This window comes from Microbacterium sp. 5K110 (assembly GCF_005774735.1).
Taxonomy (GTDB): domain Bacteria; phylum Actinomycetota; class Actinomycetes; order Actinomycetales; family Microbacteriaceae; genus Microbacterium.
Genome location: NZ_VBUM01000006.1, coordinates 1 through 56,460 on the forward strand (window position 1 = coordinate 1; position 56,460 = coordinate 56,460).

Here is a 56,460-nt window from a genome sequence, read left to right on the forward strand (position 1 = left end):
GGTCAGGGCGAGGGCCGCGAGCGCGAGCAGGAGAGTGGAGCGCGTGAGGATCTTCACTCGTCGATCGTCTCGCATGCGCCGCGCGTCCGTGGCGAAGCGGTCCGGGGTTGACGCCCTCGCGAGGCGGGATGCCGGATCAGCCGTTGCCGGCCGAGCAGGTGGCCTGGGTGGCCTTCGAGCCGTTGACGTTGCTCGGCAGCTCGACGACGTCCGGCCCGGCCGTCGCGTCCGTGGCATCCGGGGCCGGGGTGGTCTCGACGGGCGCCGACTCGGTCGGGGCGGGTGCCGACGGGTCGGCGATCACGCCGCCGTTGGATCCGGCCTCACCGGTGAGCGCGAGCGGCGCGTTGCGCGCGAGCGCATCCCACAGCACGGCGGCGGAGGCCTCGTCGGGCACGACGCGGTTGGGGTCGTCGGGGTCGTCGAGGACGGGGAACTGCACGAACGTGATGTCGTCGAACGGGACGTCCTTCAGCGTGTAGGCCAGCTGAGCGATGCGGATCGGGTCGGCCAGGCTCTCGCTGGGCGTGATGTTGTTCACCGCGGTGTTGGCCAAGCCGATGAGCGTGCCGGGGTTGGAGAGCACCTCGTCGCTGCGGAGCTTGTTCACCAAGCGCGACAGGTACTGCTGCTGGTTGCCGATGCGGGCGAGGTCGCTTCCGTCGCCGATGCCCTTGCGCGTGCGCAGGAACGCGAGAGCGTCGTAGCCGGTCACCACGCGCGGACCCGGCTCCCAGTCGATGCCCGCGTCGGGGTCGTCGATGCCCTCACCGCCGATGCACACTTCGACGCCACCGATCGCGTCGGTGATGTTCACGACGTTGCCGAAGCTGACCTTCGCGGCGAAGGGGATGCTCTGCCCGCTGAGCTCGGACACGGTATCGGCCACGCACGTCAGGCCGCCGTACTCGTACGCTCTGTTGATCGGGGCCTTGAACGTGCCGCCGAACACCGATCCGTCCGGGGCGGTGCACTCGGGGATCGTCAGCTGAAGATCGCGGGGGAAGGACACGACCGTGACCCGGCGGGGGTTGGTCGAGACGTGGACGAGCATGTTGACGTCGTTGCGCGTGCCCTCGTTCTCGGGGTCGGAGCAGCGCGCCCCGAAGGCCTCTCGCACTTGGTCGTCGCACTCGTCGGTGCCGACGACCAGCACCGCGAAGGAATCCGCGTAGGCGCTCAGCGCCGGTGGCTGCGCCGGGGCGTCCTTGAGGGGCACGGCCGCCTCCTGCAGCCGCTGCGTCAGCGACCAGGCGTAGAAGCCGCCGACGGCGACGGCGGCCACGACGACGACCGTCACGACGATGGCGAGCGCCTTGGCTCCGCGTCGCCAGCCCGAGGTCGGCTGACGGCGCGCGTGCTGGGCCGGGGGCTGCGTCATCCGGGTAGTCAACCACGCCCTCCCGGGAACGGACGGCGACACGGGGCGGTCCAGATGAGCTTGTGGACCTCGTTCATCTGCCACAGCTGGCGCACGGGGGACGCGCGCACGCCCGGGGCGCGCACGCCCGGGCGGTCGCGCGCGAACACCCAGCCCTTGATGACGGCCTTGAGGAACCGTGTGGCTGCGTCGGCGTACGCGGGGTCGTCCGCGAGGCGCTTCGTGTCGGCCCAGATCGCGTCCTGCAGCATGGCACCGGCGGTGTCCTCGTACGAGATCACGTCGATGTCGTCCATCGTGATGCGCTTGCCCTCGAAGTCGTCGACGCCCGTGATGCCGCACGTGAACGGCGTCAACCCCGGACCCGCGGTCGCCCGGCCCTCCTAGGCTGGGGGACATGACTGTTCCCTCTGTCCAGCTCAATGACGGAAACTCCATCCCCCAGCTCGGTTACGGCGTGTTCCTCGTGCCCGCCGACGACGCCGAGCGCGCCGTGTCCGAGGCCCTCGAGGTCGGCTACCGCCACATCGACACCGCCGCGATCTACAAGAACGAAGAGGGCGTGGGCCGCGCCATCGCCTCCAGCGGCATCGCCCGTGACGAGCTCTTCGTCACGACGAAGCTCTGGAACGACCGCCACGACGGCGACGAGCCGCACGCCGCGATCGACGAGAGCCTCCAGAAGCTCGGCCTCGACAGCGTCGACCTGTACCTCATCCACTGGCCGACGCCGAAGAACGACAACTACGTCCACGCGTGGCAGAAGATGATCGAGATCCGCGAGGCGGGCAAGACGCGCTCGATCGGCGTCTCGAACTTCCTCGTGCCGCACCTCGACCGCATCGTCGCCGAGACGGGCGTGACCCCTGTGGTCAACCAGATCGAGCTGCACCCCGCGCTCAGCCAGCGCGAGATCCGCGCGTGGGGTGCCGAGCACGACATGCACATCGAGTCGTGGGGCCCGCTCGGCCAGGGCAAGTACGACCTGTTCGAGATCCCCGCGGTGAAGGATGCCGCCGAGGCGCACGGCAAGTCGCCCGCTCAGGCGGTGCTGCGCTGGCACATCCAGCACGGTCTCATCGTGTTCCCCAAGTCGGTGCGTCGTGAGCGGCTGGAAGAGAACTTCGATCTGTTCGACTTCGAGCTGACCGCCGACGAGATGGCCGCGATCGACGCCATCGATCCGGGCGACGGGTCGGGCCGCGTCGGCACCCACCCCGACGACCTGAACTGACGACGGACACGACGCTGAATCGCCTCGCGAACGCCTCGAGCCCCTACCTGCGGGCCCACGCCGACAATCCCGTCGCGTGGTTCCCATGGGGGCCCGAGGCGTTCGCCGTCGCGGCCGAGCGTGACGTGCCCGTGCTCGTCTCGATCGGCTACAGCACCTGTCACTGGTGTCACGTGATGGCGCGCGAGTCGTTCCAGGATGCCGAGACCGCCGCGCTCGTCAACGACGGGTTCGTGGCGATCAAGGTCGACCGCGAGGAACACCCCGACGTCGACGCGGCGTATCTCGACGCGGCATCCGCGTTCACCCCGCATCTCGGGTGGCCGCTCACCGTGTTCGTCACGCCCGAGGGGCGGGCGTTCTACGCCGGCACGTACTTCCCGCCCGAGCCGCGCGGCCAGCTCCCCTCGTTCCGGCAGGTGCTCGCCGCGGTCCGCGAGGCGTGGACCGAGCGCCGCGGAGAAGTGGATGCCACGGCCGCGGCCCTCCGCGACGCGCTCGCCGCCGCGGCTTCCGACGCCGCCGACACCGTTCCGGGGCCGGAGGCCCTGGCCGACGCGGTGCGGTCGGTCGTCGCACGGGAGGACCGCGAGTACGGCGGATTCGCCGCCGGCGCCGCGCTGGAGAGCCCCAAGTTCCCCAACACCCCGGTGCTCCGGCTGCTGCAGCACCCCGCGCTCGCCGCACTCGTTCCGGACGCGGCGGGGGTGGCATCCCGTGCCCTCGACACCATGGCCGGTTCCGAACTGCGCGACCCGGTCGAAGGCGGCTTCTTCCGCTACGCGACCCGGCGCGACTGGACCGTGCCGCACTACGAGCGCATGCTGACCGACAATGCCGGCCTCATCGAGGTCGCGCTCGCCGCCGGTGACGACGCCACCGCGGCCGAGACCGCGCGTTTCCTCGTCGACGTTCTCCAACTGCCGACCGGCGGGATCGCCGCCGCGCAGGATTCCGAGTCGATCATCGACGGCGAGCGGTCGGAGGGCGGGTATTACCGCGCCACCGATCGTTCCGGGCTCGCGCCGCCGGCCCTGGATGCCAAGGTCGTCACCGGCTGGAACGGCCACGCGATCGGGGCGCTCGCCGCCGCCGGCGCGCGTACCGATCCCCGGTTCATCGAGGCCGCCCGCTGGGCCGCCGACGCCGTGCTCGAGAGCAACATCAGCGACGACGGCACGCTCCGCCGAGCCTCTCTCGACGAGATCCGCTCGACCGCTCCCGCGACCCTCGAGGACTACGGCGGGTTGACACGGGGCCTGCTCGCGCTCGCGCGCGTGACCGGCGAGGTCGTGTACGCCGAACGCGCCCGCGCCCTGGTCGACGCGTGCCTCATGGCCGACGGCATCCGTCCGCCCGGGGGCGGCGACCCCGTGCTCGCGGTGCAGGGGATGCAGCCGCAGGGCGTCCCCAGCGACGGCGCCGCGCCCTCCGGACCCTCGGCATTCGCCGCCGCGGCGCTCGACCTCTGGCGTCTCGGGGCGGGGGAGCGGTATCGCGAGGCCGCCGAAACGCTCGTCCGTGCTGCTGCCCCCGCGGCGCTCGCAGCTCCCCTGGCGTACGGCGCGATCCTCGACGTCGCTCTCGGCCTCGCGACGCCCCCGCGTCAGGTCGTCGTGGTCGGCCAGACGGATGCCGCCCTCGCCGACGCCGCGCGCCGGGTCGCGGCCGACGTCGTCGCGGTGCTCACGGCCGAGCAGGCCGAGGACTTCGTCCGCGCCGGCTTCGAGCTGTTCGAGGGCAAGGTCTCCCGCGGAGGCGAGGCCACGGCGTACGACTGCCGCGCGTTCACGTGCGCCCTGCCGACGACGGATCCCGCGGCGCTGGTCTGAGGACCCGTCTGCTCTGGCCGACCCGCCCGTCCTCGGCCAGGATGTGGGATACCCGACGCTCGAGGAGGAGCCCATGTCCGCGCACGCCATTCCCGACACTCCAGAGATCCGCGCCCGGATGGATGCCGCCCAGGGCGAGGGGATGGCCGCCCTCGGCCTCCACGGCGCCGTGGTCGAACCGTGGGAGGACGGCTATCGCGCCGCGGCGGCCGCCGACTCGACGTTCGAGTGGTGGTACTTCGACTGTCAGTTCGACGACGGCTCGACCCTGGTCGTGACGTTCTCGAACAAGCCCCACACCGATCCCGGCGGCCCGCTCGCGCCGACGGTGCTCGTGATCCGCCAGCACGCCGACGGAACGCGGACGCACGTGGAGCCCGTCTTCCCGGCTGAGACGTTCTCGGCGGCCACGGAGGGCTGCGACGTCCGCATCGGCTCGAACACCGTCGTGGGCGACCTCGACACCTATCGCCTGCACCTCGATGTCGAGGGACTGTCCGCCGAGGTCACGATCCGGCGTGCCGCACCCTCCTGGCGGCCGGGCGCGGGGATCACGTTCTTCGACGCCGCGAAGTCGCACTACCTCGCGTGGGTCGTCCCGGTGCCGTACGGCACCGTGGAGGCGACGATCACGGAGGGCGTCGAGACCGTGACCCTCGCGGGCACGGCTTACCACGATCACAACTGGGGCAACCACCTCATGGGGTCGTTCCTCGACCACTGGTTCTGGGGTCGGGCACACATCGGCGACTACACGCTGGTGTACGTCCAGATGACCACGAAGGGTCTGTTCGGGCTGGGGCAGATCCAGATCCCGACGTTCTACCTCGCGCGCGGCGAAGAGACCCTCACCGACGATCTGCTTCCCCTGCGTCTGTCCACGAGCGGCGAGGTCGACGGTCCGGGACAGCAGACGTACCCTACGCGCCTCGAATGGACGTGGGAGCGCGGCGACGACCGGATCTCCTTCACGGTGACCGAGCCTCGGCTCATCGAGGCGCTCGACATGCGCCCGCATCGCACGCCGCTCTCCGCGGTGCTGCACGCCGGCGAGCACCCGGAGTACTACGACTTCACCGCCGACGCCGAACTCGACATCCGCCTCGGCGGCCTCGCCGATCACGTCCGCGGTCGCACCCTCTACGAGAAGATGATGTTCCGCTGAGCCGGGGCCCGGGGGCGCGTCCCTTCGACGCGCGCTCCGTCAGTCCAGGAGGTGCCGCAGGTATCGGCCGGGCGAGTCGAGGAACCCCCGGTGCAGTCGCACGATCTCCAGGTCTTCCCACGCGCTCTCGCGGATGCCCCACTCGCCGAGCTCGAGGATGGTCGCGCCGGGGAGGGCCGCGAGCACGGGGGAGTGCGTCGCGCAGATCACCTGGGTACCCCGGGAGCGCATGCGGTCGAGGGAGGCCAACCACCGCAGGGTCGACGAGAACGACAGGGCCGCCTCGGGCTCGTCGAGGCACGCCAGACCGGCGACGTAGTGCGGGTGGTCGAGCGCCTCGTCGAGCAGGGCGTTGAAGGACTCCCCGTGGCTCATCGGATGCAGGCTCGGCGGGGCATCAGGCAGATCGTCGCGCCACGAGTAGTAGCCGTGCATGGTCTCGGCGCGCAGGAAGAACCCGAAGCGGGGAGCGCGGGGGCTCCGCTCCAGCCGCAGCCACTCGCCGAGCGGGCTCTCGGTGCGGCGGGTCTGCCCGCCCCCGTTCGTCGACCCGCCCTCGGCGGGCAGACCGTAGGCCTCCGCGATGCCCTCGATGAGCGTCGACTTGCCCGAGCCGTTCTCACCGACGAGGAACGTCACGCCCGGGCCGAACTCCCAGCCGTCGCGGTCCGCGACCTCGAGGAACTGCGCGACGGCGGGGATCGCGGCGGGCCACGCCCGGGGATCGACCGCGGCGTCGTCGAACAGGCGCACCCGCTGGACCGGCCGCGGGTCATGCAGCCACTCGTCGCCGCGGCTCACGATGTCAGATCCAGCTCGGCAGCCAGTTGTGCAGGCGCCAGAACTCGTAGGGCACCGGGAGCGCCGTCCAGACCGGGTACCAGAAGGCCGAGAGCAGCACGCACAGCGCGAGGAACACCACGACCCACGCCTGACCGCTGGCGCGTGTCATCGACCCCGGCCCGCGGGCGATGTCGCGCAGCGCGAATGCCAGGGCCAGCACGAGGAAGGGCACCATCGCCACCGTGTAGAACTGGAAGATCGTGCGCTCGGGGTACAGCAGCCACGGCACATAGGTCGCCGCGAGCCCCGTCAGCACGAGCGCGTAGCGTCCGTCACGGAAGAGCACGAAGCGCACGAGCAGGTACACCGACGCGGCGATGCCGGCCCACCACAGCAGCGGGTTGTCGATGCTCGAGATCGCCTCGGTGCAGCCGCCGGGGAGCTGGCATCCGTTCTGCCCGACCGTGTCCTGGTGCCAGTACATCGAGGTGGGCCGAACGAGAAGCGGCCACTGCCACGCGGGGCTCGCGTAACTGTGCGGCGTCGCGAGCCCGACGTGGAAGGTGTACATCGCCTCGTGGTAGGCCCAGAGGTTCTGCAGCGGCAGCGGCACCCACGCCCAGAATCCCTCGGCCGGCATCGTGTCGAGGGCATGCCGCGAGTAGCCGCCGTCGGTGAACAGCCACCCCGACCAGCTCGTCAGATAGACCACCGCGGAGATCGGGACGAGCAGCACGAACGACACGAGCCCCTGGCGGACGGCATCCATGGGCCACTGCGTGACGCCCGCGCGGCGGCGGGCCAGGGCATCCGAGACGACGACGTACACGCCGATCGCGGCGATGACGTAGAGCCCCGACCACTTCACGGCGGTCGCCGCGCCCGCCGCGGCCCCGGCCGCCACGAGCCACGGCCGGTTCCAGAACACCGGGCCCCACGTCGCGCCCACCGCCTGGCGGGAGGCCCAGCGGTCGAGCGCGCGACGCCGATCGAGCGCCACGAACCACAGGGCGAGCACGATGAAGAACGTCAGGAAGACATCGAGCAGCGCCACGCGGCTCAGCACGATCCCGAGTCCGTCGATGGCCATGAGCCCGGATGCCACGGAGGCGAAGACGATCGATCCGGTCAGCGTCCGCGCGAAGAGGTACACCGCGAGGACCGTGGCCGTGCCGAACACGACCGCGGCGATCCGCCAGCCGGTCGCCGTGTCCGCGCCGAAGACGGCCATGCCCGCCCCGATGAACACGCGGCCGAGCGGGGGATGCACCACGTAGCTGCCGACGCCGGTGAAGAAACCGGTGTCGCCGGCGGCGAAGCGTTCGTCCGCGCCCTCGGGCCACGTCGACGGGAAGCCGAGCACCCACTGGCTCCACGAGTCCTTGACGTAGTACGTCTCGTCGAAGATCAGCTGGTGCGGGTCGCCGAGGTTGACCACGCGCACGACGAAGGCGAACACCGTGATCAGCGCGGGAGCCAGCCAGCGCCACACCCGCAGGCCGCCGGGACTCTCCAGCAGTGCTTCGCGCCAGCGGTCGAGGCGCGTCGCCGGCTCCGCGGTCGTAGCGGGCGGCAGGACGGCACTCACGCCCCCAGCATAAGGTGGGGCGGTGATCATCCTCGCGGCGACCCCCATCGGCAACCTGGGTGATGCGTCTCGTCGCCTGGTCGAGGCCCTCGAGAACGCGAGCGTCATCGCCGCCGAGGACACCCGCACGACGCAGCGCCTGCTCGCGGGTCTCGGCGTGAGCAATCGGCCCCGTCTGCTGGCCCTGCACGACCACAACGAGAAGGAACGCGCCGCCGAGCTGGTGGAGCTGGCCCGCGAGGACGACCTGCTCGTCCTGAGCGACGCCGGCATGCCCACCGTGAGCGACCCCGGCTACGGTCTGGTCGCCGCGGCCGCCGCCGCGGGCGTCACCGTCACGGTCCTTCCGGGACCGAGCGCCGTGGTCGCGGCCCTCGCGGTCTCGGGGCTGCCGACCGACCGTTTCGCTTTCGAGGGGTTCCCTCGCCGCAAGCCCGGCGACCGCCGCAAGGCCTTCGCACAGCTGGCGTCGGAGGAGCGGACCCTCGTCTTCTTCGAGTCGCCCTCGCGGCTGGCATCCACCCTCGACGACATGGCGACCGCCTTCGGCGCCGATCGCCCTGCCGCCATCTGCCGCGAGCTGACCAAGCTGTACGAAGAGGTGAAGCGCGGCACTCTGGCCGAGCTCGCCGCCTGGGCGGCCGAGGGCGTGCGGGGCGAGATCGCGATCGTCGTCGGCGGGGCAACCGCACGCGAGGTGGCGTTCCCGGATGCCGTGACCCAGGTGCTCGAACTGGTTCGCACCGGGACGCGGCTCAAGGAGGCCGCGGCCGAGGTCGCATCGCTCACGGGGCATTCCTCGCGCGAGCTGTACCAGGCGGCGCTCGCGGTCAAGGGCTGACGCGTCACACCGGCCGGAGGGCGGAGCCGTCCCCCGTAGAATCCTGGGGTGACTTCCGGCCGATCTTTCTACATCACCACGCCGATCTACTACCCGAGCGACGTGCCCCACATCGGCCACGGCTACACGACCGTGGCGGTCGACGCTCTCGCGCGCTGGCACCGTCAGGCCGGTGACGACACCTGGATGCTGACGGGCACCGACGAGCACGGCCAGAAGATGATGCGCGCCGCCGCCGCCAACGGCCACACGCCGCAGGAATGGGTCGACAAGCTCGTGGGCGAGTCGTGGTTCCCGCTGCTGAAGACGCTCGACGTCGCCAACGACGACTTCATCCGCACGAGCCAGCCGCGTCACGAGGAGCGCGTGGCCAAGTTCGTGCAGGCGCTGTACGACCGGGGCTACATCTACGCGGGCGAGTTCGAGGCGCTGTACTGCGTCGGGTGCGAGGAGTTCAAGACCGAGGCCGAGATCGTCGATGGCGAGGGCCCGTTCGAGGGGCTGAAGGTCTGCGCGATCCACTCCAAGCCGCTCGAGCTGCTGCAGGAGAAGAACTACTTCTTCAAGCTCAGCGAGTTCCAGGAGCCGCTGTTGGAGCTCTACCGCTCGGTGCCCGACTTCGTGCGCCCCGATTCGGCGCGCAACGAGGTCGTGTCGTTCGTCAAGAACGGCCTGAAGGACCTCTCGATCTCGCGATCGACCTTCGACTGGGGCATCCAGGTGCCGTGGGACGAGTCGCACGTCATCTACGTGTGGGTCGACGCGCTGCTCAACTACGCCACGGCCATCGGTTACGGCACCGATCCCGAGGAGTTCGCCCGCCGCTGGCCCGCGTACCACGTGGTCGGCAAGGACATCCTCCGCTTCCACGCGGTGATCTGGCCCGCGATGCTCATGGCCGCCGGCCTCGAGGTGCCCCGCGGAGTCTTCGCCCACGGCTGGCTGCTCGTCGGCGGCGAGAAGATGTCGAAGTCCAAGCTCACCGGCATCGCGCCGACCGAGATCACCGACGTCTTCGGCTCCGACGCCTACCGGTTCTACTTCCTCTCGGCGATCGCGTTCGGCCAGGACGGCTCCTTCTCGTGGGAGGACCTCTCGGCCCGCTACCAGGCCGAACTCGCCAACGGGTTCGGCAACCTGGCATCCCGCACGGTCGCGATGATCGAGCGCTACTTCGAGGGGATCGTCCCCCCGGCAGGCGCCTACACCGAGGCCGACCTGGCGATCCAGAAGACGGTGGCGGATGCCGCGACCCACGCCGACGCGGCGATGGAGCGGTTCCGCATCGACGAGGCGATCGACGCGATCTGGACGATCGTGACGGCGCTGAACGCCTACATCACCGAGAACGAGCCGTGGGCGCTCGCCAAGGACGAGACGCAGCGCGAGCGCCTCGGCACGGTGCTCTATACCGCGGCCGAGGGCCTGCGCGCCCTGGCCGTGCTGCTGTCGCCGGTCATGCCGATCGCGACCGAGAAGTTGTGGGTCGCGCTGGGTGCCGCCGAGAGCATCGGCCGTCTGCACGACCAGCCCCTCCGCGAGGCGGGGGCGTGGGGCGTGCTGCGTCCGGGCGCATCGGTCAACGGCCTGTCGCCGCTGTTCCCGCGCGTCGAGCAGGCATGAGCACGCCCGTCGAGCGCCCCCGCGGCACCATCGAGGGCGGCGACCCGAGTCAGTACGTGCGCGAGCGGTCGGCGGACGGCCGCCGCGACGTGAGCTACCCGCCCGCGCCCGAGCCGCTGGGCGTCGCCGTCTACGACAACCACTGCCACCTCGAGATCGAGGACGGCGAGACCGGACTCTCTCTCGACGAACAGCTCGAGCGCGCGGTCGCGGTCGGGGTCCACGGGGTCGTTCAGGCCGGCGGCGACATCGACTCGTCGCGCTGGTCGGCGTGGGCGGCCGAGCAGCACCCGCGCGTCCTCGCCGCCGTCGCGATCCACCCGAACGAAGCGCCGGCGTACGACGAGGCCGGGGAGCTGGATGCCGCGATCGCGGTCATCGACGAGCTCGCGGCCCAGCCGCGGGTGCGGGCGATCGGCGAGACGGGCCTGGACTTCTTCCGCACCGAGGCCGACGGCATCCCGGCCCAGATGCGCTCCTTCGAGGCGCACATCGCCCTCGCCAAGAAGCACGGGATCGGGATGCAGATCCACGATCGCGACGCGCACGACGCGGTCCTCGAGACGCTCGAGCGCGTCGGCGCCCCCGAGCGGACGGTGTTCCACTGCTTCTCGGGCGATGTCGAGATGGCGCGGGTCGCCGCCGACCGCGGCTACTACCTCTCGTTCGCGGGCAACGTCACGTTCAAGAACGCGCAGAACCTGCGCGACGCCCTCGCCGTCACCCCGCGCGAGCGCATCCTCGTCGAGACCGACGCGCCGTTCCTCACGCCCACGCCCTTCCGCGGTCGCCCGAATGCGCCGTACCTGATCCCGGTGACGCTGCGCTTCCTCGCCGCCGAGCTCGGGACGGATGCCGATGAGCTCGCGGCGCAGGTCGCGGCGAACACGCTCGAGGTCTACGGGGAGTTCTGATCCGCGCCTCACGATCGACGGCCGGCCTCCCGCGGGAGGCCGGCCGTCGATCGTGAGGCGGAGCGGGTGTCAGGCCCGGGTCTTGGGCTTCTTCACGAAGAGCGTCTCGGTCTGCTCGAGCTCCATGCCCTTGGTCTCGGGGATCTTCCACAACACGAAGACGAACGACAGTGCCGCGAAGAACGCATACGCACCGTACGTGATCGTCAGCGACCAGTCCGCCAGCGCCGGGAAGGTCCACGACACGAGGAAGTTCGCCAACCACTGCGCACCGGCGGCGACACCGAGCGCCTTGCCACGGATGCGGCTCGGGAAGATCTCTCCGAGGAGCACCCACACGAGCGGGCCCCACGAGGCGCCGAAGCCGACGACGAACAGGTTGGCGGCCACGAGCGCGACGGGGCCCCAGGCGCCCGGGAGCGAGACGTCCTGACCCTCACCGACCGCGAACGAGAAGGCCAGCGCCATCGTTCCCAGTGAGATCGCCATGAGCGCGGAGCCCACGAGCAGGAGGGGCTTACGTCCTACTCGGTCGACGAGCCAGATCGCGATGAGCGTCACGAGCACGTTGGTGACGGAGGTGATGACGCCGATGAGGAGCGAGTTGCTCTCGTCGAAACCGACCGCGCGCCACAGGCTCGTCGAGTAGTAGAAGATGACGTTGATCCCGACGAACTGCTGGAACACCGACAGGATGATGCCGATCCACACGATCGGCTGCAGCCCCAGGGCGGGACCGGCGAGCGAGGCGCCCTTGTTCTTCCGGTCGCTCTCGATGGCGCTGGTGAGGTCCTTGACGGTCTTCTCGAGGTCGGCCGGGGGGACGAGGCGGGCGAAGATCTCGCGTGCTTCCTCCGTGCGCCCGCGGGCCAGAAGGTACCGGGGCGACTCGGGCATCGTGAAAGCGAGGAAACCGTACACGGCGGCGGGGATCACCCCGATGAGGAACATCCAGCGCCACGCGTCCAAGCCCCACCACAGCATGTTGTCGGCGCTGCCGCCGGCGGCCGCCACGAGCAGGGCGTTGCTGAGGAGGGCGGCGAAGATGCCGAGTGTGATGGCGAGCTGCTGGAGGGAGGCGAGGCTTCCGCGGATCTGCCGAGGGGCGACCTCGGCGATGTACGCCGGGGCGACGACGGAGGCGATGCCGATGCCGAGTCCGCCGAGCACGCGCCAGACGATGAGATCGGGAACGCTGAAGGTCAGCGCGGATCCGATCGACGAGATGAGGAAGAGACCGCTGCCGACCATCATGACCTTCAGCCGGCCGTAGCGATCGGACAGCGCTCCCGCGGCGATCGCGCCGACGGCGCAGCCGATCAGGGCGATCGCGACGACGAAGCCGGTGAGGATCGGCTCCTTCGTGTAGTCCGACTCGATCGAGCGGACGGCGCCGTTGATCACCGAAGAGTCGAATCCGAACAGGAAGCCGCCCACCGCCGCCGCGATCGAGAGGACGATCGCTCGTCGCCCGTAGGGGCTGCGGATGGTGAAGGCGTTGGCGGGTATCGACTGCGTCTGGCTCACCCGTTCACGGTACTCCCAGGAAAGGGACGGTGGTCCGAGGCTGGCTACAGTGGAACAATGCCCGTTTCGCTCCTCGGTGCCGCCGAGATCCGCCGGCTCGCCGCCGACCTCGACGTCACCCCGACGAAGAAGCTGGGGCAGAACTTCGTCGTCGACGCGAACACGGTGCGCAAGATCGTGCACGCCGCCCGGGTCGAGGCATCCGACCGTGTCGTCGAGATCGGTCCCGGTCTCGGTTCGTTGACCCTCGCGATCCTCGAGACCGGCGCCTCCGTCGTCGCGGTCGAGATCGACCACCGCCTGGCCGCGCGTCTTCCCGAGACGGCTGCGGTGCACGGCGTCGCGGACGACCGCCTCACCGTCATCGACGCCGACGCCCTGCAGGTGCGCTCGCTCCCGGGAGAGCCGGAAGTCCTGGTGGCGAACCTTCCGTACAACGTGTCCGTGCCGGTGCTGCTGCACTTCCTCGAGACGTTCCCGTTCCTGCAGCGCGGTGTCGTGATGGTCCAGGCCGAGGTGGGGGAGCGTCTGGCGGCCCCGTCCGGGTCGAAGGTCTACGGCGCGCCGAGCGTCAAGGCCGCGTGGTACGGCGCGTGGCGCCTGGCCGGAACCGTCTCGCGCCAGGTGTTCTGGCCGGTGCCCAACGTCGACAGCGTACTCGTGGGCTTCGAACGGGATGCCGAGCCGCGTGGCAGCGAAGAACTCCGGCGCCGCACGTTCGAGATCGTGGATGCCGCCTTCCAGCAGCGTCGCAAGATGCTGCGGCAGGCCCTGTCCGCTGTCCTGGGTGGATCGGCGGCCGTCGCATCGGAGACGCTCGAGCGTGCCGGAGTGGACCCGACCCTGCGGGGCGAGCAGCTCTCGATCGACGATTTCGTGCGGATCGCCGCTCTCTGAGGGTCGGCCCCGGGGCCGACGTCGGGGTGATTTCCCGACGTGTTCACCACGCGTTCCGGAAACATGTCTGTAACATTTCAGCCCAACCGGGAGCATCACGCCGGGGAGAGGTCGCACCCGACGACCCGAAGGGAACGAGATGCGCTACTCCGAATACCCGCGCGCCGAACGCGTGCTGCTGCACTTGAGCGACACCCATCTTCGGGCGGGGGGAGCACCGCTCTACGACCGCGTGGACTCGGAGGCGCACCTCGCTCAGGCGATCGCCGCGATCGAGGCCTCCGGCGTCCGCCCCGACGGTCTCATCTTTACCGGCGACCTCGCCGACTTCGGCGAGGGTGACGCCTACGCGCGCGTCCGGGAGCTCGTCGAGCCGGTCGCGGAGCGCCTGGGTGCCCCGGTCATCTGGGTCATGGGCAACCACGACGACCGGGCGACCTTCCGTTCGCATCTGCTCCCCTCCGACCACGGCGACCCGACGGCGCCCGTCGACCGGGTGGACGAGCTGAACGGGCTGCGCATCGTGACGCTGGACACGTCCGTTCCGGGGCAGCACCACGGCGAGGTCAGCGCCGGGCAACGCGAGTGGCTCACCGACGTGCTGTCGGTCCCCGCTCCGCTCGGGACGATCCTGGCCATGCACCACCCGCCGGTGCCGAGCGTCCTCGATCTCGCCGCGACCGTCGAGCTGCGCGAACAGCGCCTGCTCGCGGACGTGCTGCGGGGGAGCGACGTGCGCACGATCCTCGCCGGGCACCTGCACTACTCCACGTTCGCGACCTTCGCCGGCATCCCTGTCTCGGTGGCATCCGCGACGTGCTACACGCAGGACCTCATGGTGCCCGTCGGCGGGACGCGGCCGCAGGACGGTGCGCAGGGGTTCAACCTCGTGCACGTCTACGACGAGACGATCGTGCACTCGGTCGTGCCGGTCGTCGCCGCCGAGGTGCTGCAGTACGTCGACGCCGCCGAATCGCAGGAACGCCTGCGCTCGGCGGGAATCGTCGTGCCGACGAACCGCGAGCTCAGCGGGCGGGTGTCGCCGCCGACGACACCGATGCCGATCCTGCGCTGACCGTTGTCTTCTCCCACGGGGCTGCGACCGGGAAGTAGCGCTCCAGGCACGCGCGCAGCGCGGGGACCCGCACCTCTTCGGGGATCTCGGGAACGCTGCCGTCGTTGAGGCAGAACATGTCGGTGTCGCGACGCGACACCAGACGCTCCATGCGGCGCAGCGAATCGAGCTGCGTGGTCTGAACGTACCGAGTGCGCGGCTCCGTGGTCACGACCGCGCGACCGGTCGCCAGTGCGTAGTAGTGGTACAGGCTGTTGGTCACCGAGATGTCGGAGGCGGAGCGGAACCGACTCGCCGCCGTGCGCGCGTAGTCCTCGGCGAACTCCTGCTCGAGCTCGTACGCGACCGACCGCCGCAGCGGGGTGGCGCAGTGCTCGAGGTCGAGAGTGATCACCCGACCGAAGCGCTCCTTGAGCAGCGCCCGGTTGACCCGCAGGCCGTTGTCGTGGCCCGAGCGGTCGACGTGCGCCGCGCCGCTGCCGATGCGGATGCCGCTCTCGACGAAACGGCTGATGCCGGCTCCGCTGAAGAACAGTTCGGGGGTCACCGGCCGCCCGAAGAACATGTCGTCGTTGCTGTAGAGGAAGTGCTCGGCCAGCCCCGGGATGCGGTGCAGCTGAGCTTCGACCGCGTGAGAGTTGTGCGTGGGCAGCACCGTCGGGTCGGCGAAGAACTCCTCGCTGCGCACGATCGTGACCTTGGGGTGGTCGGCCAGCCACTCGGGTGTGGGGGAGTCGGTCGCGATGAAGATGCGGCGCACCCACGGGGCATACATGTGGACGCTGCGCAGCGCGTAGCGCAGTTCGTCGACCTGGCGGTACCGGGCGGCGTTGTCGTCGCCGTCGCCCACGACGTACCCCTTCATGCGGGCAGCGCGCTGCCGCTGGAAGTCGCTCGAGGAACCGTCGACCCACGAGAAGACCATGTCGACGTCGTGCGTGAACTCGTTCGGGTGCGGGTCGAACATGCCCGCGACCGTCCGCCAGCGGCGCCCGTAGCGCTCGATCTCGACGAGGTCCAGATCGGCCGCGGCGAAGGTCCGGCGCGTCAGCGCGCTCGGGCGCGGGGCCTCGACGGTCTGCGCGCCGAAACGCCACAGCTCCAGGCGCGGCGCCAGTGCAGAGCCGTAGCGGTACGAGCCCTCGGTCGAGGTGCGCGGACGGAAGACGGCGTAGGCCTCGACGGCGTGCGGGGTCGGCACCACGCTGTGCGCGGGCACCGGGTCGTCGCCGCGTGCCTTGAGGTACACGGGACCGAGCTCGGGATCGCGCAGCGCCGCGAGCGCGGCATCCGCGTGAACGGTGTCGACGACGAGCTTCGGTCGGCGGTTCGCGTCGCGCACGAGCAGGACGGGAACACCCGCGGTCTCGATGGCGGATGCCACCGTGAGCAGATCGTCGCGCTCGGCGTCGGCGGGGGTCGAGGTGTCGTCGACGAGGTGCAGGATGCCGTCCACCATGCGGATGTCCGCCCGGGAGAGGAGTGCGCGCCAGGGGTCGGTCTCGACAGAAAGGGGGACCATCGATCGCATACTGTGCCTCCTCGGGGGTGATGGGGACGGTTGATACACCGTAGGGAGCCGTCGTTACGGCTGCGTTTCGGCGACGGCGCCGGACGGCGGTGGGCGGCGCGCTACTGTCGAAGAGTGACTGAGATCGCCCGTTCCGGCCCGGCCGCCGTCCACCCGTCTCTCGCGGGTCGGACGCTTTCGGGTCGACGTTCCAGTTTCGCACACGGCGAGGCACTTCGGTTCCGCGGGCGGCGGGCCGTCCGATGAGGGGGCCCACGCCGCCGTCCGTCCGCGTGCGCGCGCCGGGGAAGATCAACGTCTTCCTCGAGGTCGGCGACGTCCACGACGACGGTTATCACGAGGTCGCCACGGCGTATCAGGCCGTCTCGCTGTACGAGGAGATCACCGCCACGGCGGCCGACGACATCACGATCGAGATCGCGGGCACCTCGACGGTCGACGTCGACGGAGTCCCCACCGACGGCAGCAATCTCGCCGTCCGTGCCGCGCGGTTGCTCGCCCGGGTCGCCGGCGTCGACCGGGGCGTGCACTTGTCCGTGCGCAAGGCCGTTCCGGTGGCCGGAGGAATGGGGGGCGGGTCTGCGGACGCGGCGGCGGCGCTCGTGGCGTGCGATGCGCTGTGGGGCATCGGGATGCCGACCGCCGACCTCACGCGTCTGGCGGCGCAGTTGGGTGCGGACGTGCCGTTCGCCCTCCTCGGCGGCACCGCGATCGGCACGGGACGCGGAGACGAACTGAATCCCGCGCTGGCCTCGGGGCGATTCGACTGGGTGCTCGTGACCAACGACGTGGGGCTGTCGACACCGGTGGTCTACGGCGAACTGGACGCCCACCGGGAGCGCCACATGGTGGACATCGGTCCGGCACCGCGTGTCCCCGCCGTGGCCCCCGATGTGCTGCACGCGCTCCGGCAAGGCGACGCCCGCATGCTGGCGGCGACCGTCCGCAACGATCTGCAGGCCCCGGCGCTGCACTTGCGCCCCGATCTGGCGCGCATCCTCGAGCGCGGCGAACGATCGGGTGCCTTGACCGGGATCGTCTCGGGATCGGGGCCGACCTTGGCCTTCCTCACCGCCGACGAGACGGCGGCGATCGATCTCCAGGTGACGCTCAGCGCCGCCGGGCACCACGCCCTGCACGCCCACGGTCCCGTGGCCGGGGCCCGGCTGGTCTGACGGGCCCGCACCATAGCCCAGGTCGTCACACGCAGCAATCTGCCGGTTCGTGTCGGAGGCCCTCGCTAGCCTCGACCGCAGTGGTTTCGTGCCGGCGGATGCCGTGTCCGCCAGCGGCCACGAAAGGGGAGTTCCCATGAAGGCAGTACTCGACGGCGTCGTCATCGCCGAAGCCGACCGCGACGACCTGGTCTCCATCGAAGGAAACTGGTACTTCCCGCCGCGCGCGGTGCGCGAGGGCGCGCTCTCCCAGAGCCCGACGCCGTACACCTGCCCGTGGAAGGGCGCGGCCCAGTACTGGAACGTCTCCCTCGATGGCGCCGAGCTGACCGACGGTGCGTGGTCCTACCCCGACCTCCGCCCCGGTGCGGTCGATCGCGTGGGCACCGACTTCGCGGGATACGTCGCGTTCGATCGCAAGGTCGTGGTCTCCGACTGAGTCGGGCACGCGCATGATCGAGTTCTCGACCGTCTCGAAGGTCTTCCCGGACGGCACGAAGGCCGTCGACGATTTCAGCCTCGTCATCCCTTCGCGCAAGACCACCGTCTTCGTGGGCTCCTCCGGGTGCGGCAAGACGACGCTGCTGCGCATGATCAATCGCATGGTCGAGCCCTCCGCCGGCTCGATCACGATCGACGGCGAGGACATCGCCGCGCAGCCACCCGTCCAGTTGCGACGACGTATCGGCTACGTCATGCAGAACTCCGGTCTTCTGCCGCACTTCACGGTCGCCGAGAACATCGCCACCGTGCCCGTACTCCAGGGCGAGAACCGCAAGAAGGCGCGCACCCGCGCACTCGAGCTCATGGAGACCGTGGGGCTCGATACCGCGATGGCCGATCGCTACCCCAGCCAGCTCTCGGGCGGTCAGCAGCAGCGCGTGGGCGTGGCCCGTGGCCTCGCGGCCGACCCCAACATCCTCCTGATGGACGAACCGTTCGGGGCCGTCGACCCGATCGTCCGTGACGAGCTGCAGCAAGAGCTCATCCGTCTGCAGAGCGACATCGGCAAGACCATCGTGTTCGTCACGCACGACATCGACGAAGCGTTCCTTCTGGGCGACCAGGTGGTCCTGCTCGAGAAGGGTGCGCAGATCGCCCAGGTCGGAGCGCCCAGCGAGATCATCGCGAACCCGGCCAACGATTTCGTCGCAAGCTTCATCGGTGCGGTCAAGGGCAAACGCGCACTGCGCCTCAAGCAGACTGCGCACGGCACGGTCGTCGTGGATGCCGAGGGGCGCACGCAGGGTGCTCTCGTGGAGGAGCCGCGCCCGTGACCTGGGTGATCAACAACCTCGGCCTGATCGGCGAGATGACGCTGCTGCATCTGCGGCAGAGCCTCATCGCGCTGCTGGTGGGTTTCGTGCTCAGCATCCCGCTCGGGTGGTTCGCCTGGCGGTACCGCCTCGTGCGCAGCAGCGTCATCACGATCACGGGGCTCCTGTACACGATCCCCTCGCTCGCGCTGCTGATCCTGATGCCGGTCGTCACCGGCTGGTACTCGATCGTGAGTGAGACGAACCTCATCGTGGCGCTCGCGATCTACGCGGTCGCGATCCTCGTCCGCGCCGTCGCCGACGGACTCGATTCGGTCGACGCGGGAGTGCGCCAGGCGTCCACCGCGATGGGCTACGGCTCGTTCCGGCGGTTCTGGGCGGTCGAATTCCCGCTCGCCGGGCCCGTGATCCTCGCCGGGCTGCGGGTGGCGTCGGCGAGCACGATCGCCCTGGCGACGGTCGGCATCCTGGTCGGCATCCAGAACATCGGATATCTGTTCACGAACGGTCTGCAGCGACGGATCATCCCCGAAGTGTTCGCCGGTGTGGTCGCGGTCGTCGTGTTGGCCCTCGTGATCGACCTGCTGCTGGTGATCGCCGGTCGCCTGCTCATGCCGTGGACGCGCCGGGTGAAGACCCCCGCGCGTCGCGCGACCCGGACGGCGGTGACCGCATGAACCTCTTCGGCGACGCCATCGCCTGGATCTTCTCGGGGGACTCCGGCCAGTTCGACTCCATCCCGGCCGCCATCGGCGTGCAGCTGCTCTACACCGTCGTTTCCGTGCTCATCGCCGCGGCGATCGCCGTGCCGCTCGGCTGGTACATCGGGCACACCGGAAGGGGCCGCGAGGTGGCGGTGGCCATCTCGGGCGCCGCGCGCGCGATCCCGTCGTTCGGCCTGCTGATCCTGCTGACGCTGCTGCTCGGAGTGCTGCACAAGCCCGAAGCCGCGGTCATCTCGTTCGTCGTCCTCGCGATCCCCTCGCTCCTCGCCGGCGCGTACACGGGCTTCGAGGCGATCGACCGCCGTGTCATCGACGCGGGCCGGTCGATGGGCATGACCGAGGCCCAGATCCTGTGGCGCATCGAAGTGCCGCTCGGCCTCCCGCTCCTGGTCGGCGGTATCCGCGCCGCGACGCTGCAGGTGCTGGCGACCGTGACGATCGCGGCCTACATCGGCCTCGGCGGACTCGGGCAGTACATCATCGCCGCCATCCCGCTCCGTCGCTTCGACATCCTCATCGGCGGTGCTCTCCTCGTCGCCGTCCTCGCGCTGGTCATCGACGGGCTGTTCGCCCTGCTCCAGCACCTCGTCGTGCCCCGTGGCATCCGTGCCGCCGGTGCCGCCTCGCCGCGCGCGCGTTCTGCGCGCGAGCGGCGTGCCGAGGCCCTCGCCGTCGGCGCACCCGCGTCGTCGACGACCTCCTGACTCACCCGACTCCCACCACCAGAAAGAGGAACCCATGTTCACAGCACGAACTCGCAAGGGTCTCGGCGTCTTCGCCGGACTCGCGGTCGCCTCGCTCGCCCTCGCCGGTTGCGGCGCCTCGAGCGATCCCCTGAGCGGCGGCGGCGACGCCAGCGCCTCGTCCGACGAGATCGTCGTCGGCTCGCAGGCGTACTTCTCGAACGAGATCATCGCCGAGATCTACGCCCAGGCCCTCGAGAACTCCGGGCTCACGGTCAAGCGCCAGTTCCAGATCGGTCAGCGCGACGCCTACATCCCGCTGCTCGAGGACGGCACCGTCACGGTCTTCCCGGAGTACAGCGGCAACCTGCTGCAGTTCTTTGACAAAGAGACCACGGCGCGCACGGCCGACGAGGTCTACGCCGCGCTGCCGGCCGCCCTGCCCGAGGGCCTCGAGGTGCTCGATCAGTCGACGGCCACCGACCAGGACTCGTACACCGTCACCGCCGCGTTCGCACAGGCCAACGGCCTGACGTCGATCGCCGACCTCGCGAAGGTCACGACCCCGCTGACCCTCGGCGGCAACGCCGAGCTCGCGGAGCGTCCCTACGGCCCGCAGGGCCTGAAGTCGACGTACGGCGTGGACGTGCAGTTCTCGCCGACCGGCGAGACCACCGTCGACGACCTCATCGCCGGGACCGTCCAGATCGCGAACGTCTACACCGCCGATCCGCGCATCCAGACCGACGACCTCGTCACGCTGGAAGACCCCGAGGGTCTCTTCCTCGCGTCGAACGTCGTGCCCGTGGTGAACTCCAAGGTCGCGTCGCAGGTCTCCGACGTCCTGAACAAGGTCTCCGCCGCCCTGACCCCCGCGGGTCTGGTGGAACTGAACGTGAAGTCGACGGTGGACCAGCAGTCCTCCGAGGACATCGCGAAGGCCTGGCTCGCCGACAACAACCTCTGAGCCGAAGCCACACCAGCGGGGCCGTCCGGGAGTCCGGGCGGCCCCGCTGCGCGTTCGGGTACCGCCGCTGCGCGTCTGGGCACCGCCGTCCACCGAGACTGCTTCTGACTGACATCCCCACTGCAGAGTGCAGTGGAGATGTCAGGCGGATGCAGTCTCGCGGTCCGAACAGCGCGCAACCCTCGGTCCGAGTAGCGCGCGACCCGGGGCGCGGGCGAGCGCCCCGCGGACCGTCCGAGCGCAGCGCGGAGCGCCGGGGTGCCCGAGCCGCGTAGCCTGGGACGGATATGGCACATCTGCTCGGGGGCGAAGCCCTGCACCTGGAATACCCGACCAAGGTCGTGTTCGACTCCGTCTCGCTGGGCGTGAACGAGGGCGACCGCATCGGCATCGTCGGCCGCAACGGCGACGGCAAGTCGAGCCTGCTCGGCATGCTCGCCGGACTCCGCGAGCCCGACGGCGGTCGCGTCACGGTGCGCGGGGGAGTGACGGTCGGCGTCCTCGACCAGCAGGACACCCTCGACGACGACGACACGATCGGCCACGCCGTCGTCGGCGACCGCCCCGAGCACGAGTGGGCAGGTGACGCGCGCACGCGCGACGTCATCGCCGGACTCTTGGGCGACCTCCGGTGGGACGCGCGTCTGGGCGACCTGTCGGGCGGCCAGCGCCGCCGGGTAGCGCTCGCACGGCTGCTCTCGGGCGACTGGGACGTGCTGTTCCTCGACGAGCCCACCAACCACCTCGACGTCGAGGCCATCACGTGGCTCGCGGGGCATCTGAAGCGCCGGTGGTCGCCGTCAGCGGGCGGTCTGCTCGTCGTGACGCACGACCGGTGGTTCCTCGACGAGATCTGCACCGTCACGTGGGAGGTGCACGACCGCATCGTCGAGCCCTTCGAGGGTGGGTACGCGGCGTACATCCTGCAGCGCGTCGAGCGGGATCGTCAGGCCGCCTCGATCGAGCAGCGCCGTCAGAACCTCGCCCGCAAAGAACTCGCGTGGCTGCGGCGCGGTGCGCCCGCGCGCACGTCGAAGCCGAAGTTCCGCATCGATGCCGCGAACGAGCTCATCGCGGACGTCCCCGAGATCCGCGACCGCGTCGCGCTGCAGTCCCTCGCGGTCGCGCGCCTCGGCAAGGATGTCGTCGATCTCCTCGACGCCGGCGTCACCTACGGTGAGCACACGGTCCTGAAGGACGTCGAGTGGCGCATCGCGCCGGGGGAGCGCACCGGCATCCTGGGCGTCAACGGCGCCGGCAAGTCGACGCTGCTGGGCCTGGTGTCGGGCACGGTCGAGCCGACGACCGGTCGCGTCAAACGGGGCAAGACCGTCAAGGTCGCGACGCTCACCCAGCGCCTCGACGAGCTCGAGCAGCACATGAACGACCCCGTGCGCATCGTGATCGCCGGCTTGCGCACGACGTACACGTTCGGCGCCGGATCGAAGGCGCAAGAGCTCACCCCGGGGCAGTTGCTCGAGCGTCTCGGTTTCTCCAGCGCCCAGCTGTCGACCCCGGTGAAAGACCTGTCCGGCGGGCAGAAGCGGCGCCTCCAACTGCTCCTGATCCTGCTCGACCAGCCGAACGTCCTCATCCTCGACGAGCCGACGAACGACCTCGACACCGACATGCTCGCGGCGATGGAAGACCTGCTCGACTCGTGGTCGGGCACGCTCATCGTCGTCTCGCACGACCGGTACTTCCTCGAGCGCGTCACCGACCAGCAGTTCGCGATCCTCGACGCCAAGCTCCGACACCTGCCCGGCGGCGTCGAAGAGTACCTGCGCCTGCGGGCGCTCCAGGATGCCGAGCCCTCGCGCTCCGCGGCATCCGGGCACTCGTCCGCCCCCGCGGAGCCGGGGCTCCAGGGTGCGGACCTGCGTGCGGCGCAGAAGGAGGCGTCGGCGCTGGAGCGGCGCATCGAGAAACTCCAGGCCCAGATCGACCGCGCCAAGGCGGCGCTGGCCGACCACGACCAGGCGGACTACGTGGGCCTCGGCAAAGAGATGCAGCGCATCACGGACCAGGAGTCCGAGCGCGACGAACTGGAGCTGCGCTGGTTCGAGCTCACCGAGACGATCGGCTGAGATCCGTTCGCGGCCTCAGTGGAAGCCGTACTCGAGGATCACGATGAACAGTCCCAGCATCGCGGTGGCCAAAGCCCCGAAGATCCGGGCCAGCAGTGGCGCGCGACGGCTCTGGAACGCGTGGTATCCGAGGATCGCCAACACGATGAACGCCGCGAACATGCAGTAATCCACCCCGTCCGAGACCGTGGCGCCGCTGAAACCCGCGATCACGAGCACGAGGATCGAGGGGACCGAGGCGTACAGCATCCCCGCACCGTGCCGCACGGCGTTCCTCGTCGCCGCGCGGAAGCCGTGCTCGGAATGCTCGGTGAGCGTGTGCGCGAAGACGTGGGCGATGAAGAACACGATCAGGCTGGCGACGGACGTCGCGAGCATGTCCTCGATGCTCTCGGCGTGGTCCTCCGCGATCGTGACGAACGCCGTGAAGACGATGAGCCCGTAGATGGCCGCCGGGGAGCGGAACCGGACGTCGAACCAGTTCAGCACCCGGCGTCCCACCGACGGCGGTGCGGCGGGGGCGCTCATGCGTCGAACCCTAGGCTCAGCTTGCGCAGCAGGGTCGCCAGTCGCTCGCGGTCGCCGCGCGAGAGGCTCTCCAGCAGCACCGCCTCGGCGTCCACGAGGCGCGTGATCGCGGCATCCACGCGCACACGTCCGTCATCTGTCAGGGTCACCAGGATGCTCCGTCCGTCGCCGGGGTCGGCCTCGCGTCGTACGAACCGGCGGGCGACGAGCCGGTCGATGCGGTTGGTCATGGTGCCGCTGGAGACGAGCGTCTGCTGCAGCAGCTGCTTCGGGCTGAGCTGGTACGGCTCACCTGCGCGGCGGAGGGCCGAGAGCACGTCCCACTCCCACGACTCGATGTCGCTGCGGCGGAACGCCTCTTTGCGCGCGATGTCGAGGTGGCGGGACAAGCGTGCGACCCGCGAGAGCACCTCGAGCGGCGAGAAGTCGAGGTCGGGTCGTTGGCGCACCCAGGCCTCGACGATGCGATCGACTTCGTCGCTGTCCCGGCTCACGTCTTCATTATGTCGAGAACGTCTCGGCGCCGCGGTCTGGCAGACTTGACCGGCGCCCCTTGGCGCGGTCCGCCGTGGTGTAACGGCAGCACGACAGCCTTTGGAGCTGTTAGGTCCAGGTTCGAATCCTGGCGGCGGAGCATGACATCACCGACCGAGTTGGCCGTCGTCGTCCTCGCTGCGGGTCAGGGAACGCGTATGCGTTCGCGTACGCCGAAGATCCTCCACGCCGTGGGCGGCCGTCCCCTCGTCGGGCACGTGCTCGACACGGCGGCATCCCTCGACCCGTCCCGCATCGTCGTGGTCGTCCGTCACGAGCGCGAGCGCGTGGCCGAGACGGTCAGCGAACTGGCCCCGGGCGTCGTGATCGTCGACCAGGACGAGGTGCCCGGCACCGGGCGTGCGGTCGAGGCTGCGCTCGGCGCGCTCGAGGACTTCGCCGGCGACGTCCTCGTGCTCAGCGGCGACGTGCCGCTCCTGCAGTCGCACACCCTCGCCGAGCTGGTCGAGACGCATCGCGCGGGCGGTACCGCCGTGACGCTCCTCACCGCGCGCGTCGACGACCCCCGGGGGTACGGGCGCATCATCCGCGACGGCGACGACGGCGTGCAGCGCATCGTCGAGCAGAAGGATGCCACGGCCGACGAGGCCGCGGTCAGCGAGATCAACGTCGGCGTCTACGTCTTCCGCGCGGCGCCGTTGCGCGAGCAGCTCGCGCTCGTCGGCACCGCCAACGCGCAGGGCGAGAAGTACCTCACCGACGTCGTGGCGCTGCTGCGCGACGCGCGCCTGGGGGTCGCGGCATCCGTCACGCCCGATGCGGGCGCCGCACTCGGGGTGAACGACCGCGTCCAGCTGTCCGAGGCCGGCCGCACGCTCAACGCCCGCACGGTCCGCCGCTGGCAGCTCGAGGGCGTCACCGTCGTCGACCCCGCCACGACCTGGATCGACGTCACCGCCGTGCTCGCCCCCGATGTGACGATCCTCCCGAACACGCACGTGCGCGGGGCGACGGTCGTCGCGGCGGGTGCCACGATCGGACCCGACACCTCTCTCGTGGACTGCGAGATCGGCGAGGATGCCACGGTCACCCGCACCGACGGGACGCTCGCCGTCGTCGCGGCGGGGGCCACGGTCGGACCCTTCGCCTACCTCCGGGCGAACGCCCGCGTCGGCGTGAACGGCAAGGTCGGCACGTTCGTCGAGGTGAAGAACTCCTCCATCGGCGAGGGCAGCAAGGTCCCGCACCTGTCCTACATCGGCGACACCGACATCGGTCGCGGCGTCAACCTCGGGGCAGGGGCCATCACCGCCAATTACGACGACATCACCAAGCACCGCACCGTGATCGGCGACGAAGTGCACAGCGGCTCGCACAACGTCTTCGTCGCGCCCGTTACGATTGGGGATGGCGCCAAGACCGGCGCCGGCGCTGTGATCCGCAAGGATGTCCCGGCCGGTGCGCTGGCCCTGAGCGTCGCACCCCAGCGGAACATCGAGGGGTGGGTCGAGAAGAATCGACCGGGCACCGGAGCGGCCGATGTGGCTGCGCGGGCTCGGGGTGAACAGGAAGCGCGCGATGGCTCGTAAGAAGAACCGTGTAGATCTCGACCGCGACAACGGCATCGCCCCCGGGCTCGTCGCCAAGACCAAGAAGCGGCTCGTCGTCGCCTCGGGTCGGTCGCACCCCGAACTGGCCGAGGAGGTCGCGCGGCACCTGGGCACCGAACTCGCGCCCACCGAGCACCGCACGTTCGCGTCCGGTGAGATCTACACGCGCTTCGAGGTGTCGATCCGCGGGTGCGACGTCTTCGTGGTCCAGTCCTTCGGTCCGCCGGTCAACGAGTGGCTCATGGAGCTGCTCATCATGCTCGACGCGCTCAAGCGCGCGTCTGCCAAGCGTGTGACGGTCGTCGCGCCGTACTTCCCGTACTCGCGCCAGGACAAGAAGGGCCGCGGCCGCGAACCGATCAGCGCGCGCCTCGTCGCCGACCTGCTCAAGACCGCCGGTGCCGACCGCATCATGAGCGTCGACCTGCACGCGGCGCAGATCCAGGGCTTCTTCGACGGTCCCGTGGACCACTTGTTCGCCAAGCCCGTGCTGCTCGAGCACTTCGAGCAGGGCCTGACCGGCGAGGACCGCGAGACCCTGACCGTCGTCTCGCCCGACATGGGGCGCGTGCGCGTCGCCGACACCTGGTCCGACAGCCTCGGCGCGCCGCTCGCGATCATCCACAAGCGCCGCGACCCGAAGGTCGCCAACCAGGTCTCGGTGCACGAGATCGTCGGCGACGTCCACGGGCGCACGTGCCTGCTCGTCGACGACATGATCGACACCGGCGGCACGATCCAGAAGGCGGCGCAGGCGCTCAAGGCCAGCGGCGCGCGCAAGGTCATCGTCGCCGCGACCCACGCGATCTTCAGCGATCCCGCGAGCGTGCGCCTGCAGGATCCCGCGATCGACGAGGTCGTGGTCACCGATACGGTTCCGCTCCCGCCGGAGCGCCGATTCCCGGGCCTGACCGTCCTGCCGATCGCGCCGCTGCTCGCTCGCGCGATCCACGAGGTCTTCCAGGACGGGTCGGTCACGAGCATGTTCGGCGGCGACGCCTGAGATTCATCGGCGGCTCAGAGGTTCGCCCAAGACTGAACCAGGGTCGGGTCGAGATCGTGTCCTCATCGTGAGCACGACCGCGCCGAGAGGCACGACCGAAAGAGGACCCGCATGATCCGTACGACCGCCGTCCCCCGCCCCGTCCGCGTCGGCACCGCCCTGCTGGGCGTCGCCGGGATCGTGACCCTCGCCGGATGCTCCGGCGGGACCACCGACGCCGCGGCGCCGGCACCCGCCGCGTCGTCGGCACCGAGCACGAGCGCCGCCGCCGGTGGCTCGTCGTCCTCGGGCACGTACACCGACGGCACGTACGAGGCCACGGGCCAGTACGCCACGCCCGAGAGCGTCGAGACCGTCGACGTCACCCTGACGCTCGCCGGCGACACCGTCACCGACGTCACCGTCACGGGCGACCCGCAGGCCGCGGAGTCCCGCCGGTACCAGGGCGAGTTCATCGGCGGCATCAAGGACGAGGTCGTGGGCAAGAAGCTCGACGAGATCTCCGTCAGCAAGGTCGCCGGATCCTCGCTGACCAGCGGCGGCTTCATGAAGGCTGTCGACGCGATCAAGTCCCAGGCCCAGGCCTGACCCCATGACCGCGGCGACCACGACCGGTTCGGTCTGGACGTTCGACGCGATCGGCACCTCGTGGGCGATCGAGACGGCGCACCCGCTGTCGGCGGTCGCCCGCGCGGGGGTCGCGGTCGCCGTCGACGGTTTCGACCGGGAGTGGTCGCGGTTCCGCGACGATTCGCTGGTCTCGGCGCTCGCGGAGGGACGCACGGCCTCCGTCGTCGCTCCCGCGGACACGGATGCCATGCTCGCGCTGTACGACGAGCTCGATGCCGCGACCCGGGGTGCCGTGAACCCCCTCGTGGGCGATGCCCTGGCCCGGCTCGGGTACGACGCCCGGCTCACGCTCGCGCCGCGGGGAGCGGCGGAGCCGGCGCCGGCCTGGCGTGACGTGCTGACGTGGGGGAGCGGCATCCTGTCGATGTCCCGACCGGCGATGCTCGACGTGGGTGCGCTCGGCAAGGGGCGTCTGGTCGACCGCGTCCTCGACATCGTTCGCGCCCACACCGCCGGTGACGTCATCGTGGACGGCTCGGGGGATCTCGCGGTGCGCGGTGCGCCCGTCCGCATCGGCCTGGAGCATCCCTACGATCCCGAGCGCGCGATCGGTGTCGTCACGGTGCGCGACGGTGCTCTATGCGCGTCGGCGATCACGCGCCGCGCGTGGGGCGACGGGCTGCACCACGTCCTGGATGCGCGGACCGGGGCTCCCGTGCGCGCGTACGCCGCGACCTGGGCGGTCGCCGACACGGCGATGCGGGCCGACGCGCTCGCCACCGCGCTGTTCTTCGACGGCGGCGCCGAGCTCGCGGCCGCCTGGGGCGCGACGTGGGTACGCATCCGCACCGACGGCCGCGTGGAATGGTCGCCCGGATTCGAAGGAGAGATCTTCTGATGAGCGCCACCCTCACCGCGGGCTCCACCCGCGTGCGCGGCCTGCTCGGCCGCGTGTCGATGTACCGCCTCGTCCTCGCGTCGCTGGGGCTTCTGGCGGTCATTGCCCTCGCGCTGTCGTTCGCGGGTCTCGTGGGTCCGGACCCGCTCGAGATCGTCGTGAGCGCCGCGGTGCTCACGGCCGCGTGCGCGCTCACCGACCTCGCCGCGCAGAGCGTGCTCCGGATGCCGCGTCGCCTGGAGTCCTCGTTCATCACCGCCGCGATCCTGCTGTTCGTCGTGCGGCCCACGCTCGATCCCCTCGGCCTGGCCGGACTCGTGCTCGCCGGGGTCGTGGCATCCCTGTCGAAGTACCTTCTCGTGTGGCGCGGTCGGCACATCTTCAACCCGGCGGCGACCGGCGCGACCGTGCTGACGATCGTGAGCGTGTGGGCGCCCGACCTCGGCGGCTCGGCGTGGTGGGTGGGCACGCCGTGGCTGGCGGGGCCCGTCCTGGTCCTCGGGCTGCTGCTGCTCGCTCGTACCGACCGTCTCGCGATCGTCGCGGTCTTCTGGGTCGTCGCCGTGGCGGTGGCCTTCGTCCGCACGACGGTGCAGTTCCAGGCCGCGGGGTTCCCTGTCGACGTGCCGGCGGTACTGCTGCAGGTGGCGTTCTCGTCGCCCTTCCTGTTCCTCGGCGCCTTCATGCTGTCCGAGCCCCTGACGCTGCCGCCGCGCCGTCGTCAGCAGTTCCTCGTGGCGGTGGTGGTCGGTGTGCTCGCCGGCTGGCCGATCGCCCTCGGCGGGATCACCCTCGGCCAGGAGCGGGCGCTGCTGATCGGCAATCTCGTGGCGTTCCTGTTCTGTCTGCGCGCGGCCGTGCGGCTGCGCGTCGAAGGCCGACGCGACCTCACCCCGACGGTACGCGAGCTGACCTTCCGCGCCGCGCGGCCCTTCTCCTTCTCGCCGGGCCAGTACCTCGAGCTCGACGTCCCGCATCGGCGCGTCGACGCGCGCGGCACGCGCCGCGAGTTCTCGATCGCCTCGGCGCCGGAGGATCTGCCGATCGTGCGCATCGCGTTCAAGGACGGCTCGCAGTCCTCGTACAAGCGCGCCCTGGCCGAGGTCCCCGTCGGCGGCACGCTCGCGGTCACCGGCGTCTGGGGCGACTTCGTGCTGCCCGCGCGTCCGACCGCGCCCGTGCTGCTCGTGGCCGCCGGCATCGGGGTGACACCGTTCGTCTCGCAACTGCGTCACCTCGCTGCGACCGGTCAGACCCGCGACGTCGTGCTCGTGTACGTCGTCTCGGCGGCGAGCGAGCTGGCCTTCCGCGACGACATCGCCGCGAGCGGCATCCCCGTGGTCGTGTTCTGCCGCGACGAGCCGCGGGATCTGCCCGCGGGCTGGGTATGGGCCGGTCCCGACCGGGTGGACGCCGAGGCGCTCGAGCGCGCGGTTCCCGACCTCGCACAGCGCGCCGCGTACGTGTCGGGTCCGCCGCGGCTGATCGCGGCTCTGGCTCCGGCTCTCGCGAAAGCGACCTCGCTCACGACGGACGCGTTCGCGGGCTACTGAACTCCGGCCGGGTCCCGGGGCTTGGCGGGCAGCCTGACCTCGAAGGTCGTGTCGCCGGGAGCGCTGCGCACGGTGAGCGTGCCCTGGTGCGCCTCCACGATCGCCTTCGCGATGGAGAGCCCGAGACCCGTGCCGCCCGTCTTGCGGTCGCGCGAGCGATCCGCGCGGGCGAACCGCTCGAACAGCTGCGGTGTCACCGCCGGGTCGATGCCCGGCCCGTCGTCGTGCACGCGCAGCACCGCGTCGTGACCCTCTCGCGTCACCGACACCGTCACCTCGGTACCCGCCGGGGTGTGCGTGCGGGCGTTGGCGAGCAGGTTGGCGACGACCTGGTTGAGGCGCGACGTGTCGCCGGCCAGTTCGACCGGCTCGTCGTCCACGTCGATCGACCACGCGTGGTCGGGACCGGCCGGTCGGGCGTCGCCGACGGCTTCGACCGCGAGGCGCGTGAGGTCGACCGTGCCGTAGACGAGCTCCTGACCCTCGTCGAGGCGCGCGAGCAGCAGCAGGTCCTCGACGAGCGTCGTCATGCGCAGCGACTGCGCCTGGATGCGCTCGAGCGACTGCTCGGTCGTCTCGACGGCCATCGCGATGCGCTGTCGGCTCTCGTCGTCCTGCGCTTGGCGCATCGCGCGCAGCGAGAGCTCCGAGAACCCGCGGATGGATGCCAGGGGCGTGCGCAGTTCGTGACTGGCATCCGCCACGAATCGGCGCATGAGCTCTTCGTTGCGCTGACGAGCGGCGAGCGAGGCGTCGACCTTGTCGAGGAGCGTGTTCAACGCCGCGCCGACTCGGCCGATCTCGGTGTGCTCGTCGACCTGATCCGCCGGCACGCGCTCGTCGATGGCGACATCGCCCTGGTCCATGCGGATGGATGCCACCCGGGCGGCGGTCTCGGCCACGGAGCGCAGAGGCCGCAGACCCACCCGGATGACGATGGCGATGATCGCCGCGAGCAGGAAGAGACCGCCCGCCGTGACCAGCGCGACCGTGGTCAGGATCGCCCCGATCGTCGCGGTCACTTGACTGAGCGGCAACCCCAGGACCGCCACCGTGCCGGTCTGGTTGGCCGTCACCCCGATGCGGTAGTCCCCGAGGCCCGGCAGGTCGATGGTGTCGGAGTCCGGCAGCCCCGTGGCCACGGCATCCCGGATCTCATCGACTTGCGCCTCGTCGAGCGCCCGCACCGACCGCCCGTCGACGTACGCCCCGGTGTCGCCCCGGCCGGGGGTGCGCAGCACCAGCACGGTGCCATCCGGGAACGGGCCTCCGGCCAGCGCGTCGATGGCGCTCGTCGAGGGCCCCACCTGCTGGACATTGCGCACGGCCGCGGCGACCTGGGTGTTCAGGTTGCTCTGCAGGACCCCCGAGATGATCGCCGCGGTGGACACCGCGATCATCACCAGGATGAATGCCACCATTCCGATGACCGCGGCCATCAGCCGCGACTGCAGCGTCCAGCGGTGGCGAGCCTCGACCCGTCTCACTGAGGGGCTTTGATCATGTAGCCGACGCCGCGGACGGTGTGGATGAGCGGCTCGTGGCCCGCGTCGATCTTCTTGCGCAGGTACGAGATGTACAGCTCGACGACGCTCGAACGTCCGCCGAAGTCGTAGTTCCAGACGCGGTCGAGGATCTGCGCCTTGGACACGACGCGGCGCTGGTTGCGCATGAGGAAGCGCAGCAGCTCGAACTCCGTCGCGGTCAGCTCGATCTCGGTTCCCGCGCGCACCACCTCGTGGCTGTCCTCGTTGAGCGAGAGGTCGCCCACGCGCAGGATCGGCTCGGAGTCGCGCGTGAGCGCGGTGCCCGCGCGACGCATCAGTCCGCGTAGGCGCGCCACGACCTCCTCGAGGCTGAAGGGCTTCGTGACGTAGTCGTCGCCGCCGGCGGTGAGCCCGGCGACGCGGTCGGCGACGGCGTCCTTCGCGGTGAGGAAGAGCACCGGCACGTCATTGCCCGAGTGACGCAGCCGCTGCAGCACGGCCATGCCGTCGAGGTCGGGCATCATGATGTCGAGCACCATGGCATCCGGTTCGAAGTCCCGGGCCGCCTGCAGCGCGTCGAAGCCGGAACCGGCCGTGCGCACCTCCCACCCCTCCATGCGCAACGCCATCGACAGCAGGTCGGTGAGCATCTGCTCGTCGTCGACGACGAGGACGCGGAGGGCGCTGCCGTCCGGGCGGGTGAAAGCGGGGGCGCTGGCGGTCGCGGTCATGAACTCATTGTGTCGGCGTATCTATGAGCTTTCTATGGCACTCGCTATGCGCTCGCTGTGAAGTCGACCTGTGCGGGCGATCAGGACGGCCGCCATCACGCCGAGAGTCGCGCCGAGCGTGTTCGCCACGACGTCGCGCAGATCTGCGACACGGGTGGGGAGGAACAGCAGCTGCGCGGTCTCGATTGTCGCGCTGAGCGCGAGACCCGCCAGGATGCCGTGCCACGGGCGCCCGCCCCAGGCCACGACGAGCAGGCCGAGGGGGAGGAACATCGCGACGTTGGCCGAGAACTCCACGAGGTCGAACGTCACCCACGCGGTCAGCGGCCACCCCGAGAGGAGGTCGAGGAGCCCACGCACGAGACCTCCGGTTTCGGGCCCGTACGGCTCTGGCCGCAACGTCATCCACCACAGCCCGACGGTGTACGACGCCGAAGCGGCGACGAGCAGTGCCCGTCGCCGCTTCGCTGAGAGCTGGCTCAGTGCGTGTCCTCGGCCTCGATCTCGGTGCGGTCGCCCGACCAGAGGGTGTGGAACGTCCCCTCCTTGTCGATCCGGCGGTACGTGTGCGCCCCGAAGAAGTCGCGCTGGCCCTGGATGAGGGCGGCCGGCAGACGCTCCGCGCGCAGGCCGTCGTAGTACGCCAGCGACGAGCTGAAGGCGGGGGCGGGGATGCCGCTCGCCGCCGACAGCGCGACGATGTGGCGCCACGCGTCCTGTGCCCGGCCGAGGGCCTCGACGAAGTAGGGGGCGGTCAGCAGCACGGGAAGCTCGGCCTCGGCGTCGTACGCCTCGGCGATGCGGTTGAGGAACTGCGCGCGGATGATGCAGCCGCCGCGCCAGATCTTCGACACCGCCCCGAGGTCGATGTTCCAGCCGTACTGGGCGGCACCCGCGCGGATCTCGTCGAAGCCCTGGCTGTACGCGACGATCTTCGAGGCGTACAGGGCCAGACGCACCTGCTCGATGAACGCGTCGGCATCCTCGCCCGAGAGCACGTCGGTGCCCGCGGGGCCGGGGAGCTCGCGGGACACCTCGCGCTGCTCGGGGTGGCTGGACAGCGAGCGGGCGAACGTGGCTTCCGCGATACCCGACACGGGGACGCCGAGGTCGAGCGCGGTCTGCACCGTCCAGGCGCCCGTGCCCTTGGCGCCGGCCTGGTCGAGGATGACGTCGACGAGGGGCGTGCCGGTCTCGGCATCCGTCTGGCGCAGCACCTCGGCGGTGATCTCGATGAGGTAGGACTCCAGCTCGCCGCGGTTCCACTCGGCGAAGACGTCGGCGATCTCGGCCGGGGTCTTGCCGGTGGCGCGGCGGATGAGGTCGTAGGCCTCGGCGATGAGCTGCATGTCGGCGTACTCGATACCGTTGTGCACCATCTTGACGAAGTGGCCGGCACCGTCGTGGCCGACGTGGGTGACGCAGGCCTCGCCCTCGGCGACCGCGGCGATCGACGTCAGGATCGGGCCGAGCGTCTGCCACGACTCGTCGGAGCCGCCGGGCATGAGGGACGGTCCGAGGAGGGCGCCCTCCTCGCCGCCGGAGACGCCCATGCCGACGTAGTTGATTCCGGTCTCGCGGACCGCCTTCTCGCGGCGGATGGTGTCGGTGAACAGCGCGTTGCCGCCGTCGACGATGATGTCGCCGGGCTCGAACACCTTCACGAGCTCGTCGATGACGAAGTCCGTCGCGCGACCGGCCTTGACCATGATGATCGCGGTGCGCGGCCGCGACAGCGACGCGGCGAAGTCGGCGTAGGAGTACGCGTCCACGAACCCGGCTTCGGGGTGCGCGGCCACGAGGTGCTCGGTCTTGTCGGCGCTGCGGTTGAACACGGCGACGGTGTTGCCCTCGCGGCTGGCGAGGTTGCGGGCCAGGTTCGAGCCCATGACCGCCAGCCCGACGACACCGATGTTCGCGTTGGCGTCTCCCTGACCCTCGGGACGGGAATCGGCCTCCGCGGTGGGGCGATCGACCTCCTCCGGGGCGGGCGCACCCTCGTGGTGCGGAGCGGCCTCGTGCGGTGCCTGGTCCTGGTCGGTCGAGGGTCCGGTCGGGGAGGGGGTCGACGTCATTCGTTGCTCCGTGTTCACGTGCGGAAGAGGGGGACGGACGGGATCGGGTCCCCCGCCACTGTATCGGCTCGGTCCGACGCGGTTCAGGCGCCGCGGGACAGGTGCAGTCGGGCGATGACGGCGTCGACCTGGTCTTGCGGCGTCATGTCGAGGTCGACGCGGATCGCCTGCTCATCGGCATCCGGGATCTCGAGGGCGTCGAACTGCGACGTGAGCAGCGACGGCGGCATGAAGTGCCCCTGCCGGCGGAGCAGCCGTTCGAGGACGAGCGCGGGGTCGCCCATCAGCAGCACGAACGTCACGTCGTCGCGGCGCAGCACGTCGCGGTACCGGCGCTTGAGGGCGGAGCACGTGATGACGCCGGGCCGGCCCGCGGCGATCTGTCCGTCGATCCAGGCCGCGACGCGGTCGAGCCAGGGCCCCCGATCGTCGTCGTTCAGCGCGTGACCGGCGGCCATCTTGGCGACGTTGGCGGCGGGATGCAGATCGTCGCCTTCCTGCAGGTCCCACCCGAGGCGGCCGGCCAGAAGCGCGGCGACGGTGGATTTCCCGGTCCCTGCCGGGCCCATGAAGACGAGGACGGGTGCGGTGCTGTCCAAGAGGCTCTCTCTTCGTCGATGTGCGGGGGCGATCAGATGGTGTGGCGGACTTCCGAGAGCACAGCGGCGACGTAGCGACGGGTGTGCTCTTCGGCGGCGTCGGGATCGGCGCGCCCGATGGCTGCCGCGGTCTCGACGTGGTTGTGCAAGGCGTCGGGGTTCGGCACGCCCGGGGTCAATCCGTGGAGCGCGCGCCCCTCGATCGCCGCGGCGATGGGCGCGCGGGCGGCGGCGAGCATGAGGTTGCCGCTCGAGACGAGGATGAGGTCGTGGAAGGCGATGTCGGCCTCCAGGTATTCGGCGGAATTGCCGAGCCCCGCTGCTCCGAGTCGGGCCAGCTCTTCGGCCAGGCGCAGGATCTCGCCCCGCTGCACGTCCGTGGAGCGCTGCGCGCTCAGGCGGGCGGCGATGGGCTCGATGGCGGCGCGCAGTTCCGTGGTGTTGACGATGAGCTGGTCGCGGCGGGGTCCGGCGAGCTGCCAGCCGATCAGACGCGTGTCCAGCGCGCTCCAGGCGCTCGGTGGACGCACGGTGACACCCACGCGACGGCGCTGTTCGACCAGACCCATCGCCTCGAGGACGCGCACGGCCTCGCGGACGACCGTCCGGGAGACGCCGTACTCGGCCTCCAGCCCGCCGAGCGTGAGGACCGTGCCCGGGACGAGGACACCGTCCGCGATCCGTCGGCCGATCGCATCGGTGACGGAGCCGTGTGAGGCTCGGGCCATGACCCCTCCTTAGGTACGACCATATCTTGTCAAAAATATGATCATTGTGTGAAGATCGTGCGACGCCTCGCGGCAGGAGCCGATCGAGGCAGCCGCGCACGGCGCACGACCGACCATCGTTAATCAATGGAGATCTTCTTGGACGACTGGACTCAGACACTCGGAACGGCCCCGCTGCTGGCCATCGCGGCGGGAGCGATCGCCCTCATCCTCGTCCTGATCATCTGGCTGAAAGTGCACGCCTTCCTGGCACTGATCATCGTGTCGCTGGTGACGGCGTTCGTCGCCGGCATCCCGGTGTCGGCGATCGTGAGCACTCTCACCGGAGGGTTCGGCGGAACGCTCGGCACCGTCGCACTGCTCGTCGCCCTCGGAGCCATGCTGGGGCGCTTGATCGAGCATTCCGGTGGTGCCCGGTCGCTCGCGGAGATGTTCGTGCGGGTGTTCGGCGAGAAGCGGGCCCCGTTCGCGCTCGGCATCACGTCGCTCGTCCTGGGCTTCCCGATGTTCTTCGACGCGGGCCTGGTGATGATGCTGCCGATCATCTTCGCGATCGCGCGGCGCGTCTCGCGCACGAACGTGCTGCTGTTCGGCCTTCCCGCCGCCGCGGCCTTCTCCGTCATGCACGTCTTCCTGCCGCCCCACCCCGGCCCCGTCAGTGCGAGCGAGTTGTACGGCGCCAACCTCGGAATCGTCCTGCTGGTCGGCCTCATCATCGCCTTCCCCGTCTGGTACGTCTCGGGCTACCTGTGGGGCAAATTCGTCGCGCAGCGGATCCAGCTGCCGGTTCCCGCCCTCTTCGGCGAGATCGACGACGACCAGCCGGTCAACGCCCCGAAGCCAGGGACCGTCATCGCGGTCCTGCTGCTGCCGATGCTGCTGATCTTCCTCAACACCGGGCTCTCGACCCTCGCGAGCGCGGGTGCCGTCTCGACGGACGACACCTGGGTGCAGGTGCTCATCCTGCTCGGCAACTCCGCCGTCGCCCTGCTCATCACCGTGATCGTGGCCACCATCGTCTTCGGCTTCCGCCGCGGCGAGAAGGGCACGGCGATCGAGAAGGTCGTCGACTCGTCGCTCGGCCCGGTGGCATCCGTCATCCTCATCACCGGCGCCGGAGGCATGTTCGGCGCGGTCCTGCGCGCCTCGGGCATCGGCGACGCCCTCGCCGACAGCTTGAGCGACCTCGGCCTGCCGATCATCTTCGCGGCCTACATCATCGCCGTGGTCCTCCGCCTCGCGCAGGGATCGGCGACGGTCGCGCTCGTCACCGCCGCGGGCCTTGCCGCCCCCGCCGTCATGGCCGGCGACTTCTCGCCCCTGCAGGTCGCCGCCATCACCCTGGCCACCGCGGCCGGCTCGGTGTTCGCCGGCCACGTGAACGACTCCGGCTTCTGGCTCGTCGGCCGCCTCATGGGCATGGACGTCAAGACCACCCTGAAGACCTGGACCGTGCAGCAGGCGATCGAGTCGGTCCTCGGCTTCCTCGCCGCGCTCGCCGTCTTCGGCGTCGGCGCGCTGATCTGACCGGGCGGGACGCATGAGTACTTCGCTCTTCGACGTCAGCGACCGTCTGGCGCTCGTGACCGGGTCGTCGCGCGGACTCGGCCGCTCCCTCGCGACCGCGCTGGCCCGCGCCGGCGCGCGCGTCATCGTGCACGGGCGCGACCGGGATGCCGTCGAGGCCACCCGTCGCGACCTGGCGGCCCTCTCGGGCCGCGAGGCCGCATCCGTCGTGTTCGACGTGACGGATGCCGCGGCCGCACAGGCGCAGCTCGAGACCCTCATCGAGCGGGTCGGGGTCCCCGACATCCTCGTCAACAACGCCGGCATCCAGCGTCGCGCTCCGATCCACGAGTTCGCGGTGCAGGACTGGGACGAGCTCATGGCGGCGAACCTGTCCGGTGTGTTCTACGTGACGCGCTTCGTCGCTCCGGCGATGGTGGCCCGCGGCTCGGGCAAGATCGTCAACATCGCGTCCGTCCAGTCGCGTCTGGCGCGGCAGACCATCGCGCCGTACTCGGCCGCCAAGGGGGGCGTCGCCCAGCTGACGGCCGGAATGGCCGCGGACCTCGCTCGCCACGGCATCCAGGTCAATGCGCTGTCGCCGGGCTACTTCGCGACCGAGATGAATCGCGACCTCGTCGACGACGCCGAGTTCACGGCCTGGCTCACCCAGCGCACGCCCGCGCGCCGGTGGGGCGATTTCGCCGAGCTCGACGGGGCGCTGCTCTTCCTCGCCTCGGATGCCTCGAGCTTCGTGTCGGGCCAGAACATCTTCGTCGACGGCGGAATGACCGCGGTCGTCTGACGGAAGGACGAGACATGCAGGCACTCTTCATCGACGCCGCCCGCGAGGCGGCGGTGCGCGACATCGCCGTTCCGGAGCCCGGGGCGGACGAGGTCCGGATCCGGGTCGACTACGTCGGGATCTGCGGTTCGGATCTGCACTACTACTTCCACGGGGCCAACGGAGCGTTCGTCGTGCGCGAGCCGCTCATCCCCGGTCACGAGCTCTCGGGGCGGATCGATCACGACCCCGCGGGTCGCTGGGCCGCCGGAACCCCGGTGACCGTGCACCCTGCCCGGTTCGGCCGACCTCGTCCCGGAATCGAGGACGACCCGCACCTGTGGCCCGGGGGCTCCTACTTGGGGAGCGCCTCGACGTGGCCGCACACCCAGGGCGCGGCCGCGGAGTATCTCGTCGTCGACCGTCGCATGGTCAGGCCTCTGCCGGACGGCCTCACGGTGCGCCGGGCGGCGCTCGCGGAGCCGCTCGCGGTCGCTCTGCACGCGCTCGGAAAGGCCGGACCCGTCGAGGGCCGGAGCGTGCTCGTCACGGGATCCGGTCCGATCGGGCTCATGGCCGTGGCCGCCTCCGCGGCGGCCGGAGCGCGGGTCACCGCCACGGACGTCCTGCCCGGACCGCTCGCCCGGGCGCGAGAGCTGGGCGCGGCCGAGACCGTGGACGTGCGGGCGGAGGAGCTCTCCGCGGGAGCGTTCGACGTCGTCCTGGAGTGTTCGGGTGTGCCGCAGTCCATCTCGGCGGCCCTGCGGGCGGTGCGGATCGCGGGGACCGTGGTGCAGGTCGGGATGCTCCCCGACGCGGAGCGATCCGTGAACCTCGCCCCCTTCATCGCCAAGGAAGTGCGCTATCTGGGCAGCTTCCGCTTCGCCGACGAGATCGATCAGGCGATTCGCCTCCTGGTCGAACGGCCCGACATCGAGGCCGCGATCACGCACGAGTTCCCGCTCGCGGAGGCCGAGACCGCCTTCGCCACCGCTCGGGACTCCGATGCGTCCGGAAAGGTGCTGTTCGCGCTGTAGAGCGCGGTATCCGCCGGCACGCAGACGGCGCCGGGCCGCTCGGGCCCGGCGCCGTCCGTCGTTTCTTCGGCGGAAGCGGTCAGTGCTTCTTGTAGTCGGCGGTGCGCCCGAGCGAGAAGAGGGCGCCGATCGCGCCGACGGCGCCGATCGCGGAGATCACGCCGATCGTCCAGAGCACGACGTGAGAGAAGAGGCCGCTGTCCATGAAGTTCCTCCGGTCGGTGGGGCTCACCAAATCCTACCGGTGCGTCTCGCGCAGCCGGTGCGGCAGCCCGGTCGAACGCGGAGCGCGTCGCTGGTAGACTTCCGGGGAACTTCGGCGAGGGATGCAACCTCGTGCGCCCGGGTGGTGCGCGTGGCATCCGTGATCGACGCGGTGATGCAGGCTCCCGGCTTTCCTCACGCGCTCGCGTTCGAGTCGAATCCAGACCACATACGTGCGGACACCGTCCGCTCACAAGCTGCGGGACCCGTGCCCGCGAGGAGAACATCATGTCGGAAGACAACAAGGTCGTCGCGGAACTCCGCGAGAACTTCGGCAAGGGCTTCGCCCGTCGCCTCCGCGCCGCGGGCAAGATCCCGGCCGTCATCTACGGTCACGGCACCGACCCGCAGCACGTCGCGCTGCCGGGCCACCAGGTCGCTCTGCTGATCCGTCGCGCCAACGCGCTGCTCGACCTCGACATCGCGGGCAAGAGCCAGCTCGTGCTCGTGAAGGACGTGCAGAAGGACCCCGTGCGTCAGATCATCGAGCACATCGACCTCCTCGTCGTCCGCAAGGGCGAGAAGGTCCAGGTCGACATCCCCGTCACGGTCGTCGGCGAGCCCTTCCCCGGCACGATCGTCAACCTCGAGAACACGACGGTGTCGCTCGAGGTCGAGGCCACCCACATCCCGCAGAACGTCGAGGTCTCGGTCGAGGGCGCCGAGGACGGCACGCAGATCACCGCTGCCGACCTGACGCTGCCCGCCGGTGCCGCGCTGCTGACCGACCCCGAGACGCTCGTCGTCGGTGTCTCGGTGCCGCTGGACACCCTCGCTGCCGAGGAGGAGATCGCGGAGGCCGACGCCGAGGTCGCCGAGGAGCAGTCCGAGGGCGACCAGAACTGATCTCAGCGGACCGCGCGAGCGGTCCGCGACCGACGAGGGGGCGTGCATCCACGCCCCCTCGTTTTTGCTGTCAGGGTCCGCGTGCGGATCCGGAAGGATGGATGCCATGGCGGACACGTGGTTGATCGTCGGGCTCGGCAACCCCGGTCCGCGGTACGAGGCGACGCGGCACAACATCGGTCAGATGGTGGTCGATGAGTTGGCCGGACGGCGTCGCGAGTCGTTCCGCGCGCAAAAGGCGAACGCGCGCGTCGTGGAGACGTGGCTGCGTCCCGGGGGAGCGAAGCTGGTCCTGGCCAAGCCGAACAGTTTCATGAACGTCTCGGGCGGTCCCGTCGCCGGGCTCGCGCGGTTCTACGCCGTGGAGCCCGAACGCGTGGTGGTCGTGCACGACGAGCTCGACATTCCCTTCGACACCCTCAAGCTCAAGACCGGCGGCGGCCACGGGGGGCACAACGGTGTGCGCGACGTCGCGAAGGCGCTGGGGACCCCCGACTTCCCGCGCGTGCGCGTCGGCATCGGTCGACCCATCGGGCGGCAGGACCCGGCCGACTGGGTACTCGATCCGTTCGGCTCGAAAGAGCGCGAAACTTTGCCCATCCTGATCTCCGACGCCGCGGACGCGGTCGAGCTGCTGGTCGAGGACGGATTGGTCGCCGCCCAGCAGCGATTCCACGCCCCGCGCTGAGCCCGCGCGCGCGTCACTCCGGGCCGTTCGAGCGACCCCGTGCCGGCGACGGGCGTCGTCTCGCGACGGGACGCCCCGGATGCGGGGGAGGAGCGGACCGGTTCGTCCCTCCGGGAGGTCGGTGGGCGGTGCGCGAGCGACGGAAGGCGATCGCCATGCCGATCGCGCCGGCCACGCACGCGGCGAGACCCACCGCTGCGCCGATGAGTACCCAGACTCCTCCGAGGTGTCCGACGGCGGGGTCGGGGCTGTCGCGAAGGACGTTGCCCACCGCCCACGCCGCCACGGCGATTCCCGCGAGAACGGCGAAGACGGCGAGCCACGGACCCGAGGGCTCTTCCTCTTCGCGTCGGCCCGCGCCCGCACCGGGCGATCTCGACGCGGCCCGTTCGAAGGACGGGGTGCTCCGGGTGGGGCCGGTCGATTTCGTGGAGGGGTCCCTCATCGCGTGCCTTTCCGCTGGGCGAGTCGATCGAAGTCAGGTTCGAAAGCTAGCGCCATCGTTCGGTGCCCCGCGGGGCTCGTGGTGACATCCGTGGATAACTCGTCCGACCGGCGGCCTCACCCGGGTGCGGCGCGGTGCGCACGTCGCCCCGAAACGACGATGGCCCCGGTCCGCGGACCGGGGCCATCGTCGCGAGTGCTACTGCACGTAGGGCGCCGCGCCGATGGCGGCTCCGATGCCGAAGAACACGAAGACCACTCCTCCGCCGACGACGGCGAGCACGATCGCGGCGATGGCCCAGCCGCGCCCGCGGTTCTTCACCGCGGCGACGATTCCCTGGATGAAGCCCCACAGGGCGAGCACGCCCCACGCGAGGAAGGCCGACACCGACAGGATGCCGGCGGCGAGACCGATCTGGTTCGCCGCGGCGGGGAGGGCGTCGGGGTCGATGGAGGCTGTCCCGTCGGTGATCGCGGCGAACTGCGTCAGGCTTCCGCTCTGGATCCCACCGAGGATGCCGAGGACCGAACCGATCACGATGGCGGCCAGCGACACGACGAACGCGATGAGCCCGAGGCCGCGGGGGCCCTTCGCCGACAGCGCGCGTCCGTGCGGCTCGGCGATGGGGGGTGCGGCGTAGGAGGCTTGAGCGGCCTCGGCGCGGGTGGCGGGCGGCGTGCGATCGGGCTCGAAGGGCGGCGGTGTGCTGCTCACGGTGTCCTCCTCTGGTCGGCGAGGGCCTGGTCACCCCCGTCCCGGTCAGCCTACGGACGGAGCCGCACACGCCCGCGGGGGTGGACGCGCGGGGGCGGGAGCGGGTAACGAGCCTCAGACCGGAGAACCGACGCTGCCGACGGAGGTGCTCGCGCCTGCCGTGAGGGCCAGGAAGACCAGCGCCGCGAAGAGGAACGGACCGAGCGCCGAGACGACGATGGCCGCGATGCCTGCGGCGCGACCGCGATCGCGTGCGGTCGCGACGATCCCCAGCACGAACGCCGTCACGCCGAGGACGGTCCCGGCCCAGAAGCACACCTCCGCCAGCAGGACGAGGTCGCGAACCGGCGACAGGATTCGCCAGTCCACGGACTGCCCTCCGCGGGCGAGGAACTCCGCCCCGGCACCTCGAGCGACCCGGAAGGCGGCGAATCCGCCGATCGCGGACGCCACGACCCCGGCGAGGATCGAGAGAAGGAGGGCCAGCGCACCCAGCGGACGCCGCCGCTTCGCGGCCGGGGGAGCGGTGAGGAAGGTACCGGCCGGCGGCGCCGTGTGGGGAGCCGCGAACGAGGGCTCGCCGGGAACGCGGGGCGAGGTCATGAAGCCACCCTACGGGGCGTTCGGAGCCGGTGTCGGTGCCTCCGCGTAGGATGTGTCGAGTGACAGTTCCCGGGATCGTGCGCGCCCTCGAGCAGGCTGAGTCGTACCGGGAGGCCGCGTCGGCGGCATCCTCCGATCTGTCTCTCTCCGTCGTCGATGGACTCGACGCCCCCGTCATCGCGGCTCTCCTCGAGCACCGCCGCACCGCGGGCTCGCCCGGCGCCGTTCTGGTGATCGCTCCGACCGGTCGTCGCGCCGAGTCTCTCGGCCCCGCCCTGGATGCCGTGCTCCCGGGCGCGCAGGTCATGCACTTCCCGGCGTGGGAGACGCTGCCGCACGAGCGCTTGAGCCCGAGCCCCGAGACAGTCGGGCGTCGCCTCGACGTGCTGCGCCGGATCGCCGCGTGGGACGGTGCCGCGCCACTCGTGGTCACCGCGTCGGTACGCAGCGCGTTGCAGCCGCTGGCCCCGGGCCTCGGCGACGTCGAGCCGGTCGACCTGCGGGTCGGGGGCCGCGGCAGCGAGCTCGACGAGGTCTCCGCGCGTCTGGTCGAACTGGCCTACCACCGCGTCGACATGGTCTCGCGCCGGGGGGAGTTCGCCGTGCGCGGCGGCATCCTGGACGTCTTCCCGCCGGTCGCCGACCACCCGTACCGCGTCGAGTTCTTCGGCGACGAGGTCGATCAGATCCGTGCCTTCTCGGTCGCCGACCAGCGTTCGCTGCCCGGCGAGGTGCTCGAGGTCTCCCTCGTGCCGAGCCGCGAGCTGCTCCTGACGCCCGCCGTGCGGGCGCGGGCCGCCGAACTGCGCGACGGCTACCCCGGTCTGCGCCAGTTGCTCGAGAAGATGGCCGAAGGCATTCCGGCCGAGGGCATGGAGTCGCTGATCCCGGTCCTGATCGACGGCCTCACCACGATCGTCGACTACCTGCCCGGGGGGACCGCCGTCGCCCTGGTCGACCCGGAACGTTCGCTGGCGCGTGCCACGACGCTCGGCGACACGAACCGCGAGTTCCTCGAGGCGGCGTGGTCGGCGGCCACCGCCGGTGCCGACACCCCGGTCGACCTCGGCGCGGGCGACTTCCTCACCCTCGACGACCTGCGCGAGATCGCCGGCGGCCGCGGTGGGGTGTGGTGGCGCCTGAGCGCGTTCGACTCCGGAGCGGCGGATGCCGAGGCCGAGGGCCTCGCGGTCGGCGACGACTCCGCGCATCGGGTGAAGGCCGACCCGGTGCCGTCCTTCCAGGGCAACGTCGACGGGGCCACCGCCCACGTCGGCGGACTACTCACCGAGGGGTGGTCCGTGGTCGTGACGGCATCCGGACCCGGTCTGGTGGACCGCGCGCGCGACGTCCTCGCCGAGCGCGGGATCGCGGCTCGCCGCGTCGACGCCGTGCTGTCCCCGCCCGAACCCGGTGTCGCGCACGTGGTGTGCGCACCGCTGGAGCGCGGTTTCGAACTGACAGAGACGAAGTTCGCCGTCATCACCGAGACGGAGTTCTACGGCCGCGCGGTCGGCGGCGACAACCGCGGTGTGAAGAAGCTCGCGTCGCGGCGACGCAACGTCGTCGACCCCCTGCAGCTCAAGCCCGGCGACGTCGTCGTCCATGCCACGCACGGCATCGGCAAGTTCCTCGAACTGACCCGCCGCGAGGTCTCGAGCGGCGGACGCAACGCCGTGAAGACGACCAAGGAGTACCTGGTCCTGGAGTACGCGCCGTCGAAGCGCGGATATCCGGGCGACAAGCTGTTCGTCCCGACCGACCAGCTCGACCTGCTGTCGAAGTACGTCGGCGGCGAGGCCCCGACTCTGTCCAAGATGGGCGGCGGCGACTGGGCCGCGGCGAAGGGCCGTGCTCGCAAGGCCGTCCGCGACATCGCGGTCGAGCTGGTGAAGCTGTATTCGGCGCGCATGGCATCCAAGGGGTACGCCTTCGGTCCCGACACCCCGTGGCAGCGTGAGCTCGAAGAGGCGTTCCCGTTCGCCGAGACGCTCGACCAGCTCCAGACGATCGACGAGATCAAGGCCGACATGGAGAAGCCGATTCCGATGGATCGTCTGCTCTCGGGCGACGTCGGTTTCGGAAAGACCGAGGTCGCGGTGCGCGCGGCGTTCAAGGCGATCCAGGACGGCAAGCAGGTCGCGATGCTCGTGCCCACGACCCTCCTCGTCAAGCAGCACCTCGAGACCTTCGCCGAGCGTTTCGCCGGCTTCCCCGTCACCGTGCGACCGCTCTCGCGGTTCCAGACCGACAAAGAGGCCAAGGCCACCCTGGCGGGCCTCACCGACGGCACGGTCGACATGGTCATCGGCACGCACCGCATCCTTACCGAGAAGGTCATCTTCAAAGATCTCGGCCTGATGATCATCGACGAGGAGCAGCGCTTCGGTGTCGAGCACAAGGACTCGCTGAAGAAGCTCAAGACCAACGTCGACATCCTCGCGATGAGCGCCACGCCCATTCCCCGCACGCTCGAGATGGCCGTCACCGGTATCCGCGAGATGTCGACCCTGGCCACCCCGCCCGAGGATCGGCATCCGATCCTCTCGTACGTCGGCCCCCGCAACGACAAGCAGATCGCCGCGGCCATCCGTCGCGAGCTGCTGCGCGAGGGGCAGGTGTTCTACGTGCACAACCGCGTGTCGTCGATCCAGCGCGTCGCCGCGCACCTGGCCGAACTCGTGCCCGAGGCCCGAATCGTCGTCGCGCACGGCCAGATGGGGGAGCACGCCCTCGAGCAGGTCGTCGACGACTTCTGGGAGCGCCGGGCCGATGTGCTCGTGTCGACGACGATCATCGAGACGGGCCTGGACATTGCCAACGCGAACACGATCATCATCGATCGCGCCGACAAATACGGTCTGTCGCAGCTGCACCAGTTGCGCGGTCGCGTCGGCCGCGGTCGCGAGCGTGCGTATGCGTACTTCCTGTACGACGAGATGAAGCCGCTGTCCGAGACCGCCGCCGACCGTCTCGAGACGATCGCGGTCAACAACGACCTCGGCAGCGGCATGCAGGTGGCCCTGAAAGACCTGGAGCTGCGCGGTGCGGGAAACCTGCTCGGTGCCGAGCAGGCCGGCCATATCGCCGGCGTCGGGTTCGACCTGTACCTGCGCATGATCGGCGAGGCCGTGGCGACCTTCCGCGGCGAAGACACCGAGGGGCCGACCGAGTTGCGGCTCGAGCTGCCCGTGGATGCGCGTCTGCCCGAGACCTACATCGACAGCGAGCGCTTGCGGCTCGAGGCGTACCAGAAGCTCTCGGCCGCGGCATCCGCCACCGCCAAGGACGACGCCATCGACCTCGTCGTCGACGAGCTCCGCGATCGGTACGGCGAGCCGCCGGCCGAAGTGGAGGGTCTCATCGCCGTCGCGCGGCTGCGCCGCCGTGCCGCGCAAGCGGGCCTCGCCGATGTCGTCGCGATGGGCTCGAACCTCCGCATCGCTCCCGCGAACCTCCCCGACTCGATGCGCGTGCGCCTGCAGCGGCTCTACCCGAAGGCGAAGCTCGTCGCGAACGGCGACGCGATGGTCGTCCCGCTCCCGTCGGACACCGCCGACGGGAACCTCATCGCGTGGGTGCGTCAGTTGCTCGACGCCCTGTGGCCGCTTCCCGCGGCCAAGGAGTCCGAGACCGCGCCGGCGTGATCGGACGGATGCCGTGATCCCCACTCTCGTCATCGTCAGCGTGTCGATGCTCGCCCTGGCGGGGGTCGCGTCGTGGACCGCGCGCCGCTCGGCGGCGGGAACGCTCGCGCGCAACGACCTCATCGGCATCCGGACCGTCGCCACTCAGGCGTCCGACGCCGCTTGGATCGCCGCGCATCGCGCCGGGGCGGCCGATCTCCGCCGGAGCGCGATCGTCGCCGTCGTCACGGCCGTGCTGCCGTGGTGTGCTCTCCTCCTACCCGGGGCCGCGCAGGAGCCGGTGATGGCCGCCGTGATCGTGCTCGGCGCCGTGACGGTGATCGGCTTCTCCGTGCGCGCGGCAGTGGTCGGCGGACGCGCGGCGCGCGAGGTGACCGACCGGACGTGATCCGGCGCGGCGGTGCCGTGCCCCCCCTCGCCCCGTCTCGTGCCCCGGCGCTACGCTGACGGCACCGACGGGAAGGACGCCGCTCATGCGCTTCGCTCATCTGGGGGCCGAGCCCCGTATCCATCCCGACGCCGTCGTCGCCCCGACCGCCGTCATCAGCGGCGACGTCACGATCGGTCCCGGATGCCAAGTCCTCCACGGCGCCGTGCTCACCGCCGAGGGGAGTCGGATCGTGCTGGGAGAGCACACGGTCGTGATGGAGAACGCGCTGGTGCGGGCGAGCTCGACCCACGCGGTGCACGTCGGGGCCCACACTCTGATCGGTCCCATGGCCAGCGTGGCGGGAGCCGACATCGGCGCGGAGGTGTTCCTGGCCACCGGCACGCGGGTCTTCAACGGTGCCGAGGTCGGCGACAGGTGCGAGGTGCGCATCAACGCGGTGGTCCACTTGCGTACCGTCCTTGCGCCCGAGACGGTGGTGCCGATCGGATGGGTCGCGGTGGGCGATCCGGTGCAGCTGCTCTCGCCCGACCGGCACGACGAGATCTGGGCCGCCCAGAAGGAGCTCGACTTCCCGGGATACGTCTTCGGCCTCGACCGTGAGACCCCCGACCTCATGATCCAGCTCACCGAGCGGTACGGCCGGAGTCTCGCGCGGCACGCCCACGACCGCCGACTCGACTGAGACGGGGCGGGGGCCCCGGCATCCGATGCTGTTCACGTCCACCGGCCGCGGGAGGGTGGCGCGGACCGCTGATCATCATCACACGTGGCGGTGTGCGCCCGGGACGAGGGGAATGTCGGGGCCTGTCCAGAACGCCTCCAAGAGGGCAACCCCCGCGTCGGCCAGGGCCAACGACGGTTCGGCGTCCGAGGCGAAGCTCTCGTCCAATGAACCGACCGCCGCGCACGCGTAGACAAAGCCGCCCGTGCGCCAGCGCACGATCCCGGCGTCGACGCGGGTCCCGGGGACGAATCCCGTCTTGGACGCCACCGTCAGAGGCGCCAGCGCGGCGAGCTCCGCAGCGTACGGGTTGACCTTGTAGAACTTCGTCACCTGATCGAGATAGAGCTGAGTCGTGAGGATCTGCTCCGCCCTGCCCGACACCCACGGCGAAACGGCCGTGCGGGACTGGACAGCGTCCATCAGAGCGCGCAGCTGGTTTACCGGAGCCACGCCCAGCAGTTCCGGGTCGTCCGCGATGAGGTCCAGGTCGACGGGGTTCCGCAGCCGGATGCGTCGCAGGCCGACGGCGTCCATCATCCGATTGACCTCGTCCACGCCCCCCGGGATCTCAGCGAGCACGGCGTTGGTGGCAATGTTGTCGCTCGTCGCGATCATGAGCACGAGCAGGTCCTCGAAGGTGACCTGTAGGTCGCTTCGCAGCAGGCGGAGAATCCCCGAGCCCTGCACCCCGTGGTCTCGAGCGGGTGAGCTGACACGATCGAGGTCGATCCGGCCCAGCTCCGCGTGGCGCAGAGCGGTCAGCAGAATCGGGATCTTGATGACGCTCGCGGTGGCCACGGGGGCGGTGGAGTTGAGCTCCACCGCCCCCGTACCGTTCAGGCTCCGAGCCGACACGTGCAGAGAGCCGGAGAAGCGCTCGTCGATGTCGGTGAGGGTGCCCATGAGGTCATCGCGCTGCGCTGGGGTCATTCCACGCCCTCGACGTTGCCCATCGCCTTCAGGAACCCCGTGTCGCCGAGGAACCGGTTGTCCTCGTTGAGCGGGGGGAGCTTCGCGACCGCGGTGGTGCCGTCCGGGTGGTAGGTGGCCAGCTGCTCCTTGTTCATCACGAGCTGGGGGAGCGGGGTCACATCGGCGGGAGGCTTGACGCCGTCGGCGAGAGCCTGCGCCATGGCCACCGCGTACTCGCCCCAGTAGGACACGAAGATGTCGCCCTCAGCGACCCATCGGGGATCGTTCTTGAGTGAGGCGAGCCCGGTCTCGTCACCGCCGAGGCCGGCGATGAGCAGCTTGTCCGCTCCCCCGCGACCCGCGTCCTCCAGTGCGCGGAGAGCGCCGTTGGTGGAGTCGTTGTTCACCGTGTAGAGGATGATGTTCCGATCCGCGGGGATGCTCGCGATGAGACCTTGGACGGCTTCGAAGCTCGGCTGCAGCGTCGACCCGCCGTCGAACTGGATGCCGTTCGTCCCGATCGTGGTCGTGGTCGCGCTGATCGCGTCGGGCGCGACGGCCTCGAAGCCGAGGACGTCGGCCACCGTCGAATAGAAGTGGTGGACGGCGGCGTTCACCCCCTCGCCGGCGGCGGCGTTCTGACCGATCAGGACGGTGGTGTTCGACGCGTCCCACCCCCGCTGCTTGGCGATTTCTCCGACGATCGTCGCGCTCTCGTCTCCCAGCGCGGCGTTGTCGATGTTGAGGAAGGAGCATGCGCTCGCGTCGATGTTGAGGGCCACACACGGGATGCCGCTGTCGGCGATGAGCTTGGAGACTCCGTCGGTGGCGGACGAGACGGGGTAGAGCACCATGGCATTCGGCTGCTCCACGATCATCTGCTGCACGTTCTGGAGCATGGTCGAGGCGTCGCCCTTGTTGTCGAACCATGTGACATCCACACCCTTGGATGCGGGGTCGAGCCCGTCGAGGGTCGTGTGGATCACCTGGAAGAACGGCACGCTCTCGTTGTAGTTGGCGAAGGTGACCGTCATCGTGCCGTCGGACGCGTCGGCGGTCGACCCGCCCGAGCACCCGGAGAGGGCAAGTGCGGTGATCGCCGTGACACTCGTGCCGAGAGCGAGTCGGCGTAACACGGATGCGCTGTGTGCGGACATGGGATTCCTTTCGGGTGTGATGGTGCAGAGGGGTGAACGCGGTCAGCGCAGTCGGCGCCGAATCTGGCTCAGACCCACCGCCGCGAGCAGCACGAGTCCGGTCGCGATGGTCTGATAGAAGGACGGCACGTGGGTGAGGGCCATGCCGTTGGAGAGCGCGCCGAGGATCAGTACGCCGAGAACCGTTCCCGGAACGCCGCCCACGCCGCCCGTGAGGGCCGCCCCGCCGAGAATGACGGCGGTGATCGACTGAAGGTTCGTGTTGATGCCGGCCGTGCCCGAGCCGGTCAGCAGCTGACTGGCGAGGACGACACCGGCCAAAGCCGCCAGCATCGAGCAGAGGACGTAGACCGAGGAGGTCACGGAGTTCACCCGGATGCCGGCGAGCCGGGCCGCCTCCACGTTGCCGCCGACGGCGTAGATGCGTCGACCGTATGAGGTGTACGACAGGACGATGTGAACCACGATCGCGAGACCGACGAACAGCCACACCTGGTTGTTCACACCGAACAGGCCTCGTGAGGTCAAGGCACCGACATCGGGGTTGGTAAAGGGGATCTGCAATCCGTTGGAGATGACGAGGGCGAGCCCGCCCACCACGGAAAGGGTTCCGAGGGTGGCGATCAAGGGATTGATGCGAGCCCGGGTGATGAGCAAGCCGTTGACCAGCCCGACAACGCCCCCGGCAGCCAGCACGACGACCAGGGCGGGTACGAGGCCGAGCCCGGCATTCGTCAGGAGCGCGAACAGCACGCCCGCCAGAGGGACGACGCCACTGACGGACAGATCGAAGCCACCCGAGATGAGCGGGAGGACCTGTCCGAGGGAGACGAGCCCGATAACAGCCGAGATCGACAGGATGTTGAGGACGTTCGCGGTGCTGAGAAAGTTCGCACTCATGCTCGCGAACACCCCGACGACCACGACGAGGAACCCCCCCAATACCAGGAGCTGAGACGAGAGGCGGGGGAGCCGTACACGTCTGGTGGGGCGGATGGAGCTCTCGGTCATTGGATACCTCCGGCGGCTTCGAGGGCGCGGGCTTGATCTGCTCGGGTGGGGAACGCGATGTCATCGACGATGCGACCGCGGTGCACGATAAGGAGCCGGTCACACAGGAGGACCGCTTCCTCGATGTCCGAGGTGACCACCAGCTGCGCGGTACCGCCGTCGGCGAGGCCGCGCAGGATGTCGTGGATCTCCTCACGTGCCCCGACGTCGACGCCGCGACTCGGTTCGTGCAGGACGAGAACAGGTGCGTCTGCGAGCAGACGGTTTCCGACCAGCACCTTCTGCTGGTTTCCCCCCGAAAGCTCACCGACGGTCTGGTCGATCGATCGGGCCCGTACCCGCACACGGGTATAGAGATTCTGAGCGACGGCCCTCTCGCGGCGGCGGAGAATCCAGCCCGCACGAGACACGCGGCGCAGGTCGGGCAACGTGAAATTTCGGCGGATCGAGTCGATGAGGACGAGTCCTTGGGACTTCCGATCTGCGGGAACATAGGCGATGCCGGCCCGCCAGCTCTGGCGGGGGTTGCGTAGACGGTTCATCGTGGCGCCGGCCACAGCGATGCGACCGACCGCGTCAGGGTGCAGGCCGCCCAGGGTCTCCGCAAGAGTGTCGGCGCCACTACCGCGGAGCCCGTAAAGTCCGACGATCTCGCCCTCACGCACGACCAGATCAACATCATCGAGAATCGGGGCTTGAGTGCGCCGGAGGCCCCGCACTTCCAGCCGGGGCGGCGCGTCGCTGGGGCAGCGGTCGACCTTCGCCGTCGATGACTGCTCATGGCCGAGCATGTCGGCGATCGCCTGCGAGGGGGTCAGATCCGCGGTGCGACTGGAGCGTACGAGTGCACCGTTGCGCAGGACGTGCACGGTGTCGCACGTTGCGAAAACCTCCTCGAGACGGTGGCTGATGAGGATGACGGCGACCCCGGAGGCCGACAGGCGTCCCAGCAGTTCGTGCAGTCGCGCGCTGTCCTCGGACTCGAGCGCGGCGGTCGGCTCGTCGAGGATCAGGATGCGGGCCTGGCGCGTGACGGCTTTGGCGATTTCGACGAGTTGACGTTGCGCGAGCGAGATGTCGGCCATCGGAGTGTCGAGCGGAAGATCGAAGCCGGCGATGTCGGCGTACTTGCGAGCGGCGCGGATCATCGCCGAGGGCGATGTAAACCCGAAGCGCGACGGTGGTGCACCCAGGCTGATGTTCTCGGCGACGGTCAGCGCCGGCACGTAGACGAGTTCCTGGGGGATGAACGACACCCCCGCGGCCAGCGCATCGCGAGGAACGGTGAACCGTACGCCACGGCCGTCCACGGCGATGCCGCCGTCGTCGGGACGCGTCGACCCGGCGATGATCTTGGCGAGGGTCGACTTGCCCGCGCCGTTCTCGCCGAGCAATGCCGTGCGCTCTCCGGCCGCGAGGGAGAAGGTGATGCCGTCCAGGACGACATTCTCGCCGTACCGCTTTGTCACGCCGTCGACGGACAAAACCGGGGTGGGATCCATCGCGTACCTTCCGGGTCGGTGTTGTCGATAGTGGGTCCAGGTTAGGAAGCGGCGACGGGGTCACCTATGTCCAGTTCGCCAGCGTTGTGGCCGAGCGAGTATGCGGGCGCACACTGCGGCGCCTCGCCATGACCCGCTCAGCGCGACTTCAGGGGGCGTCCGGCTGTGCCCGTCCGTAGCGCGCCCTCTATGACGACCGGCTCCCCGCCGACGATCACGTGACGCACGCCGACTGATGCCTCGATCCTGATCGCACTGGCCCGATCGTTGATGCGATGAGGGTCGAAGACGGTGATGTCCGCGTCGAATCCGGGTGCCACGCGGCCCTTCGTCCGCATCCGCGGTACGAAGGGGGCGAGGATCTCGGCGGGGATCGTCGAGGTGCGCAGGACCGCATCCGGCAGGGACAGTGCGCCGAGGTCGCGCACCAGCCAGCCGAACGTGCGCGCGAACGTTCCGACGCTGCGCGGATGCACGCGCGAACCCTCCGGGAGCGGGCTCCGCCCGGAGAGATAGCGACCGTCGGGGCCGACGATCGGCATGGCATCCGAGGCCACGACTGTTCCCGGCACATCGAAGCTGCGCAGGAGCGTTCTCACGTCGACGGGGTCGTCGCCGTCGAGATAGTCGATCAGACACAGTCCCCCCGGGTCGGTCGCGCGCAAGTGTGCGAGCTCGTCGACGTCACGGACTCGTGTACCCGTCGGAAGGTAGGTGATGGCGGAGGCCTCGATGCCGAGGCGGTCGAGGCGGTCGGGGGCGAGAAAGGCGGCGCCGATCCCCGTACTGGACATCGTGTACGGGTAGGCCTCCGTCGTGATCTGGTTGCCCCGCGATTGCGCCTTCGTCACGGCGCGGGCGACATCGTCGATGCGTCGCAACGAGGTGCTGTTGATGTGACACATGTGCATACGGGCTCCGCTGCCTGCGGCGGCAGCGATCACCTCGAGTGCCCCGTCGACGGATGAGCCCGGTTCCTGATTGGACATCTGACGCGAGTGCGTGAAGACCGCTACTCCGGCCGACTCGGCGAGCTCAGCCACGCGGAAGTACTCCTCACGGCCTGAGGCGGGTGCATAGCCGAGGAGTACCCCGATCCCGATGGCGCCCTGACTCACCGCATCGGCGAGCACACCGATGATCGAGTCCACCTCTGCCCGGGTCGCGATCCGATGCCACGCAGGCAGCCGCTGGTTGCGTTGGAAAACTTCCATGGCGGTGGTCAGCGTGCCGTCCTCAGCGGGGGTGGGAAGAGGGATCCCCGCCATGACATGCATGCGGGCGACGGCCCACGAAGCGGCGAACCCGAAGTTGATCGGGCGACCCTCGGTGACGGCGGCGGCGTACTGCGCCTGCACCGGAAGAGTGCCCGATTCGAGGTCCAGTGCCGTAGTGACGCCGTCGAGCGCCTGGAATCCGAGTCCGATAGGTGTCTGAGCATGACTGTGCAGGTCGATGAACCCGGGTGCGACGACAAGCCCGCGCGCGTCGATCGTGGAGCGTGCCGTCGCGGAGACCTGGCCGACGGCGATGATCCTGCCGTCACGAACGGCGACATCGGCGATGCCGTCCTGCGCGGATCGCGGGTCGACGACGCGCCCCCCGCGGATGACGATATCGGCGGGAGCCGGAGTGTGTGCGGCGTCTTCGGGTGTCATATGTGAGCCTCCACCACAAGGATGCGCAGACACGCTCCTCGGAGCGATGTGCAACCGGCCAGCGTTGGCCGGCGAACACTGTTCAGGCCATGGTGTCGCGCGCGGGAGCACGTCGTCGAGAATGAGGGTTCCGAGCGAAGGAAGAGGTGCCTCATGGGGGCCGCGGAGGACATTCAGGCCGAGATCGCGCGTATCGCTGACGAGTTCAGCGGCGAGATCAGTGTGGCGGCGACCAATCTCCGTACCGGTGAGCACGTGGAGTTCAATTCGCGCGAAGCGTTCCCCGCGTCCAGCGTCATCAAGGTGCCGATCCTCGTGACGCTCTTTCACCGAGCCGAACGGGGTGCGGTGCACCTGGACCGCCGCCTGACGATGCACGAGGAGGACCGCGTGCCCGGCTCCGGGGTCCTGAAGCTGCTGTCGGGCGGTCTGACACTGACGGTCGCCGACGCGGCTGCCCTCATGATCGCCGTGAGCGACAACACGGCCGCGAACCTGGTCATCGATCAGCTCGGCGGGATCGCTGAGGTCAATCGGGCGATGACCGAGCTCGGACTGCACAGCATCCGGTTGAAGAACAGGCTCGATTTCGACGTCATAGGTCGCGACATCGCCCACCTGGGCGTGGCGAGCACGAACGACCTCGACACTCTCGCCCAAGCCATAGCTCACCGGACGGCTTTCTCGCCGGCCGTGTCCGAGGCGTGCGAGAAGCTGCTGTCGCAGCAGCAGTATCTCGACCAGGTGCTGCGGTACGTGAGCGTGGCACCGTATGCGGAGGAGCTTCGCATCGTTCAGCCCGTGGTATCGGCCAGCAAGACCGGGTTCTACCCCGGGGTACGTAATGACATGGGCATCGTCCGGTTCCGTGGCACGGGGTTCACGTACGCTGCCTGCACGCGGGGGTCGGACGATACGCTCTTCGCGCCCGAGGACGAGGGCGAAGTCACCAACGGACGCATCGGCCACCTGCTCCTGCGGCACTGGTGGCCTGAGGACGCCGGTCCGGCCCCCGTCGCGGATTCCCCGTATTTGCGGCGCGGAGGCGGCTCGATGAGGTCGTCGACATGAGCGCGTCTGCGGGGGTGCCGCTCAACAAGGTGCTCGGCGAGCTGGGGACGACCGTGGTTGAACTGGCGCTCGGACGTGTACAGCCGACCTCGACGGTGTCGTCGGTGACGATCTTCGATCCGTTGGATCCCTCGCTGATCATCCCCGGTTCCCTCGTGCTCGGGGTGGGTGTCGCGGGTGGCGAACCCACGCTCGAGCTCGTGCGCCAGCTGGCGGAGCGCAGAGCGGCAGCCCTCGTCCTGCGCGAGCCGGTATCCGTGGACCGCGATGCGGCCGCCGTCCTCGATAGTGCGGGGGTCCCGGTCATCGGTCTCGTGCGCGGCGTGCCGTGGAATCAGATCGCCGCGGCCGCGACATTGGCGATCTCGCGCCAAGCGATCGACGGCTTCGGCGACGACACGGACATCATCGGCGAAGCGACCGATCTGCGCTCGCTCGCCAACTCCGTCGCGGCCCTCCTCGATGCCGCGGTGACCATCGAGGACGTCAACTCCCGCATCGTGGCGTTCTCCTCCGGCGAGCAGAAGACCGATAAATCGCGACGGGCGGCGGTACTCGGACAGCGGGTGCCGGAGTCCTCCCAGCAGCGTCTGCGTGACGCGGGGATCTTCCACCGCGTCTACGCCGAGCCGCTTCCGATCTTCATCAAGCCGGGAGACGTCTACGAGCGCGGCCGAGCCGTCGTTCGGGTGACCGCGGGAGATTCTCTGCTGGGGTCCATCTGGGCGGTGGTGGACGAGCCGCTCGACGCGAGCCGTCAGCGCGTGATGGTGGAGGCTGCGAGGATCGTCGCCGTCCAGATGCTGCGGGAGCGAGTCGAGGCGGATGCGTCACGTCGGCATCGACGGCGCCAGCTCGCGGCCCTCCTGAACGGCGGTGACCAGGCGCGGAGCGCGGCGACCGAGCTGGGCCTGCGCTCGCGAAAGTACATCGTCTTCGGCGTCTCCTCGGTAGACGGAGGAACCGACGACCCGGCCGACATCGTGCGAATGGAGCGCATCAGCCGGACATTCGAACTGCACCTCGTGACCTACCACCCGCACAGCCTCGCCGGTTCGGTCGGCGACATCGTCTACGGCATCCTGCCGGTGGACGAGGAGCACGGGGCCGAGGGGGCGTACCTCTCGGCGGTGGGCACGGCGTTCGTCGCTCAGCGTGCAACCCGCCTTCCGGTTCGGCTGGGAATCGGTGAATCCGTTCGCGACATCGGCGATCTGCACCGCTCCAAGGCTGGTGCCGATCGCGTGCTGCGGGTCATCGGGCTTCGTGAGCGGGGTGCGTACCGCATCGACGAGGTGCGACACGACGTCATGCTCGCCGAGATGAAGGATCGGTGGACGGACGAGCAGAGCTCTCTTCTGCACCAGGTCGATCAGCTCACGGATTGGGACGCCGTCCACGGGACGCAGCTGCTGCTCACCCTCGACCGATATCTCGAGAACTTCGGCGACGTGCGTGCGGGAGCAGAGGAACTCATCGTGCACCCGAACACCTTCCGACTGCGGCTCCGCCGCATCCAGGAACTCCTCGGCGTCGACCTGGACAACCCCGATGACCGCTTCAATCTCATGCTCCAGCTCCGATTGCGGCGACTGTGATGGCATCCTCATCCGGTCAACGGCCGGAGGCGACGATCACCGCCGGCAGTGGTGCGGAGCGTTGGGTCGATGTGGACCTCGACGCGATCGCCGACAACGTCGCCGCGGTCGCGCGGTGGGTGGCACCTGCAGCGGTCATGGCGGTGGTCAAGGCGGACGCTTACGGGCACGGCGACGTGCAGGTGGCCCGCGCGGCCCTGCGAGCGGGTGCTGACACGCTGGGGGTCGCCCACGTCGAGGAAGCGTTGAAGCTCCGACGCGCCGGCATCGGCGCGCCGGTCCTGGCATGGCTCCACACGCCGCGCACCGACATGACGGGA

The 56,460-nt window shown here is 70.0% G+C and carries 54 protein-coding genes and 1 tRNA gene (1 of these 55 only partly in view); 32 read left to right on the forward strand and 23 right to left on the reverse strand.

What is annotated here, in order from left to right:
• Positions 1–136: 136 nt before the first annotated feature.
• A complete protein-coding gene (locus tag FE256_RS02895; protein ID WP_138172734.1) occupies positions 137–1,381 on the reverse strand; it encodes an LCP family protein in 1,245 nt (414 codons plus the stop codon).
• 8 nt (positions 1,382–1,389) lie between these two features.
• Positions 1,390–1,737 (reverse strand): hypothetical protein, encoded by a 348-nt coding sequence (locus tag FE256_RS02900; protein WP_252370881.1) that lies wholly within the window; start codon positions 1,735–1,737, stop codon positions 1,390–1,392.
• Positions 1,738–1,778: 41 nt separating this feature from the next.
• Here FE256_RS02900 and FE256_RS02905 point away from each other — a divergent pair, with 41 nt between their 5' ends.
• The 3 genes from FE256_RS02905 (at position 1,779) to FE256_RS02915 (ending at position 5,612) form a co-directional block, all read left to right on the forward strand.
• On the forward strand, positions 1,779–2,615 hold the full coding sequence (locus tag FE256_RS02905) for an aldo/keto reductase (RefSeq protein WP_138172735.1): 837 nt from the start codon (positions 1,779–1,781) through the stop codon (positions 2,613–2,615).
• Positions 2,616–2,629: 14 nt separating this feature from the next.
• Entirely contained in the window at positions 2,630–4,447 is a 1,818-nt protein-coding gene (locus FE256_RS02910; RefSeq protein ID WP_138172736.1) for a thioredoxin domain-containing protein, read from the forward strand.
• Between the two features lie 73 nt (positions 4,448–4,520).
• Entirely contained in the window at positions 4,521–5,612 is a 1,092-nt protein-coding gene (locus tag FE256_RS02915; RefSeq protein ID WP_138172737.1) for a hypothetical protein, read from the forward strand.
• A 39-nt stretch (positions 5,613–5,651) separates the two neighbouring features.
• Here the strand turns inward: FE256_RS02915 and FE256_RS02920 are convergent, their stop codons facing one another.
• Positions 5,652–6,413 (reverse strand): AAA family ATPase, encoded by a 762-nt coding sequence (locus tag FE256_RS02920; RefSeq protein ID WP_138172738.1) that lies wholly within the window; start codon positions 6,411–6,413, stop codon positions 5,652–5,654.
• Positions 6,414–6,417: 4 nt separating this feature from the next.
• A complete protein-coding gene (locus FE256_RS02925; protein WP_252370882.1) occupies positions 6,418–7,983 on the reverse strand; it encodes a dolichyl-phosphate-mannose--protein mannosyltransferase in 1,566 nt (521 codons plus the stop codon).
• Positions 7,984–8,005: 22 nt separating this feature from the next.
• Here FE256_RS02925 and rsmI point away from each other — a divergent pair, with 22 nt between their 5' ends.
• The 3 genes from rsmI to FE256_RS02940 are packed head-to-tail and all read left to right on the forward strand — an operon-like array spanning position 8,006 to position 11,361.
• The gene (rsmI, locus tag FE256_RS02930) at positions 8,006–8,824 is read left to right on the forward strand and encodes a 16S rRNA (cytidine(1402)-2'-O)-methyltransferase (RefSeq protein WP_138172740.1); all 819 of its coding nucleotides are present in this window, start codon (positions 8,006–8,008) and stop codon (positions 8,822–8,824) included.
• Between the two features lie 48 nt (positions 8,825–8,872).
• A complete protein-coding gene (gene metG / locus FE256_RS02935) occupies positions 8,873–10,447 on the forward strand; it encodes a methionine--tRNA ligase (protein WP_138172741.1) in 1,575 nt (524 codons plus the stop codon).
• The gene (locus tag FE256_RS02940; RefSeq protein WP_138172742.1) at positions 10,444–11,361 is read left to right on the forward strand and encodes a TatD family hydrolase; all 918 of its coding nucleotides are present in this window, start codon (positions 10,444–10,446) and stop codon (positions 11,359–11,361) included. The genes metG and FE256_RS02940 overlap by 4 nt, the downstream gene beginning before the upstream one ends.
• 69 nt (positions 11,362–11,430) lie before the next feature.
• Here the strand turns inward: FE256_RS02940 and FE256_RS02945 are convergent, their stop codons facing one another.
• Positions 11,431–12,888, reverse strand: coding sequence for a sugar porter family MFS transporter (locus FE256_RS02945; protein WP_138172743.1), 1,458 nt, complete (start codon positions 12,886–12,888; stop codon positions 11,431–11,433).
• Between the two features lie 57 nt (positions 12,889–12,945).
• Here FE256_RS02945 and rsmA point away from each other — a divergent pair, with 57 nt between their 5' ends.
• Together rsmA and FE256_RS02955 are read left to right on the forward strand one after the other, a co-directional pair.
• On the forward strand, positions 12,946–13,785 hold the full coding sequence (rsmA, locus tag FE256_RS02950) for a 16S rRNA (adenine(1518)-N(6)/adenine(1519)-N(6))-dimethyltransferase RsmA (protein ID WP_138172744.1): 840 nt from the start codon (positions 12,946–12,948) through the stop codon (positions 13,783–13,785).
• A gap of 139 nt (positions 13,786–13,924) precedes the next feature.
• Complete coding sequence (locus tag FE256_RS02955; RefSeq protein WP_138172745.1) at positions 13,925–14,860, forward strand: phosphodiesterase; 936 nt, start codon at positions 13,925–13,927, stop codon at positions 14,858–14,860.
• Here FE256_RS02955 and FE256_RS02960 read toward each other — a convergent pair.
• Positions 14,811–16,391, reverse strand: coding sequence for a stealth family protein (locus FE256_RS02960; RefSeq protein ID WP_138172746.1), 1,581 nt, complete (start codon positions 16,389–16,391; stop codon positions 14,811–14,813). The genes FE256_RS02955 and FE256_RS02960 overlap by 50 nt on opposite strands.
• 242 nt (positions 16,392–16,633) lie before the next feature.
• Here FE256_RS02960 and FE256_RS02965 point away from each other — a divergent pair, with 242 nt between their 5' ends.
• From FE256_RS02965 to FE256_RS02995, 7 genes are all read left to right on the forward strand, one after another.
• The gene (locus FE256_RS02965) at positions 16,634–17,566 is read left to right on the forward strand and encodes a 4-(cytidine 5'-diphospho)-2-C-methyl-D-erythritol kinase (protein WP_138172747.1); all 933 of its coding nucleotides are present in this window, start codon (positions 16,634–16,636) and stop codon (positions 17,564–17,566) included.
• Positions 17,567–17,702: 136 nt separating this feature from the next.
• Positions 17,703–18,005 (forward strand): DUF427 domain-containing protein, encoded by a 303-nt coding sequence (locus FE256_RS02970; RefSeq protein WP_138172748.1) that lies wholly within the window; start codon positions 17,703–17,705, stop codon positions 18,003–18,005.
• Between the two features lie 13 nt (positions 18,006–18,018).
• Positions 18,019–18,843 carry an ABC transporter ATP-binding protein gene (locus FE256_RS02975; protein ID WP_138172749.1) on the forward strand — a complete coding sequence of 275 codons (825 nt, stop codon included), beginning with the start codon at positions 18,019–18,021 and terminating at the stop codon, positions 18,841–18,843.
• Positions 18,840–19,520 carry an ABC transporter permease gene (locus FE256_RS02980; RefSeq protein ID WP_138172750.1) on the forward strand — a complete coding sequence of 227 codons (681 nt, stop codon included), beginning with the start codon at positions 18,840–18,842 and terminating at the stop codon, positions 19,518–19,520. The genes FE256_RS02975 and FE256_RS02980 overlap by 4 nt, the downstream gene beginning before the upstream one ends.
• Positions 19,517–20,272: an ABC transporter permease gene (locus FE256_RS02985; protein WP_138172751.1), complete on the forward strand. Its 756-nt coding sequence runs from the start codon at positions 19,517–19,519 to the stop codon at positions 20,270–20,272. The genes FE256_RS02980 and FE256_RS02985 overlap by 4 nt, the downstream gene beginning before the upstream one ends.
• 34 nt (positions 20,273–20,306) lie before the next feature.
• Positions 20,307–21,218 (forward strand): ABC transporter substrate-binding protein, encoded by a 912-nt coding sequence (locus FE256_RS02990; protein ID WP_138172752.1) that lies wholly within the window; start codon positions 20,307–20,309, stop codon positions 21,216–21,218.
• Positions 21,219–21,505: 287 nt separating this feature from the next.
• Positions 21,506–23,305: an ABC-F family ATP-binding cassette domain-containing protein gene (locus FE256_RS02995; RefSeq protein ID WP_138172753.1), complete on the forward strand. Its 1,800-nt coding sequence runs from the start codon at positions 21,506–21,508 to the stop codon at positions 23,303–23,305.
• A gap of 15 nt (positions 23,306–23,320) precedes the next feature.
• On the opposite strand, the gene FE256_RS03000 is transcribed toward FE256_RS02995, so the two are convergent.
• Together FE256_RS03000 and FE256_RS03005 are read right to left on the reverse strand one after the other, a co-directional pair.
• Complete coding sequence (locus tag FE256_RS03000; RefSeq protein WP_138172754.1) at positions 23,321–23,833, reverse strand: hypothetical protein; 513 nt, start codon at positions 23,831–23,833, stop codon at positions 23,321–23,323.
• Complete coding sequence (locus FE256_RS03005; RefSeq protein WP_138172755.1) at positions 23,830–24,327, reverse strand: MarR family winged helix-turn-helix transcriptional regulator; 498 nt, start codon at positions 24,325–24,327, stop codon at positions 23,830–23,832. Before FE256_RS03005 ends, FE256_RS03000 begins: the two co-directional genes overlap by 4 nt.
• Before the next feature lie 68 nt (positions 24,328–24,395).
• Here FE256_RS03005 and FE256_RS03010 point away from each other — a divergent pair.
• The 6 genes from FE256_RS03010 to FE256_RS03035 all read left to right on the forward strand — a co-directional run bounded on the left by FE256_RS03010 (position 24,396) and on the right by FE256_RS03035 (position 29,962).
• Positions 24,396–24,467: transfer RNA gene (locus tag FE256_RS03010), tRNA-Gln, on the forward strand.
• A 1-nt stretch (position 24,468) separates the two neighbouring features.
• Positions 24,469–25,917: a bifunctional UDP-N-acetylglucosamine diphosphorylase/glucosamine-1-phosphate N-acetyltransferase GlmU gene (glmU, locus tag FE256_RS03015; protein WP_138172756.1), complete on the forward strand. Its 1,449-nt coding sequence runs from the start codon at positions 24,469–24,471 to the stop codon at positions 25,915–25,917.
• A complete protein-coding gene (locus FE256_RS03020; protein WP_138172757.1) occupies positions 25,907–26,941 on the forward strand; it encodes a ribose-phosphate diphosphokinase in 1,035 nt (344 codons plus the stop codon). The genes glmU and FE256_RS03020 overlap by 11 nt, the downstream gene beginning before the upstream one ends.
• A 111-nt stretch (positions 26,942–27,052) precedes the next feature.
• Entirely contained in the window at positions 27,053–27,529 is a 477-nt protein-coding gene (locus FE256_RS03025) for an FMN-binding protein (RefSeq protein WP_138172758.1), read from the forward strand.
• Positions 27,530–27,533: 4 nt separating this feature from the next.
• A complete protein-coding gene (locus FE256_RS03030) occupies positions 27,534–28,409 on the forward strand; it encodes an FAD:protein FMN transferase (protein WP_138172759.1) in 876 nt (291 codons plus the stop codon).
• The gene (locus FE256_RS03035; RefSeq protein ID WP_138172760.1) at positions 28,409–29,962 is read left to right on the forward strand and encodes an FAD-dependent oxidoreductase; all 1,554 of its coding nucleotides are present in this window, start codon (positions 28,409–28,411) and stop codon (positions 29,960–29,962) included. The genes FE256_RS03030 and FE256_RS03035 overlap by 1 nt, the downstream gene beginning before the upstream one ends.
• Here the strand turns inward: FE256_RS03035 and FE256_RS03040 are convergent.
• The 6 genes from FE256_RS03040 to FE256_RS03065 all read right to left on the reverse strand — a co-directional run bounded on the left by FE256_RS03040 (position 29,956) and on the right by FE256_RS03065 (position 35,582).
• Complete coding sequence (locus FE256_RS03040; RefSeq protein WP_394529770.1) at positions 29,956–31,401, reverse strand: sensor histidine kinase; 1,446 nt, start codon at positions 31,399–31,401, stop codon at positions 29,956–29,958. The genes FE256_RS03035 and FE256_RS03040 overlap by 7 nt on opposite strands.
• Positions 31,402–31,445: 44 nt before the next feature.
• Positions 31,446–32,180: a response regulator transcription factor gene (locus FE256_RS03045; RefSeq protein ID WP_138172761.1), complete on the reverse strand. Its 735-nt coding sequence runs from the start codon at positions 32,178–32,180 to the stop codon at positions 31,446–31,448.
• 21 nt (positions 32,181–32,201) lie between these two features.
• Positions 32,202–32,705 (reverse strand): VanZ family protein, encoded by a 504-nt coding sequence (locus FE256_RS03050; RefSeq protein WP_289508568.1) that lies wholly within the window; start codon positions 32,703–32,705, stop codon positions 32,202–32,204.
• On the reverse strand, positions 32,660–34,255 hold the full coding sequence (gene gnd / locus FE256_RS03055) for an NADP-dependent phosphogluconate dehydrogenase (protein WP_138172763.1): 1,596 nt from the start codon (positions 34,253–34,255) through the stop codon (positions 32,660–32,662). The genes FE256_RS03050 and gnd overlap by 46 nt, the downstream gene beginning before the upstream one ends.
• An 83-nt stretch (positions 34,256–34,338) precedes the next feature.
• Entirely contained in the window at positions 34,339–34,854 is a 516-nt protein-coding gene (locus FE256_RS03060; protein ID WP_138172764.1) for a gluconokinase, read from the reverse strand.
• Positions 34,855–34,886: 32 nt separating this feature from the next.
• Positions 34,887–35,582, reverse strand: a complete 696-nt coding sequence (locus tag FE256_RS03065; protein ID WP_138172765.1) for a FadR/GntR family transcriptional regulator — start codon at positions 35,580–35,582, stop codon at positions 34,887–34,889.
• A 138-nt stretch (positions 35,583–35,720) separates the two neighbouring features.
• On the opposite strand from FE256_RS03065, the gene FE256_RS03070 reads away from it, so the two are divergent.
• From FE256_RS03070 to FE256_RS03080, 3 genes are read left to right on the forward strand one after another with little or no spacing between them, the layout of a single operon-like run.
• Complete coding sequence (locus FE256_RS03070; protein WP_138172801.1) at positions 35,721–37,109, forward strand: GntP family permease; 1,389 nt, start codon at positions 35,721–35,723, stop codon at positions 37,107–37,109.
• Between the two features lie 13 nt (positions 37,110–37,122).
• Positions 37,123–37,893, forward strand: coding sequence for an SDR family oxidoreductase (locus FE256_RS03075; protein ID WP_138172766.1), 771 nt, complete (start codon positions 37,123–37,125; stop codon positions 37,891–37,893).
• Positions 37,894–37,907: 14 nt separating this feature from the next.
• The gene (locus FE256_RS03080; protein ID WP_138172767.1) at positions 37,908–38,909 is read left to right on the forward strand and encodes a zinc-binding dehydrogenase; all 1,002 of its coding nucleotides are present in this window, start codon (positions 37,908–37,910) and stop codon (positions 38,907–38,909) included.
• Between the two features lie 79 nt (positions 38,910–38,988).
• Here FE256_RS03080 and FE256_RS18010 read toward each other — a convergent pair whose 3' ends face one another.
• A complete protein-coding gene (locus FE256_RS18010) occupies positions 38,989–39,141 on the reverse strand; it encodes a hypothetical protein (RefSeq protein WP_171024161.1) in 153 nt (50 codons plus the stop codon).
• Positions 39,142–39,401: 260 nt separating this feature from the next.
• Here FE256_RS18010 and FE256_RS03085 point away from each other — a divergent pair, with 260 nt between their 5' ends.
• Positions 39,402–40,019, forward strand: a complete 618-nt coding sequence (locus FE256_RS03085) for a 50S ribosomal protein L25/general stress protein Ctc (protein ID WP_138172768.1) — start codon at positions 39,402–39,404, stop codon at positions 40,017–40,019.
• Between the two features lie 106 nt (positions 40,020–40,125).
• On the forward strand, positions 40,126–40,707 hold the full coding sequence (gene pth, locus FE256_RS03090; RefSeq protein ID WP_138172769.1) for an aminoacyl-tRNA hydrolase: 582 nt from the start codon (positions 40,126–40,128) through the stop codon (positions 40,705–40,707).
• A gap of 13 nt (positions 40,708–40,720) precedes the next feature.
• Here the strand turns inward: pth and FE256_RS03095 are convergent, their stop codons facing one another.
• From FE256_RS03095 to FE256_RS03105, 3 genes are all read right to left on the reverse strand, one after another.
• Entirely contained in the window at positions 40,721–41,152 is a 432-nt protein-coding gene (locus FE256_RS03095) for a hypothetical protein (protein ID WP_138172770.1), read from the reverse strand.
• A 198-nt stretch (positions 41,153–41,350) separates the two neighbouring features.
• On the reverse strand, positions 41,351–41,866 hold the full coding sequence (locus FE256_RS03100; RefSeq protein ID WP_138172771.1) for a hypothetical protein: 516 nt from the start codon (positions 41,864–41,866) through the stop codon (positions 41,351–41,353).
• A 114-nt stretch (positions 41,867–41,980) separates the two neighbouring features.
• Entirely contained in the window at positions 41,981–42,469 is a 489-nt protein-coding gene (locus tag FE256_RS03105; protein ID WP_138172772.1) for a hypothetical protein, read from the reverse strand.
• Between the two features lie 50 nt (positions 42,470–42,519).
• Between FE256_RS03105 and mfd the strand changes: the two genes are divergently transcribed.
• The 3 genes from mfd (at position 42,520) to FE256_RS03120 (ending at position 47,189) form a co-directional block, all read left to right on the forward strand.
• Entirely contained in the window at positions 42,520–46,116 is a 3,597-nt protein-coding gene (gene mfd / locus FE256_RS03110) for a transcription-repair coupling factor (RefSeq protein WP_138172773.1), read from the forward strand.
• 13 nt (positions 46,117–46,129) lie between these two features.
• The gene (locus tag FE256_RS03115) at positions 46,130–46,504 is read left to right on the forward strand and encodes an SdpI family protein (protein WP_138172774.1); all 375 of its coding nucleotides are present in this window, start codon (positions 46,130–46,132) and stop codon (positions 46,502–46,504) included.
• An 85-nt stretch (positions 46,505–46,589) separates the two neighbouring features.
• Positions 46,590–47,189, forward strand: a complete 600-nt coding sequence (locus FE256_RS03120; RefSeq protein WP_138172775.1) for a gamma carbonic anhydrase family protein — start codon at positions 46,590–46,592, stop codon at positions 47,187–47,189.
• Positions 47,190–47,267: 78 nt separating this feature from the next.
• On the opposite strand, the gene FE256_RS03125 is transcribed toward FE256_RS03120, so the two are convergent.
• The 5 genes from FE256_RS03125 to FE256_RS03145 all read right to left on the reverse strand — a co-directional run bounded on the left by FE256_RS03125 (position 47,268) and on the right by FE256_RS03145 (position 53,471).
• Positions 47,268–48,161: a serine hydrolase gene (locus tag FE256_RS03125; RefSeq protein ID WP_138172776.1), complete on the reverse strand. Its 894-nt coding sequence runs from the start codon at positions 48,159–48,161 to the stop codon at positions 47,268–47,270.
• The gene (locus FE256_RS03130; protein ID WP_138172777.1) at positions 48,158–49,300 is read right to left on the reverse strand and encodes a sugar ABC transporter substrate-binding protein; all 1,143 of its coding nucleotides are present in this window, start codon (positions 49,298–49,300) and stop codon (positions 48,158–48,160) included. The genes FE256_RS03125 and FE256_RS03130 overlap by 4 nt, the downstream gene beginning before the upstream one ends.
• Before the next feature lie 42 nt (positions 49,301–49,342).
• Complete coding sequence (locus FE256_RS03135; RefSeq protein ID WP_138172778.1) at positions 49,343–50,311, reverse strand: ABC transporter permease; 969 nt, start codon at positions 50,309–50,311, stop codon at positions 49,343–49,345.
• Positions 50,308–51,813 (reverse strand): sugar ABC transporter ATP-binding protein, encoded by a 1,506-nt coding sequence (locus tag FE256_RS03140; protein WP_138172779.1) that lies wholly within the window; start codon positions 51,811–51,813, stop codon positions 50,308–50,310. Before FE256_RS03140 ends, FE256_RS03135 begins: the two co-directional genes overlap by 4 nt.
• Positions 51,814–51,950: 137 nt before the next feature.
• Positions 51,951–53,471 (reverse strand): amidohydrolase family protein, encoded by a 1,521-nt coding sequence (locus tag FE256_RS03145; protein WP_138172780.1) that lies wholly within the window; start codon positions 53,469–53,471, stop codon positions 51,951–51,953.
• A 153-nt stretch (positions 53,472–53,624) separates the two neighbouring features.
• Between FE256_RS03145 and FE256_RS03150 the strand changes: the two genes are divergently transcribed.
• The 3 genes in view from FE256_RS03150 to alr are tightly spaced (each overlapping or abutting the next) and all read left to right on the forward strand, a layout consistent with a single transcriptional unit that may run on beyond the window.
• On the forward strand, positions 53,625–54,542 hold the full coding sequence (locus FE256_RS03150) for a serine hydrolase (protein ID WP_171024163.1): 918 nt from the start codon (positions 53,625–53,627) through the stop codon (positions 54,540–54,542).
• On the forward strand, positions 54,539–56,140 hold the full coding sequence (locus tag FE256_RS03155; RefSeq protein ID WP_138172782.1) for a helix-turn-helix domain-containing protein: 1,602 nt from the start codon (positions 54,539–54,541) through the stop codon (positions 56,138–56,140). The genes FE256_RS03150 and FE256_RS03155 overlap by 4 nt, the downstream gene beginning before the upstream one ends.
• Positions 56,140–56,460, forward strand: partial view of an alanine racemase gene (alr, locus tag FE256_RS03160; RefSeq protein ID WP_138172783.1) — the start only. Its footprint extends 879 nt past the window's final position; the window shows 321 of its 1,200 coding nt (coding positions 1–321); it begins with the start codon at positions 56,140–56,142; its stop codon lies off the right edge, out of view. The genes FE256_RS03155 and alr overlap by 1 nt, the downstream gene beginning before the upstream one ends.

Coding starts and splice junctions, on each gene's coding strand:
- FE256_RS02895 (WP_138172734.1), bottom strand. CDS start 1,381: ATGACGCAGCCCCCGGCCCAGCACGCGCGCCGTCAGCCGACCTCGGGC.
- FE256_RS02905 (WP_138172735.1), top strand. CDS start 1,779: ATGACTGTTCCCTCTGTCCAGCTCAATGACGGAAACTCCATCCCCCAG.
- FE256_RS02915 (WP_138172737.1), top strand. CDS start 4,521: ATGTCCGCGCACGCCATTCCCGACACTCCAGAGATCCGCGCCCGGATG.
- FE256_RS02940 (WP_138172742.1), top strand. CDS start 10,444: ATGAGCACGCCCGTCGAGCGCCCCCGCGGCACCATCGAGGGCGGCGAC.
- rsmA (WP_138172744.1), top strand. CDS start 12,946: ATGCCCGTTTCGCTCCTCGGTGCCGCCGAGATCCGCCGGCTCGCCGCC.
- FE256_RS02955 (WP_138172745.1), top strand. CDS start 13,925: ATGCGCTACTCCGAATACCCGCGCGCCGAACGCGTGCTGCTGCACTTG.
- FE256_RS02960 (WP_138172746.1), bottom strand. CDS start 16,391: ATGCGATCGATGGTCCCCCTTTCTGTCGAGACCGACCCCTGGCGCGCA.
- FE256_RS02965 (WP_138172747.1), top strand. CDS start 16,634: ATGAGGGGGCCCACGCCGCCGTCCGTCCGCGTGCGCGCGCCGGGGAAG.
- FE256_RS02970 (WP_138172748.1), top strand. CDS start 17,703: ATGAAGGCAGTACTCGACGGCGTCGTCATCGCCGAAGCCGACCGCGAC.
- FE256_RS02975 (WP_138172749.1), top strand. CDS start 18,019: ATGATCGAGTTCTCGACCGTCTCGAAGGTCTTCCCGGACGGCACGAAG.
- FE256_RS02985 (WP_138172751.1), top strand. CDS start 19,517: ATGAACCTCTTCGGCGACGCCATCGCCTGGATCTTCTCGGGGGACTCC.
- FE256_RS02990 (WP_138172752.1), top strand. CDS start 20,307: ATGTTCACAGCACGAACTCGCAAGGGTCTCGGCGTCTTCGCCGGACTC.
- FE256_RS02995 (WP_138172753.1), top strand. CDS start 21,506: ATGGCACATCTGCTCGGGGGCGAAGCCCTGCACCTGGAATACCCGACC.
- FE256_RS03000 (WP_138172754.1), bottom strand. CDS start 23,833: ATGAGCGCCCCCGCCGCACCGCCGTCGGTGGGACGCCGGGTGCTGAAC.
- glmU (WP_138172756.1), top strand. CDS start 24,469: ATGACATCACCGACCGAGTTGGCCGTCGTCGTCCTCGCTGCGGGTCAG.
- FE256_RS03020 (WP_138172757.1), top strand. CDS start 25,907: ATGGCTCGTAAGAAGAACCGTGTAGATCTCGACCGCGACAACGGCATC.
- FE256_RS03025 (WP_138172758.1), top strand. CDS start 27,053: ATGATCCGTACGACCGCCGTCCCCCGCCCCGTCCGCGTCGGCACCGCC.
- FE256_RS03030 (WP_138172759.1), top strand. CDS start 27,534: ATGACCGCGGCGACCACGACCGGTTCGGTCTGGACGTTCGACGCGATC.
- FE256_RS03035 (WP_138172760.1), top strand. CDS start 28,409: ATGAGCGCCACCCTCACCGCGGGCTCCACCCGCGTGCGCGGCCTGCTC.
- FE256_RS03040 (WP_394529770.1), bottom strand. CDS start 31,401: ATGGCCGCGGTCATCGGAATGGTGGCATTCATCCTGGTGATGATCGCG.
- FE256_RS03045 (WP_138172761.1), bottom strand. CDS start 32,180: ATGACCGCGACCGCCAGCGCCCCCGCTTTCACCCGCCCGGACGGCAGC.
- gnd (WP_138172763.1), bottom strand. CDS start 34,255: ATGACGTCGACCCCCTCCCCGACCGGACCCTCGACCGACCAGGACCAG.
- FE256_RS03065 (WP_138172765.1), bottom strand. CDS start 35,582: ATGGCCCGAGCCTCACACGGCTCCGTCACCGATGCGATCGGCCGACGG.
- FE256_RS03075 (WP_138172766.1), top strand. CDS start 37,123: ATGAGTACTTCGCTCTTCGACGTCAGCGACCGTCTGGCGCTCGTGACC.
- FE256_RS03080 (WP_138172767.1), top strand. CDS start 37,908: ATGCAGGCACTCTTCATCGACGCCGCCCGCGAGGCGGCGGTGCGCGAC.
- FE256_RS03085 (WP_138172768.1), top strand. CDS start 39,402: ATGTCGGAAGACAACAAGGTCGTCGCGGAACTCCGCGAGAACTTCGGC.
- pth (WP_138172769.1), top strand. CDS start 40,126: ATGGCGGACACGTGGTTGATCGTCGGGCTCGGCAACCCCGGTCCGCGG.
- FE256_RS03095 (WP_138172770.1), bottom strand. CDS start 41,152: ATGAGGGACCCCTCCACGAAATCGACCGGCCCCACCCGGAGCACCCCG.
- FE256_RS03105 (WP_138172772.1), bottom strand. CDS start 42,469: ATGACCTCGCCCCGCGTTCCCGGCGAGCCCTCGTTCGCGGCTCCCCAC.
- mfd (WP_138172773.1), top strand. CDS start 42,520: ATGTGTCGAGTGACAGTTCCCGGGATCGTGCGCGCCCTCGAGCAGGCT.
- FE256_RS03120 (WP_138172775.1), top strand. CDS start 46,590: ATGCGCTTCGCTCATCTGGGGGCCGAGCCCCGTATCCATCCCGACGCC.
- FE256_RS03125 (WP_138172776.1), bottom strand. CDS start 48,161: ATGACCCCAGCGCAGCGCGATGACCTCATGGGCACCCTCACCGACATC.
- FE256_RS03130 (WP_138172777.1), bottom strand. CDS start 49,300: ATGTCCGCACACAGCGCATCCGTGTTACGCCGACTCGCTCTCGGCACG.
- FE256_RS03135 (WP_138172778.1), bottom strand. CDS start 50,311: ATGACCGAGAGCTCCATCCGCCCCACCAGACGTGTACGGCTCCCCCGC.
- FE256_RS03140 (WP_138172779.1), bottom strand. CDS start 51,813: ATGGATCCCACCCCGGTTTTGTCCGTCGACGGCGTGACAAAGCGGTAC.
- FE256_RS03145 (WP_138172780.1), bottom strand. CDS start 53,471: ATGACACCCGAAGACGCCGCACACACTCCGGCTCCCGCCGATATCGTC.
- FE256_RS03150 (WP_171024163.1), top strand. CDS start 53,625: ATGGGGGCCGCGGAGGACATTCAGGCCGAGATCGCGCGTATCGCTGAC.
- FE256_RS03155 (WP_138172782.1), top strand. CDS start 54,539: ATGAGCGCGTCTGCGGGGGTGCCGCTCAACAAGGTGCTCGGCGAGCTG.